The sequence below is a fragment of the Halomonas halophila genome, assembly GCF_030406665.1.
Taxonomy (GTDB): Bacteria; Pseudomonadota; Gammaproteobacteria; order Pseudomonadales; family Halomonadaceae; genus Halomonas; species Halomonas halophila.
Genome location: NZ_CP129121.1, coordinates 958,055 through 1,015,418 on the forward strand (window position 1 = coordinate 958,055; position 57,364 = coordinate 1,015,418).

48 protein-coding genes (2 of these 48 cut by a window edge) are annotated in these 57,364 nt (G+C 69.8%); 22 read left to right on the top strand and 26 right to left on the bottom strand.

Going from position 1 to position 57,364, the window contains the following annotated elements:
* Nucleotides 1-891, bottom strand: partial view of a small ribosomal subunit biogenesis GTPase RsgA gene (gene rsgA, locus QWG60_RS04340; RefSeq protein ID WP_146909668.1) — the 5' portion only. It extends 144 nt beyond the left edge of the window; only the first 891 of its 1,035 coding nucleotides appear in the window; its start codon is at nt 889-891; the stop codon falls past the left edge of the window.
* Between the two features lie 84 nt (nt 892-975).
* Between rsgA and orn the strand changes: the two genes are divergently transcribed.
* A complete protein-coding gene (gene orn, locus QWG60_RS04345; protein ID WP_046079152.1) occupies nt 976-1,569 on the top strand; it encodes an oligoribonuclease in 594 nt (197 codons plus the stop codon).
* 17 nt (nt 1,570-1,586) lie between these two features.
* On the opposite strand, the gene queG is transcribed toward orn, so the two are convergent.
* Entirely contained in the window at nt 1,587-2,693 is a 1,107-nt protein-coding gene (gene queG, locus QWG60_RS04350) for a tRNA epoxyqueuosine(34) reductase QueG (protein WP_146909665.1), read from the bottom strand.
* Between the two features lie 112 nt (nt 2,694-2,805).
* Here queG and QWG60_RS04355 point away from each other — a divergent pair, with 112 nt between their 5' ends.
* The 11 genes from QWG60_RS04355 (at nt 2,806) to QWG60_RS04405 (ending at nt 16,076) form a co-directional block, all read left to right on the top strand.
* Entirely contained in the window at nt 2,806-4,311 is a 1,506-nt protein-coding gene (locus QWG60_RS04355; RefSeq protein ID WP_146909663.1) for an NAD(P)H-hydrate dehydratase, read from the top strand.
* 2 nt (nt 4,312-4,313) lie between these two features.
* Nucleotides 4,314-4,844, top strand: coding sequence for a tRNA (adenosine(37)-N6)-threonylcarbamoyltransferase complex ATPase subunit type 1 TsaE (gene tsaE, locus QWG60_RS04360; protein ID WP_246124722.1), 531 nt, complete (start codon nt 4,314-4,316; stop codon nt 4,842-4,844).
* Nucleotides 4,841-6,292, top strand: a complete 1,452-nt coding sequence (locus QWG60_RS04365; protein WP_046079149.1) for an N-acetylmuramoyl-L-alanine amidase — start codon at nt 4,841-4,843, stop codon at nt 6,290-6,292. The genes tsaE and QWG60_RS04365 overlap by 4 nt, the downstream gene beginning before the upstream one ends.
* Nucleotides 6,293-6,310: 18 nt before the next feature.
* Nucleotides 6,311-8,353 carry a DNA mismatch repair endonuclease MutL gene (gene mutL / locus QWG60_RS04370; RefSeq protein WP_146909658.1) on the top strand — a complete coding sequence of 681 codons (2,043 nt, stop codon included), beginning with the start codon at nt 6,311-6,313 and terminating at the stop codon, nt 8,351-8,353.
* A gap of 6 nt (nt 8,354-8,359) precedes the next feature.
* Nucleotides 8,360-9,298: a tRNA (adenosine(37)-N6)-dimethylallyltransferase MiaA gene (gene miaA / locus QWG60_RS04375; protein ID WP_146909656.1), complete on the top strand. Its 939-nt coding sequence runs from the start codon at nt 8,360-8,362 to the stop codon at nt 9,296-9,298.
* A 114-nt stretch (nt 9,299-9,412) separates the two neighbouring features.
* Nucleotides 9,413-9,658 (top strand): RNA chaperone Hfq, encoded by a 246-nt coding sequence (hfq, locus tag QWG60_RS04380; protein WP_016855436.1) that lies wholly within the window; start codon nt 9,413-9,415, stop codon nt 9,656-9,658.
* Nucleotides 9,659-9,666: 8 nt separating this feature from the next.
* Entirely contained in the window at nt 9,667-10,983 is a 1,317-nt protein-coding gene (gene hflX, locus QWG60_RS04385; protein WP_146909654.1) for a ribosome rescue GTPase HflX, read from the top strand.
* Between the two features lie 184 nt (nt 10,984-11,167).
* Nucleotides 11,168-12,406, top strand: coding sequence for an FtsH protease activity modulator HflK (hflK, locus tag QWG60_RS04390; protein ID WP_106488504.1), 1,239 nt, complete (start codon nt 11,168-11,170; stop codon nt 12,404-12,406).
* 2 nt (nt 12,407-12,408) lie between these two features.
* Nucleotides 12,409-13,293: a protease modulator HflC gene (gene hflC / locus QWG60_RS04395; protein WP_035598040.1), complete on the top strand. Its 885-nt coding sequence runs from the start codon at nt 12,409-12,411 to the stop codon at nt 13,291-13,293.
* 227 nt (nt 13,294-13,520) lie between these two features.
* Entirely contained in the window at nt 13,521-14,717 is a 1,197-nt protein-coding gene (locus tag QWG60_RS04400; RefSeq protein ID WP_035598038.1) for an ATP phosphoribosyltransferase regulatory subunit, read from the top strand.
* 63 nt (nt 14,718-14,780) lie between these two features.
* Entirely contained in the window at nt 14,781-16,076 is a 1,296-nt protein-coding gene (locus tag QWG60_RS04405) for an adenylosuccinate synthase (protein ID WP_035598036.1), read from the top strand.
* Nucleotides 16,077-16,200: 124 nt separating this feature from the next.
* On the opposite strand, the gene QWG60_RS04410 is transcribed toward QWG60_RS04405, so the two are convergent.
* The 17 genes from QWG60_RS04410 to QWG60_RS04490 form a co-directional block, all read right to left on the bottom strand.
* Nucleotides 16,201-18,969: a tetratricopeptide repeat protein gene (locus QWG60_RS04410; protein ID WP_146909652.1), complete on the bottom strand. Its 2,769-nt coding sequence runs from the start codon at nt 18,967-18,969 to the stop codon at nt 16,201-16,203.
* Nucleotides 18,970-19,015: 46 nt separating this feature from the next.
* Nucleotides 19,016-20,281 carry an alginate lyase family protein gene (locus QWG60_RS04415; protein ID WP_246124718.1) on the bottom strand — a complete coding sequence of 422 codons (1,266 nt, stop codon included), beginning with the start codon at nt 20,279-20,281 and terminating at the stop codon, nt 19,016-19,018.
* A gap of 15 nt (nt 20,282-20,296) precedes the next feature.
* Nucleotides 20,297-21,181: a polysaccharide lyase gene (locus QWG60_RS04420; protein WP_035598031.1), complete on the bottom strand. Its 885-nt coding sequence runs from the start codon at nt 21,179-21,181 to the stop codon at nt 20,297-20,299.
* A gap of 65 nt (nt 21,182-21,246) precedes the next feature.
* Nucleotides 21,247-22,809 (bottom strand): PilZ domain-containing protein, encoded by a 1,563-nt coding sequence (locus QWG60_RS04425; protein ID WP_106488506.1) that lies wholly within the window; start codon nt 22,807-22,809, stop codon nt 21,247-21,249.
* Nucleotides 22,810-22,855: 46 nt separating this feature from the next.
* Nucleotides 22,856-24,775 (bottom strand): glycosyltransferase, encoded by a 1,920-nt coding sequence (locus tag QWG60_RS04430; RefSeq protein ID WP_146909650.1) that lies wholly within the window; start codon nt 24,773-24,775, stop codon nt 22,856-22,858.
* Nucleotides 24,776-24,784: 9 nt separating this feature from the next.
* Nucleotides 24,785-26,131, bottom strand: coding sequence for a UDP-glucose dehydrogenase family protein (locus QWG60_RS04435; protein ID WP_146909648.1), 1,347 nt, complete (start codon nt 26,129-26,131; stop codon nt 24,785-24,787).
* 513 nt (nt 26,132-26,644) lie between these two features.
* Complete coding sequence (locus QWG60_RS04440) at nt 26,645-28,303, bottom strand: BCCT family transporter (protein WP_035598021.1); 1,659 nt, start codon at nt 28,301-28,303, stop codon at nt 26,645-26,647.
* A 41-nt stretch (nt 28,304-28,344) separates the two neighbouring features.
* Nucleotides 28,345-28,767 carry a universal stress protein gene (locus QWG60_RS04445; protein WP_035598015.1) on the bottom strand — a complete coding sequence of 141 codons (423 nt, stop codon included), beginning with the start codon at nt 28,765-28,767 and terminating at the stop codon, nt 28,345-28,347.
* Nucleotides 28,768-29,083: 316 nt separating this feature from the next.
* The gene (locus QWG60_RS04450; protein ID WP_146909646.1) at nt 29,084-29,944 is read right to left on the bottom strand and encodes a glycine betaine ABC transporter substrate-binding protein; all 861 of its coding nucleotides are present in this window, start codon (nt 29,942-29,944) and stop codon (nt 29,084-29,086) included.
* A gap of 85 nt (nt 29,945-30,029) precedes the next feature.
* Complete coding sequence (locus tag QWG60_RS04455) at nt 30,030-30,869, bottom strand: ABC transporter permease (RefSeq protein ID WP_375700484.1); 840 nt, start codon at nt 30,867-30,869, stop codon at nt 30,030-30,032.
* Nucleotides 30,869-32,071 carry a quaternary amine ABC transporter ATP-binding protein gene (locus tag QWG60_RS04460; protein WP_035597988.1) on the bottom strand — a complete coding sequence of 401 codons (1,203 nt, stop codon included), beginning with the start codon at nt 32,069-32,071 and terminating at the stop codon, nt 30,869-30,871. Before QWG60_RS04460 ends, QWG60_RS04455 begins: the two co-directional genes overlap by 1 nt.
* 165 nt (nt 32,072-32,236) lie before the next feature.
* Nucleotides 32,237-33,433 (bottom strand): PQQ-dependent sugar dehydrogenase, encoded by a 1,197-nt coding sequence (locus QWG60_RS04465; RefSeq protein ID WP_107182310.1) that lies wholly within the window; start codon nt 33,431-33,433, stop codon nt 32,237-32,239.
* Between the two features lie 76 nt (nt 33,434-33,509).
* Nucleotides 33,510-34,385, bottom strand: coding sequence for an AEC family transporter (locus tag QWG60_RS04470; RefSeq protein ID WP_035597986.1), 876 nt, complete (start codon nt 34,383-34,385; stop codon nt 33,510-33,512).
* Between the two features lie 52 nt (nt 34,386-34,437).
* A complete protein-coding gene (locus QWG60_RS04475; RefSeq protein ID WP_146909471.1) occupies nt 34,438-36,495 on the bottom strand; it encodes an FUSC family protein in 2,058 nt (685 codons plus the stop codon).
* A gap of 6 nt (nt 36,496-36,501) precedes the next feature.
* Complete coding sequence (locus QWG60_RS04480; protein ID WP_146909469.1) at nt 36,502-37,374, bottom strand: efflux RND transporter periplasmic adaptor subunit; 873 nt, start codon at nt 37,372-37,374, stop codon at nt 36,502-36,504.
* A 2-nt stretch (nt 37,375-37,376) separates the two neighbouring features.
* On the bottom strand, nt 37,377-37,592 hold the full coding sequence (locus QWG60_RS04485) for a DUF1656 domain-containing protein (protein WP_046079136.1): 216 nt from the start codon (nt 37,590-37,592) through the stop codon (nt 37,377-37,379).
* 69 nt (nt 37,593-37,661) lie between these two features.
* A complete protein-coding gene (locus tag QWG60_RS04490; RefSeq protein WP_046079135.1) occupies nt 37,662-38,588 on the bottom strand; it encodes a LysR family transcriptional regulator in 927 nt (308 codons plus the stop codon).
* A 226-nt stretch (nt 38,589-38,814) separates the two neighbouring features.
* On the opposite strand from QWG60_RS04490, the gene QWG60_RS04495 reads away from it, so the two are divergent.
* From QWG60_RS04495 to QWG60_RS04520, 6 genes are all read left to right on the top strand, one after another.
* On the top strand, nt 38,815-40,770 hold the full coding sequence (locus QWG60_RS04495) for a ligand-gated channel protein (protein ID WP_146909467.1): 1,956 nt from the start codon (nt 38,815-38,817) through the stop codon (nt 40,768-40,770).
* A gap of 96 nt (nt 40,771-40,866) precedes the next feature.
* Complete coding sequence (locus QWG60_RS04500; RefSeq protein WP_186810085.1) at nt 40,867-41,742, top strand: ABC transporter substrate-binding protein; 876 nt, start codon at nt 40,867-40,869, stop codon at nt 41,740-41,742.
* 159 nt (nt 41,743-41,901) lie between these two features.
* A complete protein-coding gene (locus QWG60_RS04505) occupies nt 41,902-42,837 on the top strand; it encodes an ABC transporter substrate-binding protein (RefSeq protein WP_146909463.1) in 936 nt (311 codons plus the stop codon).
* Between the two features lie 59 nt (nt 42,838-42,896).
* Nucleotides 42,897-43,865 (top strand): FecCD family ABC transporter permease, encoded by a 969-nt coding sequence (locus tag QWG60_RS04510; RefSeq protein ID WP_146909461.1) that lies wholly within the window; start codon nt 42,897-42,899, stop codon nt 43,863-43,865.
* Between the two features lie 46 nt (nt 43,866-43,911).
* Complete coding sequence (locus QWG60_RS04515) at nt 43,912-45,003, top strand: FecCD family ABC transporter permease (RefSeq protein WP_173835038.1); 1,092 nt, start codon at nt 43,912-43,914, stop codon at nt 45,001-45,003.
* On the top strand, nt 45,000-45,788 hold the full coding sequence (locus tag QWG60_RS04520) for an ABC transporter ATP-binding protein (RefSeq protein WP_046079130.1): 789 nt from the start codon (nt 45,000-45,002) through the stop codon (nt 45,786-45,788). The genes QWG60_RS04515 and QWG60_RS04520 overlap by 4 nt, the downstream gene beginning before the upstream one ends.
* A 63-nt stretch (nt 45,789-45,851) precedes the next feature.
* On the opposite strand, the gene QWG60_RS04525 is transcribed toward QWG60_RS04520, so the two are convergent.
* Nucleotides 45,852-46,400: a PRC-barrel domain-containing protein gene (locus QWG60_RS04525; RefSeq protein WP_035592859.1), complete on the bottom strand. Its 549-nt coding sequence runs from the start codon at nt 46,398-46,400 to the stop codon at nt 45,852-45,854.
* A 192-nt stretch (nt 46,401-46,592) separates the two neighbouring features.
* Between QWG60_RS04525 and QWG60_RS04530 the strand changes: the two genes are divergently transcribed.
* From QWG60_RS04530 to QWG60_RS04545, 4 genes are read left to right on the top strand one after another with little or no spacing between them, the layout of a single operon-like run.
* On the top strand, nt 46,593-47,546 hold the full coding sequence (locus QWG60_RS04530) for a metal ABC transporter solute-binding protein, Zn/Mn family (RefSeq protein WP_046079129.1): 954 nt from the start codon (nt 46,593-46,595) through the stop codon (nt 47,544-47,546).
* 48 nt (nt 47,547-47,594) lie between these two features.
* Complete coding sequence (locus QWG60_RS04535; RefSeq protein ID WP_035592861.1) at nt 47,595-48,377, top strand: metal ABC transporter ATP-binding protein; 783 nt, start codon at nt 47,595-47,597, stop codon at nt 48,375-48,377.
* The gene (locus QWG60_RS04540; RefSeq protein ID WP_046079128.1) at nt 48,377-49,525 is read left to right on the top strand and encodes an iron chelate uptake ABC transporter family permease subunit; all 1,149 of its coding nucleotides are present in this window, start codon (nt 48,377-48,379) and stop codon (nt 49,523-49,525) included. The genes QWG60_RS04535 and QWG60_RS04540 overlap by 1 nt, the downstream gene beginning before the upstream one ends.
* The gene (locus QWG60_RS04545) at nt 49,525-50,673 is read left to right on the top strand and encodes a metal ABC transporter permease (RefSeq protein ID WP_046079127.1); all 1,149 of its coding nucleotides are present in this window, start codon (nt 49,525-49,527) and stop codon (nt 50,671-50,673) included. Before QWG60_RS04540 ends, QWG60_RS04545 begins: the two co-directional genes overlap by 1 nt.
* 7 nt (nt 50,674-50,680) lie before the next feature.
* Here QWG60_RS04545 and QWG60_RS04550 read toward each other — a convergent pair whose 3' ends face one another.
* The 6 genes from QWG60_RS04550 to QWG60_RS04575 form a co-directional block, all read right to left on the bottom strand.
* On the bottom strand, nt 50,681-51,601 hold the full coding sequence (locus QWG60_RS04550) for a sucrase ferredoxin (RefSeq protein ID WP_107181706.1): 921 nt from the start codon (nt 51,599-51,601) through the stop codon (nt 50,681-50,683).
* On the bottom strand, nt 51,598-52,443 hold the full coding sequence (locus QWG60_RS04555; RefSeq protein WP_146909456.1) for an ABC transporter ATP-binding protein: 846 nt from the start codon (nt 52,441-52,443) through the stop codon (nt 51,598-51,600). Before QWG60_RS04555 ends, QWG60_RS04550 begins: the two co-directional genes overlap by 4 nt.
* Nucleotides 52,444-52,582: 139 nt before the next feature.
* Nucleotides 52,583-53,620, bottom strand: coding sequence for a FecCD family ABC transporter permease (locus QWG60_RS04560; protein ID WP_146909454.1), 1,038 nt, complete (start codon nt 53,618-53,620; stop codon nt 52,583-52,585).
* Nucleotides 53,617-54,621 (bottom strand): FecCD family ABC transporter permease, encoded by a 1,005-nt coding sequence (locus tag QWG60_RS04565; RefSeq protein ID WP_146909452.1) that lies wholly within the window; start codon nt 54,619-54,621, stop codon nt 53,617-53,619. The genes QWG60_RS04560 and QWG60_RS04565 overlap by 4 nt, the downstream gene beginning before the upstream one ends.
* Nucleotides 54,615-55,628 carry an ABC transporter substrate-binding protein gene (locus tag QWG60_RS04570; RefSeq protein ID WP_146909450.1) on the bottom strand — a complete coding sequence of 338 codons (1,014 nt, stop codon included), beginning with the start codon at nt 55,626-55,628 and terminating at the stop codon, nt 54,615-54,617. Before QWG60_RS04570 ends, QWG60_RS04565 begins: the two co-directional genes overlap by 7 nt.
* A gap of 77 nt (nt 55,629-55,705) precedes the next feature.
* Nucleotides 55,706-57,364: the 3' portion of a TonB-dependent receptor gene (locus QWG60_RS04575; protein WP_146909448.1), read on the bottom strand. It continues 486 nt past the right edge of the window; the window shows 1,659 of its 2,145 coding nt (coding positions 487-2,145); its start codon lies off the right edge, out of view; it ends in the stop codon at nt 55,706-55,708.

The window sequence follows — 57,364 nt, forward strand, 5'->3', positions numbered from 1 at the left end:
CTCGCGGAACTCGATGAAGCCCTCGGCGACCTGCTCCTCGTCCAGGTGGATCAGGCCGAACTCGCGGATGCCGGGGGAGTCGATCAACTCGCCGGCCTCGGCGTCGTCCTGCTCGCTGGAGGCGAAGCGGTAGAGCCGGGCGGTGGTGGTAGTGTGGCGGCCCTTGCGCGAGTCCTCGGACAGCGCGCCGATGCGCAGTTCCTCGTCCGGCAGCAGGCGGTCGATGAGCGAGGACTTGCCGACGCCGCTCTGGCCGACGAACACCGAGGTGCGGCCGGCCAGCCGCCGATGGAGGGCGTCCAGGCCGCCGTCGCGGGCGGTGGTGGTGGTCACCACCGGATAGCCGAGTGCCGCGTAGCGTTCCAGCAGCGCGCCGAGCTCGCCGCCGTCCTCGGGCAGCAGGTCGGCCTTGTTGAGCACCAGCACCGGCGCGATGCCGGTGGCCTCGGCGGCCACCAGGTAGCGATCGATGAGGTTGGCGTGGGGCTCGGGCTCCACGGCGAACACGATCAGGATCTGGTCGATGTTGGCGGCCACCGGCTTGAGCTGTCCCCGGGAGTCGGGGCGCTCGAGCACGCTGGCGCGCTCGCCGCGGGCCACCACCACGCCGCTGCCGTCCTCGCCGGCGCGCCAGATCACCCGGTCGCCGGTGACCAGCCCTTCCAGGTTGGCGCGCAGGTGGCAGCGCACCGGATCGCCGTCGCCCTCCGGGCGCACGTCCAGGGTGCGGCCGAAGTGAGCGATCACCCGTCCGGGCTGTTCGGCGCCGTATTCGCCGGCGTCGAGCTTGTCGGCATCCTGCTGGCCGCGCTTGTCGGCACGCTTGGCGCGTTCGGCCTGGATCTTCTCGATGCGCCAGCGCTGCTGGCGGGTCAACTTGCGTTTGCTCATGAGGGCCCGAAGGTCGGTACAATGGCGGCATTGTACTCATCAACGGGGCCGGCTGTCGCCGGCCGCACGACCAAGGAATGTCCCATGGCCGCGAACCAAGATGCTCAGGATCCGCGCACCCAGCGCCTGGTGTGGATCGACCTGGAAATGACCGGGCTCGACCCGAACCGCGAACGCATCATCGAGGTGGCCACCCTGGTCACCGACGCCGAGCTCAACGTGGTCGCCGAGGGGCCGGTGATCGCCGTCCACCAGCCGGACGCCCTGCTCGAGGGCATGGACGACTGGAACCAGAAGACCCACGGCGCCTCGGGGCTGGTCTCGCGGGTCAAGGCCAGCACCGTCGATACCGCCAAGGCCGAGCAGGAGACGCTGGCGTTCCTGAAGGCGCACGTGGCGCCGGGCAGCTCGCCGATGTGCGGCAACAGCATCCACCAGGATCGCCGCTTCCTCGAGCGCGAGATGCCCGAGCTGCTGGCCTTCTTCCACTATCGCAACCTGGACGTCTCGACTGTCAAGGAGCTGGCCAAGCGCTGGAATCCGGGCGCGCTGGTCGGCTTCAGCAAGCGCAACGTCCACCTGGCGATGGACGACATCAAGGAATCGATCGCCGAGCTTTCGCACTATCGCCAGACCTTCCTGCGCCTCGAGGACGAGGACGGCGACGAGGAAGAGTAAGCGGTTCGTGGTCGGGGCTAGGCCTCGACGGCGATCATGTTCCGCTTCTTCTCTTGCTGCCGCGCCAGCGCCCAGCGCACGTGCTCGCGGACCAGGTCCGAGGGATACGCCAGCCGGGCGCGTAGCGCGGCCTCCACCGTCTCGCTCCAGGGCGCATTGCCGAGCCCCACCGCCAGGTTGCGCAGCCAGCGCTCATAGCCGATCCGGCGGATCGGGCTGCCGGCTGTCCTGTCCAGGAACTCCTCCTCGCCCCAGGCGAACAGCGCGACCAGATCGGCGCGATCCAGATCGTGGCGCGGCGCGAAGTCGGCCTCCCGGCTGGCCCGGGTGAAGCGGGTGAAGGGGCACACCAGCTGGCAGTCGTCGCAGCCGAACACCCGGTTGCCCATGGCGGCGCGGAATTCCTCGGGGATGGCGCCGTGCAGCTCGATGGTGTGGTAGGAGATGCAGCGTCGTGCGTCGACCACCTTGTCCTCGACGATGGCGTCGGTGGGGCAGGCCGTGCGGCAGGCGCTGCAGCTGCCGCAGTGCTCCGTCTCGAAGGGCGCGTCCACCGGCAGCGGCAGGTCGGTGTAGAGCTCGCCGAGGAAGAACAGCGAGCCGGCCTTGGGGTTCAGCAGCATGGCGTTCTTGCCGAACCAGCCGAGCCCGGCCTTGCGCGCCAGGCCGCGCTCCATCACCGGGGCGGAATCGACGAAGGCGCGATAGCCGAAGGGGCCGATCTCGGCCTGGATCTGCTTGGCCAGGCTCGCCAGGCGCTTGCGCATCAGCTTGTGGTAGTCGCGCCCGACCGCGTAGCGGGAAACGTAGGCTTTCTCCGGCCGGGCCAGCATCTTGGTGGTTTCCACCTCCGGCGGGAGGTAGTCCAGGCGCACGCTGATCACCCGCACCGTGCCGGGCTCGAGCTCCGCGGGGCGGGTGCGCTTGGTGCCGTGCTTGGCCATGAAGCCCATCTCGCCGTGATGGCCGGCGTCGAGCCAGCGCTGCAGGCGCGCCTCGTCCTCGGCCAGGTCGACGTCGGCGATGCCCACCTGCTGGAAACCGAGTTCGCGGCCCCAGGTCTTGATGCGCTCGGCTAACTGAGTGAGATCGGGGGCGTCGCCCGGGGGAGACGGCTGGGTCATGATTGAGGAAACACCGTTCGTAAAGGCGCCGCGACGCTTGGCGAGCGGCGGGAGACAGGACACACTTCGTGGAACGTCCATGGTAAAGCATCGCCTTGAAGGGAGACAGGGAATGACGGCATCGTCCGAGGCATCCGGCCGGGCGCTGTATCGCGCCGAGCAGGTCCGCGAGCTGGACCGTCGTACCATCGCCGCCGGCATCGCGGGCTTCGCGCTGATGCAGCGCGCCGCGGCGGCGGCCTTTCAGGTGCTGCGCGAGGCCTGGCCAGAGGCCCGCTCGCTCAGCGTGCTGTGCGGCGCCGGCAACAACGGCGGCGACGGCCACGTGCTGGCGGCGCTGGCCGCCGCCGAGGGCTGGACGGTGCAGCGTGTGGCGCTCAAGCCGGTGGAGGCGCTGACGGGCGACGCTCGCCTGGCCGCCGACATGGCCACCGCGGCGGGCGTGGGGCTCGAGCCATGGCGGCCGGGGCTCACGCTTGGCGGCGAGGTGGTGGTGGACGCGCTGCTCGGCACCGGGCTTGCCGGCGAAGTGCGCGGCGACTTCCGCGAGGCCATCGCCGCGATCAACGAAGCCGAGCGGCCGGTGCTGGCCATCGACATTCCCTCCGGCGTGCACGCCGATACCGGCGCCGAGCTCGGCGTGGCGGTCAAGGCCTCGCGCACGGTCACCTTCATCGGCGACAAGCTGGGGCTGCATACCGGCCGCGGCCCGGCGCTGACCGGCGAGGTGAGCTTTCGCTCACTCGAGGCGCCGGCATCTTCCGCGGCCGATATGGCGCCGGCGGCCGAGTTGCTGCACCGCGATGCCATCGCCGCGGCGCTGCCGCCGCGCCCGCTGGATGCCCACAAGGGCGATGCCGGCCATGCGCTGGTGCTCGGCGGGGCGCCGGGCTTCGGCGGCGCGGCGCTGCTGGCCGCCGAGCACGCCGCCCGGCTGGGCGCCGGCAAGGTCAGCCTGGCCACTGCGCCGGAGCACGTCACCGCGAGCCTGGTGCGCCGCCCCGAGGTGATGGTCCACGGCGTGCGCGGCGCCGCCGATCTCGGCGAGCTGCCGGGCCATGCCGATGTGCTCGTCGTCGGCCCCGGACTGGGGCAGGGCAGCTGGGGCCAGGCGATGCTGCAGGCCGCCCTCGACGCCGGCCGGCCGCTGGTGGTCGATGCCGACGCCCTCAACCTGCTGGCCAGCCGCTTCGGCGGCCTGACCCGTGACGACTGGCTTCTGACGCCGCATCCCGGCGAGGCCGGCCGCCTGCTGGGCACGAGTGCGGCCGAGGTGGAGGCCGACCGCCCGGCGGCGGCCGCCGAGCTGCAGCGCCGCTACGGCGGCACGGTGGTGCTCAAGGGCGCCGGCAGCCTGATCGCGGGGCCCTCGGGGCTCGCCGTGTGCCCCTACGGCAATCCGGGCATGGCCAGCGGCGGCATGGGCGATGCGCTGTCCGGCATCCTCGGCGCGCTGCTGGCCCAGGGGCTCGACGGCGAGAGCGCCGCCCGGGTCGGCGTGATGGTGCACGCCCTGGCCGCCGACGAGGCCGCCGCGGCGGGCGGCCAGCGTGGCCTGCTGGCCGGCGATCTGGCATCCTGTGCGCGAATTCTGGTCAACCCGACGATGGGCGAATGACGATGCAGCTGCGACTCGATGACGAAGACCGCCAGGTGGCCTTCGGCGAATCCCTCGGCCGGGCCCTCGACGGCCACGGCCTGCTCTTTCTCGAGGGCGAGCTGGGCGCGGGCAAGACGACCCTGACCCGCGGCATCCTGCGCGCCTACGGGCATCGCGGCGTGGTCAAGAGCCCCACCTACACCCTGGTCGAGCCCTACGCGCTCGAGACGGTGCGCGTGAACCACTTCGACCTCTACCGCCTGGGCGACCCCGAGGAGCTCGAGTTCATCGGCGGCCGCGACCTGCTGGCCGACGATGCCCTGTGCGTGATCGAGTGGCCGGCCCGCGGCGAGGGCTGGCTGCCGACGCCGGACCTGACGGTGGCGCTGAGCCTGGACGGCGAGGGCCGCCGGGCGACGCTGGCCGCCGGCAGCGACCACGGCCGCGCGGTGCTCGAGCGCCTGGCCGCCGATGCCTCTTTGTCTGCAGCAGAGCGGCCCGAGGCAGAGCAGCCCGGGGCGACGGGTTCGCAAGGCGGCCGCCTCTCATGAGTCGGGGCAACGTGTCCCGGCGTCTGCTCGGCGGCCTGCTGGCGCTGGCGGCGCTGATGCCGTCCGCGGCCTTCGCGGCCAGCGTCGACAACCTGCGCCTGTGGGCGGCCCCCGACCATGCGCGGCTGGTGTTCGACCTGTCGTCCTCGGCCGAGGCCAATGTGTTCAGCCTCGACGATCCGCGCCGGCTGGTCATCGACCTTGCGGACACCCGCCTGGCCGCCGACGTCGAGCGGCTCGACCTCGAGGGCAGCGCCATCAGCGACGTGCGCACCGGCGTGCGCGACGGCGATGACCTGCGCGTGGTGCTGGAGCTCAATCGCGAGGTCGAGCCGCGCCACTTCAGGCTGGCGCCCAACGAACAGTACGGTCACCGCCTGGTGGTCGATCTCGAGTATCCCGGCGAGAGCGCCGTGGAGGACCCGATCGATCCCATCGAGGCGATGATCCGCGATCAGGAGATCGCCGCCGACCGCGCCCAGGCACAGGCTCGGGTGCAAGGGCGCGATGTCGTCGATTCGGCGCCGGTGCAGGAGCCGGCCCAGCCGCATCCCAAGCGCGATATCATCATCGCCGTGGACCCGGGGCACGGTGGCGAGGACCCCGGGGCGATCGGGCCCAGCGGCACCCGGGAGAAGGACGTGGTGCTGGAGATGGGACGCCGGCTGGCGCGCAAGATCAACGCCACCGAGGGCTTCAAGGCGGTGATGATTCGCGACGACGACTACTACGTCGGTCTGCGTCAGCGCACTCGCATCGCCCGGGAGCAGAAGGCCGATTTCTTCGTCTCGATCCACGCCGATGCCTTCCGCAGCCCGCGGCCCCACGGCAGCTCGGTTTTCGCGCTGTCCCAGAGCGGGGCGACCTCCGAGACCGCCCAGTGGCTGGCGGCCTCCGAGAATCGCTCCGACCTGATCGGCGGCGTCGACGGCAACCTGTCGCTGGACGACAAGGACGAGGTGCTGCGCGGTGTGCTGCTCGACCTGACCATGACCGCGACCCTGAACGACTCGCTGACCATCGGCGGCCAGGTGCTCGACCGGCTGGGGCGGATCAACGACCTGCACAAGCCGCGCGTCGAGCAGGCCGGCTTCGTGGTGCTCAAGTCGCCGGACATTCCCTCGCTGCTGGTCGAGACCGGTTTCATCTCCAATCCCGACGAGGAGCGTCGCCTGCAGCAGCCGGGCTATCAGGACCGGATGATGGACGCGGTGTTCGGCGGCATCCGGGCGCATTTCCGGCGCAACCCGCCGCCGGCCAGCCTGCTGGCCTGGCAGCGCGACCAGGGGCGTGGCACCGGGGGCAACGAATACCGTATCCAGCCCGGCGACACCCTGTCCGAGATCGCCGCCCGCCACGGCGTGCCGGTGGCGCAGCTGCGACAGGCCAACGAGCTGAACGGCGACGTGATCCGGGTCGGGCAGGTGCTGCAGATTCCCCGTTCGTGAGCGGAGCACGGGAGCGTTATGAGCGATAACTCACATATCCGGATCCTCGATCCCCGGCTGGCCAACCAGATCGCCGCGGGCGAGGTGGTCGAGCGGCCGTCCTCGGTGGTCAAGGAACTGGTCGAGAACGCCATCGACGCCGGCGCGCGCCGCGTCGAGGTGGAGCTGGAGTCCGGCGGCGCCCGGCTGATCCGGGTGCGCGACGACGGCGGCGGCATCGACGAGGACGACCTGCCGCTGGCGCTGTCGCGTCATGCCACCAGCAAGATCGCCTCCCTCGAGGACCTCGAGGGCGTGGCCAGCCTCGGCTTCCGCGGCGAGGCGCTGGCCTCGATCAGCTCGGTGTCGCGGCTCGAGCTGGTCTCCAATACCCAGGACGATCCCACCGGCGGCTGGCGGGTGGTGGTCGAGGGCCGGCGCATGGAGCCGCGGGTCACGCCGTCGCCGCATCCGCGCGGTACCTCGGTGACGGTGCGCGACCTGTTCTTCAACACGCCGGCGCGGCGCAAGTTCCTGCGCACCGAGAAGACCGAATTCGGCCACGTCGAGGAGGCCTTCCGCCGCCAGGCGCTGTCGCGGCTGGATGTCGGCTGGGTGCTGCGCCACAACCAGAAGACCATCCATCAGCTGCGCCCCGGCGGCGATCTGGTGGGCCACGAGCGTCGCCTGCAGGCGCTGCTCGGCAAGGGCTTCCTGGAGAACGCCCTGCATCTGGACCTCGAGACCGGCGGGCTGCGCCTGTGGGGCTGGGTCGGGCTGCCGACCCATTCCCGGGCCCAGGCCGACCAGCAGTACTTCTTCGTCAACGGTCGGGTGGTGCGCGACCGGCTGGTGGCCCACGCCATCCGCCAGGCCTATCGCGACGTGCTGTTCCACGGCCGCCATCCGGTGTTCGTGCTGTATCTCGAGGTCGACCCGACGGTGGTCGACGTCAACGTGCACCCGACCAAGCACGAGGTGCGCTTCCGCGACGGGCGCATGGTCCACGACTTCCTGTTCTCCAGCCTGCACCGGGCGCTGGGCGAGGCCCGTGCCGGCGCCAGCGCGGGCGGTGAAGCGGAAGAGGACGAGGCCAGCGAGGCCGGTGTCGCCACGCCGGGCGAGGCGTCGCCCCAGGCCAACGAGGTCCGCGAGGGGGCGCCCCAGCCCGCCTGGCAGCAGCAGCCCATGGCGCTGCACGGCCGCGCGGAGGAGGGCGAGCGCAAGGTCTCGCCGGATCGCGTGCGTGCCTTCATGGAGGGCTATCGGGCGCTGCATCCCGAGCACGAGGAGAGCCTGCTGACGCCCCAGCCCGCCGCCCCGGGCGCCGGCGGGTCCGCCGCCGACGTGGCGCTGGCCGAGCGCCAGGCGCGCGCGCCGTTCGGCGCCGCGGTCGCGGCGCCCGCCGAGAGTCCGGTGTCGCCGGAATCGACGCCCCAGGCCGCGCCGCGGCCGGCGATGCCGGAAGCCGATGCCACCAAGGCGCCGCCGCTGGGCTACGCCGTGGCGCAGCTGCACGGCGTCTATATCCTGTCCCAGACCGAGCGCGGGATGGTGATTGTCGACATGCACGCCGCCCACGAGCGCATCGTCTACGAGCGCATGAAGACCCAGGTGCACGGTGGGGCCGGGGGCGAAGGAGGATTGCAGGCGCAGCCGCTGCTGGTGCCGGTCTCGCTGGCGGCCAGCGCCGCCCAGGTGGCCACCGCCGAGGCCGAGCACGAGGCCTTCGCCCGGCTCGGCGTGGAACTCGACGTGGCCGGCCCCGAGACGCTGCTGGTGCGCCAGGTGCCGACGCTGCTGGTCGACGCCGACGTCGAGCCGCTGATCCGCGACATGCTGGGTGACCTCGAGCGCTACGGCCGCTCGGACCGCCTCGAGGCGCACATCAACGAGCTGCTGGCCACCATGGCCTGCCACGGCAGCGTGCGCGCCAACCGTCAGCTGACGGTCGAGGAGATGAACGCCCTGCTGCGCGACATGGAGATCACCGAGCGCAGCGGCCAGTGCAACCACGGTCGGCCGACCTGGACCGAGCTGAGCATGAAAGAACTGGATCGCCTCTTCCTGAGAGGTCAATAAACGACGATGCATGACACCCGCCCACCCGCCATCTTCCTGATGGGCCCCACCGCCGCGGGCAAGACCGACCTGGCCATCGAGTTGCACGAGCGGCTGGGCTGCGAGCTGGTCAGCGTCGATTCGGCGATGGTCTATCGCGGCCTCGACATCGGCAGCGCCAAGCCCTCGGCGGACGAGCTTGCGCGTGCGCCGCATCGGCTGATCGACATCCGCGACCCGGCCGAGCCCTACTCGGCGGCGGAGTTCCGTGAGGACGCGCTGCGCGAGATGGCCGAGATCACCGCGGCCGGGCGAGTGCCGCTGCTGGTCGGCGGCACCATGATGTACTTCAAGCGCCTGATCGAGGGCGTGGCCAACCTGCCGTCGGCGGACGCCGAGGTGCGCGCCGAGCTGGAGCGCGACGCCGAACGCCTGGGCCTGGCCGGCCTTCACCGGGAACTGGCGCGGGTCGACCCGGCCGCCGCCGAGCGCATCCATCCCAACGATCCCCAGCGGCTGATGCGGGCGCTGGAGGTGTATCGCGTCAGCGGTCGATCGCTCACCGAGCTGTGGCACGAACAGCGCCCGGAAACCTTTCCCTGGCGGCCGCTGTCGATAGGGCTCGCACCCGCCGATCGCGCCGTGCTGCACGCCCGCATCGCCCGGCGTTTCGACGCCATGCTCGAGGCCGGCTTCCTCGACGAGATGGCCGCGCTCAAGGCGCGCGGCGATCTGACGCCGGACCTCCCGTCGATGAAGAGCGTGGGCTATCGTCAGGGGTGGGAATACCTCGAGGGCGAGGTCGACCGTGCGACCTTTCGTCACCGTGGCATCGTCGCCACCCGGCAGCTGGCCAAGCGGCAGCTGACCTGGATGCGCCGCTGGCCCGAGCTGCACTGGGTCGACAGTCTGGGCGCCGCGCCGCTCGACGAGCTCCTGAAACTGGTGCGCGAATTCGGGACTTAGCGTAAGATGGCCGTTTCGAGCGGCCGTACGACCGGGCTCATCGGTTACCCGTGTCGCCCCCGGACGGGGCGAGCACAGAATGATCAACTCCAGAAACAATTCAGGGAGAGCAACATGTCCAAAGGGCAGTCCCTTCAAGATCCGTACCTGAACATCCTGCGCAAGGAGCGCATTCCGGTCTCGATCTTCCTGGTCAACGGCATCAAGCTGCAGGGCCAGATCGAATCCTTCGATCAGTTCGTGATCCTGCTGCGCAACACCGTCAGTCAGATGGTCTACAAGCACGCCATCTCCACCGTTGTGCCGTCGCGCAACGTGCGGCTGCCGGCCCCCGACGCGCCGTCGGAAAGCAACGCGTGAGGTATTGATTGTTTTTTGAACGTCCCGACGCCGGTGAGACGGCGGTCCTCGTCCATGTCGACTTCCAGGACGAGCAGGAGCGCGAGGATCCAGGCGAGTTCCTCGAGCTCGTGCGCTCGGCCGGCGCGGAGCCGGCCACCCTGCTGACCGGTTCGCGCAACCGTCCCGACCCCCGTTCCTTCATCGGTTCGGGCAAGGTCGAGGAGCTGCGCGAGGCGCTGCAGGTCCACAAGGCCGAGCTGGTGATCTTCAACCACGCGCTGAGCCCCTCCCAGGAGCGTAACCTCGAGCAGTCGCTCAAGTGTCGCGTGCTCGATCGTACCGGCCTGATCCTCGACATCTTCGCCCAGCGGGCGCGGACCCACGAGGGCAAGCTGCAGGTCGAGCTGGCTCAGCTCGAGTACATGTCGACGCGCCTGGTGCGCGGCTGGACCCACCTGGAGCGCCAGAAGGGCGGCATCGGCCTGCGCGGTCCCGGTGAGACCCAGCTCGAGACCGACCGCCGCCTGCTGCGCGGGCGTATCAAGGCGATCCACAAGCGCCTCGACAAGGTGCGCAGCCAGCGTGACCAGAACCGGCGGGCGCGCTCCCGCGCCGAGGTCCCAAGCGTCTCGCTGGTCGGCTATACCAACGCCGGCAAGTCGACGCTGTTCAACGCCGTGACCGCCTCGCAGGTCTATGCGGCCGACCAGATGTTCGCTACCCTCGACCCGACGCTGCGGCGCCTGGAGATCGAGGACGTGGGGCCGGTGGTGCTGGCCGATACCGTGGGCTTCATCCGCCACCTGCCGCACAAGCTGGTGGAGGCCTTCCAGGCCACCCTTCAGGAGGCCGCCGAGGCCAGCCTGCTGGTGCACGTGATCGACGCGGCGGACGCCGACCGCGATCTCAACGTGAGCCAGGTGGAAGAGGTGCTGGACGAGATCGGTGCCCTGGACGTGCCGACGCTCAAGGTGATGAACAAGATCGACATGTTCGACAGCGCCCCGCGCATCGAGCGCGGCGCCGACGGCATGCCCGAGACGGTGTGGCTGTCGGCCCGCGACGGCAAGGGCCTGGAACTGTTCGAGCAGGCGCTTTCCGAGTGCCTGGCCGATGACATCATCGACTTCGACGTCACCCTGGAGCCGCACCAGGGCAAGCTGCGTGCCGGCCTGCACGAGCTGGGCGCGGTGCGCGAGGAACGCTTCGACGAGATGGGCCGTACCCAGCTCGAGATCCGCCTGCCGCGTCGCGATTTCCTGCAGCTGATGGCACGGCTCGGCGAGCGCGCCGATGACTACCTGCCGGAGGCGCTGCAGGATCGCCCCCTCTGGGAGCAGTGAACGGGGAACCGCGAGGCGCGGATGAGACAGGAACGAGCCCGGAACGGCGAGCCCGGAATCACGAGCACGTAATAAAGAGTCGCCTTCGGGTGCCGACACACCAGGGTCGGCACCACAAGGATCGCAACCGATGCCCGTCGCGCCGCAGCGCGCGGCGGAACGCAACGCAGAGTGGAGACGACGTATGGCCTGGAATGAGCCCGGTGGCGGCGGCAACCAGCACGACCCCTGGAGCGGGGGAGGGCGCCGCGGCGGTAACGGCGGCGGTGGCAACCGCGGCGGTGGCGGCAACAATCAGGGGCCGCCCGACCTCGACGAGGCCCTGAAGAAGTTTCAGGACAAGCTCAACGGCATGCTGGGCGGTCGCGGCAAGCGCGGCGGCAACGGTGGCAAGGGCGGTGGCGGCGGCAAGCCGCGCAACGCCTTCGCGCTGCCCGGCCTGCTGCTGATCGTGGCCCTGGCCATCTGGGCCGCGTCCGGCTTCTACCTGGTCGACCAGTCCGAGCGCGGCGTGGTGCTGCGGTTCGGCAAGTTCCAGGAAGTGGTCACCCCCGGCCTGCAGTGGAACCCGCCGCTGATCGATGACGTGCGCATGGTCAACGTGACGCGGGTGCGCTCGGTCAGCCAGACCCAGTCGATGCTCACCCAGGACGAGAACATCGTCTCCGTCGAGATCTCGGCCCAGTACCAGGTCGCCGATCCGCGCGGCTACGTGCTCAACGTGCGCAATCCGGAGCTCTCGCTCGAGAACGCCCTGGACAGTGCGCTGCGCCACGTGGTCGGCGGCACCGACATGATCGACATCCTGACCTCCGGCCGTGAGATCCTCGGCACCGCGGTGGCCAGCCGCCTGCAGTCCTACCTGGACAGCTACGGCACCGGCATCCGCCTGCAGACCCTGAACGTCGAGTCCACCTCGCCGCCCGACGCGGTGCAGGACGCCTTCGACGACGTCATCCGGGCCCGCGAGGATCGCCAGCGCACCATCAACCAGGCCATGGCCTATGCCAACGCCGTGATCCCGGCCGCCCAGGGCCAGGCCCAGCGCATCGTCGAACAGGGCCAGGGCTATCGCGAATCGGTGGTGGCCGAGGCCCGCGGTCAGGCCAACCGCTTCAACGCGCTGCTGACCCAGTACCAGGATGCGCCGGCGATCATGCGCGAGCGCCTCTACCTCGACGCCCTGACCGACGTCTACGGCGACACCGCCAAGGTGATGGTCGACGTCAACGACGACGCGCCGCTGATGGTGCTGCCGATGGATCGCCTGAGCCGCGGCGGCACCGGCGCCGCCGGCAGCCAGGGCGACGACCGCGTGTCGATGGACCCTCAGCTCCTCGAGCGCCTGAGCGCCAGCCAGGCCGACGGCAGCAGTGACAGCCGCAGTGCTCGCAGCAACGGAATCAGCCGGGAGGGCCGTTAACGATGATCAATAACCGTTCCCTGCTCATCGTCGGCGGCCTGGCCGCCGTGGCCTGGCTGGCCAGCAACAGCCTCTACGTGATCGACGAGACCGAACGCGCCGTGAAGTTGCGCTTCGGTGAGGTGGTCGAGGAGAACATCCAGCCGGGTCTGCACTTCAAGATCCCGATCACCCAGACCATCCGCAAGTTCGACACCCGGGTGCTGACGCTGGACACCGATGCCAGCCGCTACCTGACCCTCGAGCAGAAGGCGGTGATCGTGGACTCCTACGTCAAGTGGCAGGTGGTCAACCCCACCCGCTACTACGAGGCCACCGCCGGCGACGAACTGCAGGCCGTGCGGCTGATCCAGCCGCGGGTCGACGAGAGTCTGCGTAACGAGTTCGGCCGTTTGAACCTCTCGCAGATCATCTCCGAGCAGCGCGACGAGCTGATGACCGGGCCCACCGAGGAGCTCAACGATCTGATGCGCGACGAGCTCGGCGTGGCGATCCTCGATATCCGGGTCAAGCGCATCGACCTGCCCGAGGACGTCTCCTCGGCGGTCTACGACCGCATGCGCTCCGAGCGCGAGCGCGAGGCCCGCGAGTGGCGTGCCCAGGGCCAGGAAGAGTCCGAGCGCATTCGCGCCAACGCCGACCGCCGCCGTCAGGTGCTGCTGGCCCAGGCCAACGAGCGTTCCGAGACCCTGCGCGGTGAGGGCGACGCCGAGGCCGCGGCCATCTATTCCGAGGCCTACGGCAAGGACGAGGAGTTCTTCTCCTTCTGGCGCAGCCTGGATGCCTATCGCTCGAGCTTCGAGGGCGACGGCAACATGCTGGTGCTGGACCCGTCCAGCGACTTCTTCCAGTACCTCAAGAGCCCCAGCGCGCCGCGTAGCGAGTAAGCGCGGCGAGTGACGGCCCGGGCGGGGCGCCCCGCCCGGGTCTTCGCGGGGTTCCTCCTGCCGCCAAACGTGATAGACTCCTGTAACCGGGCGTGGCCCGGTTTTTTTGTGGCCGTTTTTTGTGGCCGACCACTCCCGGCATTCCCCTCCGGCGCTCCGCCAGGCGTGTGATTCACCCTGCCGCCAGGCTTGCCGAAGGCCAATCATCGTCTTGCAGGAAGAACGACATGACCATCGCTGACCGCTGGCTACTGCCCGACGGCATGGACGAGGTGCTGCCTCCTCAGGCCAGCCGCATGGAGGAGCTGCGCCGGGCGTTGCTCGATCTCTACCATCGCTGGGGCTACGACCAGGTGATGCCGCCCCCCGTGGAGTTCCTCGACTCCCTGCTCACCGGCACCGGCACCGAACTCGATCTGCAGACCTTCAAGCTCACCGACCAGATGACCGGTCGGATGATGGGCGTCAGCGCCGATGTCACGCCCCAGGTGGCGCGCATGGATGCCCACTCGCTGAAGCGCCAGGGCCCGGTGCGGCTGTGCTACTGCACTACCGTGCTGCGCGCCAAGGCCGACCCCCATCAGGGCGGTCGCAGCCCGGTGCAGGTCGGTCTCGAGCTGTTCGGCCACGCTGGCCTGGAGGCCGACATCGAAATCCTGCGCCTGGCGCTGACCAGCCTGCAGGTCGCCGGCGCCGGGGAGATCCACCTGGCGCTGGGCCACATCGGCATCTACCGTAGCCTGGTGGAAGCCGCCGAGCTGAGCGCCGAGCAGGAGAAGGCGGTGTTCGAGGCCCTCGAGCTCAAGTCGCCCGGCGAGCTGGCCGCGCGGGTCGAGGAAAGCGTCAGCGATCCGGCCATGGCGGCCATGCTGTGCGCCCTGGGCGAGCTGCACGGCGGTCCCGAGGTGCTGGAGCAGGCCCGCGAGGCCTTTGCCGAGGCGCCCCAGGCGGTGGGGGCGGCGCTCGATCAGCTGCGTGCCCTGCACGCCGGCGTGGTCGCCGAGCACCCCGACGTGGCGCTCTACTTCGACCTGGCCGAACTGCGCGGCTACCAGTACCACACCGGCATGATGTTCGCCGCCCACGTGCCCGGCTACAGCCAGGCGCTGGCCAAGGGCGGCCGCTATGATGACACCGGTCGCGCCTTCGGTCGCGCCCGTCCGGCCACCGGCTTCTCCCTGGAGCTCAAGCTGCTGGCCAACCTGGTGCCCAGCGAGCCGCCCCATGACGGCATCTGGGCGCCGGCCGAGGGCGAGGGCCTGGCCGAGGCCATCACGGCCCTGCGCGAGCAGGGCGAGCGGGTCGTCCAGGCGTTGCCCGGGCAGCGCACCGGTCCGCAGGAACACCGCTGCCGGCGGCACCTGGTTCCCGCCGACGGCGGCTGGCAGGTCGCGCCGCTGGCAGCGGCCAGCGATCAGGCCTGATCTCAGGCAGACACGATATCGGCACCGCCCGACGCTGGCGGCGCAGCAACGAGAGACGAGCAAATGGGCAAGAACGTAGTCGTACTGGGCACCCAGTGGGGTGACGAAGGCAAGGGCAAGGTCGTCGACCTGCTCACCGAGTCCGCCGGCGCCGTCGTGCGCTTCCAGGGCGGTCACAACGCCGGTCACACCCTGGTCATCGATGGCGAGAAGACCGTCCTGCACCTGATCCCTTCCGGCATCCTGCGTGACGACAAGACCTGCGTGATCGGCAACGGCGTGGTGCTGTCGCCGGAGGCGCTGCTCGAGGAGATCCGCGAGCTGGAAGCCAAGGGCGTGCCGGTGCGCGAGCGCCTGCGCCTGTCGCCGGCCTGCCCGCTGATCCTGCCGTACCACGAGCGCCTCGACCAGGCCCGCGAGAAGGCCCGCGGCGTGGCCAAGATCGGCACCACCGGTCGCGGCATCGGCCCGGCCTACGAGGACAAGGTCGCCCGTCGTGGCCTGCGCCTGGGCGACATGCTGCACCGCGAGCGCTTCGCCTCCAAGCTCGGCGAGGTGCTGGACTACCACAACTTCGTGCTGACCAAGTTCCACGGCGAAGAGCCGGTGGACTTCCAGCAGGTGCTCGACGACGCCATGCGCATGGCCGACGAGCTGCGCTCCATGGTCTGCGACACCGTGAGCCTGGTGCACGACGTGCGCAAGGCCGGCGACAACATCCTGTTCGAGGGCGCCCAGGGCTCGCTGCTGGACATCGACCACGGCACCTATCCGTTCGTGACCAGCTCCAACACCACCGCCGGCGGCACCGCCACCGGCTCCGGCGTCGGCCCGCTGTATCTGGACTACGTGCTGGGCATCACCAAGGCCTACACCACCCGCGTCGGTTCCGGCCCGTTCCCGACCGAGCTGTTCGACGAGCACGGCCGCCACCTGGCCGAGAAGGGCCACGAGTTCGGCGCGACCACCGGTCGCGCGCGCCGCTGCGGCTGGTTCGACGCCGTGGCGCTGCGCCACGCCGTGCAGATCAACTCCGTGTCCGGCATCTGCCTGACCAAGCTCGACGTGCTCGACGGCCTGGAGAACATCCGCGTCTGTGTGGGCTATCGCAGCAAGGACGGCGAGCTGCTCGACAACCCGGTGGACTCCGAAGGCTACGAGGCCATCGAGCCGGTCTACCAGGACCTGCCGGGCTGGAGCGAGTCGACCCTGGGCATCAAGAGCGTCGAGGCGCTGCCGGCCAATGCCCGCGCCTACATCAGCTTCCTCGAGGAGCAGGTGGGCACCTCCATCGACATCATCTCCACCGGCCCGGATCGCAACGAGACCATCGTGCTGCGCAATCCCTTCGGTGAGTAAGCCGTTCGCTGAATGAGCGCCGCGGCGGGTAGGCCTTCGGGCCTTCCCCGAACGACGACGGGCCGGCAGGTAACTGCCGGCCCGTCGTCGTCTGTGGCCTCTCGGTATGAGAGGCCGAGCGGTATCAGCGCTCGGCCGATGCCACCTGCAGCGCCTGCATGGCGTCCTGGTCGGACAGCAGGTCATGCAGCGTCTGGGCGGCCATCTCGCCGTCGCCGTCCATCACCTCGTCGAGCCACAGCAGCGCCTGCTCGCGGTTGGCGTTCTCGAGCCCGTTGGCGGTGAGATAGGCCTTGGCCAGGGCCAGGCGCGCGGTCTCGTGGCCCTGACGCGCGGCTTCCAGCAGGTAGTCGGCGCCCTGGCGAAGATCCTGGCCGAGAGTCTCGCCGCGCAGCAGCTCCCGGCCAAGGGTGGCCTGGGCGCCGGCGTGGCCCTGCTCGGCGGCCTGTTCGAGCAGGCGGCGTCCGCGAGCGGCGTCGACGCTCATGCCGCCTTCCCCGCGCAGCAGCGCGGTGCCGAGCAGGGTGCGCGCCGAGAGGCTGCCGGCCTCGCTGGCCTGAGTGAGCCAGGTCTTGGCCTGCTGCGGATCGGGCTCGACGCCCTTGCCTTCGAGGTAGGCGGCGCCGAGGCGCTGGGCGGCATAGTCGTTGCCGGCCTCGGCGGACTCGCGCAGCAGCTCGATGCCGCGCTGGGTGTCCTGGGCGACGTGCTCGCCCTCGAGCAGCGCATCGGCCAGGGCCAGGCGGGCACCGCTGTTGCCGCGGGCGGCGGCCTGCTCGAGCAGGCGCATGCCGCGCTCGGGGTCGGCGCTGACGCCCTCGCCGGTGAGCAGCAGCTTGCCCAGGTCGCCGCGGGCCCCGACGTGGCCGCCGGCGACGGCTTGCTGCAGGTAGCGGGCGCCCCTGGCCGGGTCGCGTGCCACGCCCTTGCCCTCCAGATACATCCGCCCCAGATCGGCGCTGGCGCCGGGATGGCCCTCGCTGGCGGCGCGCTGCAGCCAGGAGCGCGCGGCGCCCAGGTTCTGCTGCACGCCGCGGCCGTTGAGGAAGGCTTCGCCGAGCCGCGCCATGGAGCCGGGGTGGCCGTCTTCCGCGGCCTGCACCAGGGCATTGATGTTGCCGGCCTTGCCCTGGTCGTAGCGCAGCCGTGACAGGGCATCCTCGGCCGAGCCGTGCCCGGCCTCCCGGGCGCGGTTCAGCCACTCGCTGGCCTTGCCCAGGTCGCGGGGCACGCCGTCGCCCTTGCGGTAGGCACGGCCCAGCACCACCATCGCGTAGGCGTCACCCTCGCGGGCGGCCTCCTCCAGCAGGGCGACGCCGCGCGAGGGCTGACGCTGCTGGAGCGTGCCCTCGAGATAGCCGGCGCCCAGCGCCGTCTTGGCGGAGGCGTCGCCGGCGTCGGCGGCCCGTGTCAGCAGCTCCTCGGCCTTCGACGGATGGTAGGGCAGCACCTCGCCTTCCAGGTAGGCCTCGCCGAGCATGCGCAGGGCGGCGGTCTGGCCCTGGTCGGCGGCGTCCTTCAGCAGGGCCTCGGCGCGCTGGCCGTCGGCCGGCACGCCGTTGCCTTCCAGGTACATCTGCCCCAGCTGCTGGGTGGCGTAGGGATGGCCCAGCTCGTTGGCGCGCTCCAGGTACTCGCGCGCCTGCATCGGCTGGCTGGCATGGCCCTCATCGCCGAGGTAGTAGGCGCCGAGCAGCGCCAGCGCCAGGGCGTCGTCCCGTTCGCCGGCCTTCTTGAGCAGCTCGACGCCGCGGCGCGGATCGGCGGGCAGCCCCTCGCCCTCGAGCAGGGCGCGACCCAGAGTGACCTGGGCATCCAGCGAGCCCTGGGCGATGGCCGCGCTCAGCCAGTGCTGGGCCCGCTCCGGGCTGGCGGGCACGTTGGCATTGCCTTCCAGCATCAGCTTGCCCAGCGTTTCCATGGCCGAGGTATCACCGTCCAGCGCGGCCTGCTCGAGCATCGCCAGGCCACGCTGGGGCGCGTTGCCTTCCACCAGCGCGCGTCCGGCGCGGCTCAGGGCGCCGGGATCGCCGGCCTCGGCGGCCTTGTTCAGCCAGTGCATGTGGCGCTGGGGCTGATTGCCCATCAGGCCGTCTTCGGCGAACACGCCGGCCAGCTGATTCATGGCGCCGACGTCGCCGGCGCGGGCGTCCTGCTCCAGCAGCTCGGCGTAGCGCTGGGCGTACTGGCTGGCCAGGCCGCGATCTTCCGCCAGCCAGCCGTCGGGACCGTGGGCCTTGGCCAGGGCCTCGAGGGCGGTGGCGTTGTCGGCCTCCGCGGCGCGCCGGTAGAGCGCCGCGGCCTGCTCGGGGTCGGCTTTGACGCCGTTGCCGCCCTCGACGAGCAGCTCGGCCATGGCGGCCTGTGCCCGGGGGCCGACCTCTTCCTCGATGGCCTGCTGGATCAGGTAGTAGGCGAGCACGTCGTTGCGCTCGACGCCGCGCCCTTCGCGGTAGAGCTTGGCCAGGTTCAGCGAGGCGTTACCGGTGATGTAGGAGGGCGTCTTGATGGCCTCGGAATAGAGCCGTGCCGCGCGCTCCGGATCGGGGGGCACGCCCTTGCCCTGATCGAAGATCTTGGCCATCTCGTAGTAGCCCTTGGGCAGCCCCTTCTGCATCAGCGTCTCGAGCTCGGCGATGGCCTGCTGGCTGCGGCCCTGCTCGAGCAGCTGTTGAGCCTTCTCCACGGTGTTCTTGTGCATCCATTCCAGGGTGCGCGGCTGCCCGCCGTCGAACCAGTCCGCATACTGAGGCGGCACGGGAGCGGTGACGTGGGCGTCGGGCTGCGGCGTGGTGGCGCAGCCGCCGAGCCAGGCCACGAGGGTGGCCGAGACGGCCAGTCTCAGACCCGTGGGCTGGCGAGGGGATGAGATGTCGCGTGGAATCTGGATCATGATGTCGGTTTGCCTCGAAGTGATGGATGAACGTCGGGGCGAGCGTTCACTGCTCGCTCAGGCCCTTGAACGCGGCGTCCTCGCGCTGGGTCTCATCCATGACGATGTTCTGCTGGGCGTCCGGGGCCATGAAGTAGAGCGTCATGTAGCCGCCGGCACTGCGGTTGTAGATGGGACGCTGACGCTGGACGAAGTCGGCGATCCGCGAGTCGTGGTAGCGGGTCTGGTAGATCTCCATCCAGGCGAAGTACTGGTTGTCCTTGAGGAAGCCGGTGTACTGCTCGTGGGGCGCCATGTCGCCGAGAGCGGCCGGGTCCTCGAAGATATCCAGGGCGAAGTCGACGGCGTCGTGGATGCGGTGGCCGTCCACTTCCAGGTCGAAGATGTCGTAGCCCTGGCGCGCGATGACCTGCATGTTGGTGATCAGGTAGAGCAGCGCGTAGTTCTGGTAGTGGGTCGCGCGGCGGCCGCGGGCGATCTCCATGGGCAGGGCGCCTTCGTCGGTGATGTCGTGCAGCGCGGAGTAGATGGCGCTGACGCCGAAGCGGAACAGCTCGTTGTCCTCGGTCAGCACGCCGACCATGCTGGCGTATAGGGCCCGGCGGTAGAAGTGGTTGTTGCAGCAGCTGTTGCCGGGCTGCCCCTGGATGTCGGAATGCTGATGGGCCAGCTCGTTGAGCCAGGCCTCGATCCGTTCGCGCTCCTCCCGCATGCCCTCGATCTCGGGGCGCACCACCGAGTAGGCCATGGCCGCGGCGAAGATCATCGACTCGGTGGCGAACCAGGCCTGGGGTTCCATGGAGTCGTAGTAGAAGTTGGTCAGCGCCTCGTCCTGGGACCACTTGTCGAGGAAGCGCACCAGGCATTCGGCGTAGTACGCATCGCCGGTGGCGACGTAGCTGCCGGCCAGGTGCGAGACGTTGTCCTCGAACTGGAACAGCGGCTCCGAGGCCAGCTCCCACTCCTTGGGGCTGGGGTAGTAGCCTGGAATCCGCATGCGGGTGTCGATCGGCTTGTACTGCAGCAGCTGTGAGCAGCTGGTGCCCGTGGACAGCTGATCGATCTCCTGCAGCAGGATCGCGTTGTCGGTGCCCTCGAGCAGCGCCATGCGTTTCTCGACGTCGAAGTAGGAGGCGTCGGGGGCCGTCACCTCGTAGTTCGACAGGTCGAGCTCGGCGCGTTGCTCGAGGGTCATGGCCTGGGCCGTGGACAGCCCGCCCGCGCCCAGCCCGCTCAGGGCCAGGGACAGGCCGGCGAGCAGACGACGGGGCAGGGCGCCGCGGCGTGGGCCGGTGGAGAGGGACAGGGACATCGGGATTCCTCGGGATCAGGATCGGGGGGCATAGAAGCGGAAGCCGGCGAAGTCGGCGTGCTGGTCGCGCGGCGTGCGCCAGTCCTTGCCGTGCCCGCCGAAGAAGGTGGAGAACATCAGGCCGTCGATGGTCACCGACTCGCTGGTGCGATAGACGATGCCGCGCTGTTCGAGGATCGGATGGCCGTCCACCCACACGCGGGCCATGCCGTTGTCCTGGCCGGGATCGTTGAGAATGATCTCCTGCTCCAGGGTCACCCACTGGCCGGTGGGGAAGGTCCAGCGGCCGCGGCCGACCGACTTGCCGTAGTCCTCGTCCTGGTCGACGGCATATTCGTACAGCTCGCCCTGGCCGTTGGCCCGCCACATGTAGCGCATGGAAAAGCCGTTCTCGCCGTCGGCCTCATCGCCGCCGCTGGGCGCCTCGCCGCCGTACAGCCCGGGCAGCTTGCCGCCCTTGACGAAGTCGAAGCCCGGCTCGAAGCGCACCCGGTACTGCAGGCAGGCGCGCTCGGCGCCGGCCAGGGCATCGGGGGCGGCGTAGAAGCCGGCGCCGCCCTTCTCGGTGTCGCCGGGTGACGAGGTGCCCTCGGGATAGTGGATGCGCAGGCCGGCCTCATCGAGGCCGGTCTCGCCGGCGGCAAGGCGCTCGGCGTTCTCGGTGCCCCAGTCGCGCTGGGTGCCGAAGCCTTCACGGATGGCGGCCTGGGCATCCTCGGCCTGCCGGGCGGGGGAGGGCGCGGCGACCTGCGGATAGCGGGTCGAGCAGGCGGCCACGCTCGGTGCGGTGATCGCGGGCCCCTTGCCCTCGGCCAGGGCCGGGGCGCTCAGGCCGGGCAGCAGGGCCAGCATCAGCAGGGCCAGGGGGCGTTTTCTCGGGATGACGTGTTCGGCTGACATATCGGGCTCCGGTCGGGGGCCGCCGCGAGGGCGGCCGGGATGTCCTCGTGAGAGGCCGCGCGGGCTTAGCTCGCCTGGCGTTCGCTGTCGGCGAGCGGTGTCTCGTCGTTGGCACCGGTGACGCTGTCGACCAGGCCGCCGATCAGCTGGCCGACCGAACGGGCGCCCTGCCAGACCCACTCGGCGGCGCTGCCGACCAGCGGGGTCTCGGTGAAACGCACGTCCACCGGGGTGCCGACGCTGTCGGCCGGCAGCGGCTCCTCGGGCACCAGCAGCACGCTGGCCACGTTCTGCTGCTGACGCACCCAGCTCGGGAAGCCGGCGCGTGGCTGGCGCTCGATGTCCAGCGCGACGCTGCGTACCCGGGCACTGATCGGGCCGGCGGTGTTGGGCAGCGAGATGTAGGCCTGCTGGTCCGGGCCGATGCGGTCGATGTCGTCCATGTGCACCAGGGCCTCGACCATGATGTCGTTCTCGCCGGTGCGGATGAGCGTCATGATGCGCTCGCTCTCGTTGATGTAGGTGCCGTCGGAGCTGCTCAGCGCCCAGGCCACCAGGCAGTGGCAGGGGCTGTAGACCTCGTTCTGTGACTGGCGAGCCTCCAGGGCGGTGATCCGTGAGTTCTGGAAGTCGCGTGCGGTCTCGAACTGGTCGATGCGCGCCCGGGCGATCTCCGGTGACACCGTCTCGAAGCTCACCGATTCGCCGTTGGCCGGCTTGGCGGAGTTGGCCAGGCTGACCTGGCTGGCGCCGCCATCGATGTTGTTCTGCAGGTTCTCGATCAGCTGGCTGTTGTAGCTCTGGGCGGCCTGGGCGAGGATCAGGTCCGATTCGAGATCGACGTTCTTGACGCTGGTCAGCTTCGCGTCGCGCTCGACCCGATCGCCGGCCTTGAGGTCATGGGCCTGCAGGATGCCCGGACCCGGCGCGCGGATGTCGATGCGCGGCGCGGTTACCGCGGCGAAGCTCGGCTCGATCAGCATGAAGTTGCGATAGGCGGTGGCCGCCGCCACCAGGCCCAGCACGCCGATGGCCATGAACAGCGCGACATAGCGGCCCAATGGCTTGGGCGGACGCTGGGCCGGCTGCGGCTGGCCGGCGCCGCCGCGCTTGCGGGGCGTCTGCGGGTCCTCGCCGGACATCATGCCCTCGAGGTCCATCTCGCGGCCGCTCAGGCTGGCGCGGATCAGGCGGCGCAGCAGTTCCTGGTGGCCGGGGCTGATGTCGGTGAACTCGAAGCCGGCGGTGTAGCCCTGCTCGCCGGTCGTGCAGTGCCGGCACTCGGCGGACACGGGCACGGTCATCTCGGCGCCGCCGGCCTGGATCAGCAGTGAGGCCTGGACCCGGGCGCCCTCGCGGATCGGCCGCTGGCTGCGGATCGCGAAGCCGCCCTGGGACAGGTCGACGCCGTCGAAGACCTGGCCGTCGTCCATCTTGACCTGGAAGGCACGTTTTACACGCAGGTAGCGCCGTTCGTCGCGGCGCTCGTGGGCGATGCCGGCGCCAGGCGTTTGGTCAACGCCCCGGCCTCGATGGCCTGCCTGGCCGCGGCTGTCGTGGCTGTCCTGGCGCCGATCGCCCAGGGTGGGCTCGCTTCGATCGTGGTTGTCGGCGTAGTAGTCGGTCATGGGGAGTCTCTCTCCAATGGTTGCCTCCCGGCGGCGTCCTGCGAGGTCAGGAGCGGCCGGGTTGCACGCTGATAGTCAGGTCGACGAGGGCCACCTTGCGGTCGTCGAGCTCGAGGGCGCAGCCCTGTGTCGTGTGGCAGGTCGCGGTCCCGTCCCGGGCGATGACGCGGCCATCGGCATCATGGACATGGCGGGCCAGTGCCGGACTGATCTCGAGCGTGGTGGGCTCGTCGCCGGGCGCGCCGGTGAGGCGCTCGGTCCGCATGCGCTCGGTGGTGGCCACGATCTCCAGCAGGTTCTCGTCCAGCGTGAGCCGCGACGGCGGCAGCGTGACGTCACCGCTCGGAGCACCGTCGGCGAGGGTCATGGCCAGCCAGCGATTGTCCGTGCCGGTCCCCGCCTGGCCCTCGGCGGCGGGGCCATGGAGGATGGCCATGGCGGTGCGATCCGGCGGCTGCAGCACGCCGGTGGCCAGCACCAGCACGTAGAGCATCACGGCGACGAAGGCGCCGTGCAGCACGTGGCCCATGCGACGCTGGCGGGTCACCGCGGCCGGGTCGTCCGGCTCGCCGGCGGAGATCCCCTGGCGGGACCATTTCTGGCGATTGAAGCGGAAGCTGACGTAGGTCTTGAGCAGCGCGCCGAAGACCTGGTTGTAGTAGATCAGCGGAATCCACAGCAGGCTGAAGCGACCGCGCTGCCAGGCCAGGATCAGCGTCGAGATGCTGCGCGTGAACAGGATCCACAGCGCGTAGGCGAAGATGAACGAGGGTCGCACGAACAGGGTCACCAGGATCGCCACCGTGGGACCGATCAGGGTCGTCCACATGGAGAGCCGCTGGTCGACCAGGCTCCACCAGGTGAACATCCCCATCGGGCGCGGCCCCAGGGCGATCGCCCGGCCGCTGGTGCGCAGCATGTTGCCGTACCAGCGTCGCATCAGGTCGGTGGTCGACTTGAAGAAGCGTCGGCGGTCCGGCAGCTCCTCGAAGCCGGTGACGAAGACGTCGGGCAGATACAGCATCCGCCAGCGGTGCTTGAGCAGCCAGTACCAGGTCGACTTGTCGTCCCCCGAGAGGAACTTGAAGTTGCCGAAGCGCCAGTGGTCGACCCGGTCGTTCTCCACCAGTTCGATGAAGCTCGGCTGGGTGGCGAGGTCGAGGCGGAAGGCGCTGTAGCGCCCGGTCAGCACCAGCAGGCGCCGCGACACCGAGCCGGAACTCATCACCAGATGGCGCTGGGCATAGCGCAGGTCGTACCACTCCTTGGTGGCGTCGCCGCCGGTGACGATGGCGCTGTTGTTGGTGGTCAGCGCGCCCAGATCCTCGTTGGTGCGGAAGAACGACAGCGAACGCTCGAGGGTCCGGGGCTCGAGCAGGATGTCGCCGTCCATCGAGACCAGCAGGGCGTCCGGGGCCGGGGCGCGGCGCGAGATGGCACGCAGCACTTCCGCCATGGCCGAGCGCTTGCCGTCCCCCTTCTGGAACATGTAGCGCAGCTCGACGTTGCTCGGCCAGCCGAGGTCCTCCATCACGTGGGTGATGATGTCGACATCGGTGCGGTCGGCCAGCGAGGCGAAGATGGTGGTCGGGACGCCGTAGTCCCGGACCTCGCGCACCAGCGCCTCATAGACGCGATAGCTGACGTCGGCATCGATGCGGAACGAGGTGCACAGCACGTACAGTTCGCTGGGCTTGCCGGCCTCGCCGGCGGCGTCCGCCGCGGCGCGCAGTCGCGGAAAGATGCGCCGGTTGTACCACACCGAGCGCAGCGCCTGGACGAACCACCAGGAGTAGCGCCAGGCGCCAATGGCCCCGATGGCGAAGAAGAAGCTCTTCGACGCCGGCGAGAAGACCTCCGACGGCAGCTCGGAAAGCAGCAGCACCAGCAGGGCCAGCATCAGCAGCAGGGCGGTGACCTCCGTCACCTTGCTGGCGACGGAGGTGTGGTCGGGGAGCTTCGACATGGCGAGGCCTCAGGCGACGACGGGACGGACGGAAGCGCCTCGACCGATGGCGTAGTAGGTGAGCCCGGCGTCCCTGGCGCTCTCGGGCGAGAAGAGGTTGCGGCCGTCGACCACTACCGGCTCGACCAGGCGCTCGCGGAGCTTGACGAAGTCGACGGTGCGGAAGGCCTTCCACTCGGTGCAGATGACCAGCGCATGGGCGTCCTCGAGGGTCTCGTCGCGATGCTCGGTGAGGTCCAGGTCTTCGCGGTTGCCGTAGATCCGCAGGCACTCCTCGGCGGCCTCGGGATCATGGGCCTGGACCCGGGCCCCGGCCTGCCACAGGGCCTCCATCAGCGCACGGCTTGGCGCCTCGCGCATGTCGTCGGTGTTGGGCTTGAAGGCCAGGCCCCACAGCGCGATGGTCTTGCCGGCCAGGTCGCCGTCGAAGGCGTCGCTGACCATCTCGAACAGGCGGCTCTTCTGGCGCGCGTTGACCTGCTCGACGGCGTTGATCAGGTGGGCCGGGTGACCGGCGGCCTCGGCGGTGTGGGCCAGCGCCTTGACGTCCTTGGGGAAGCAGGAGCCACCGTAGCCGCAGCCCGGATAGATGAAGTGGTAGCCGATGCGCGGATCGCTGCCGATGCCGTGGCGCACTTCCTCGATGTCGGCGCCCAGGCGCTCGGCCAGGTTGGCCATCTCGTTGATGAAGCTGATCTTGGTGGCCAGCATGGCGTTGGCGGCGTACTTGGTCAGCTCGGCGCTGCGCACGCCCATGAACATCAGCTTGTCGCGCTGGCGGTTGTAGGGGCCGTAGCACTCACGCATGGTCTGGCGCACGCGCTCGGACTCGGTGCCGATCACGATGCGCGAGCCGCGCGAGAAGTCCTCGATGGCGGCGCCTTCCTTGAGGAATTCGGGGTTGGAGCAGACGTCGAACTCGATGGCCGCGCCGCGCGCCTCGAGGGTGGCGGCGACGGTGCGCTCCACCTTGCTGGCGGTGCCGACCGGTACCGTCGACTTGTCGACGATGATGCGGTACTCGGTCATGTGCGTGGCGATGGTCTCGGCGACCTTCAGCACGTGGCGCAGGTCGGCACTGCCGTCCTCGTCGGAGGGCGTGCCGACGGCGATGAACTGGAGCAGGCCGAACTCGACCGCGGCCTTGGCATCGTTGGTGAAGTGCAGGCGGCCGGCGTCCAGGTTCTGGTGGATCAGCGTCTCGAGGCCGGGCTCGTAGATCGGCACTTCGCCCTGGCTGAGGCGGGCGACCTTGTCGGCGTCCACATCGACGCACATCACTTCGTGGCCGACGTCGGCGAGGCAGGCGCCGGTGACGAGTCCTACGTATCCGGAACCGAAGATGGTGATCTTCATGGGCGTCTTGCTCCTGGTCATGGTCGGAAACGAACGTCATGTCCCTGGCCCCCGTCGGGGAGCGAGAGTCACGGACGATCATGGATCTGCCAGGGAGAGGGGCAAGCATCGGGCCGTAATAATAAAAAGCTATATATATCAATATATTACGTGATGCGTGGCCGTGGTGTGGCCGTGTGGCGACTCGCCTGTGGCGTGTGGAGAGAGGAAAAGCGTCGCGATCAGCCAACAACATGCCGTGTCGGTCGGCGAGGGAGGTGGGATTCGAGGCGCCGTCGGCGTCGGCTGTCGCGCTCTGACATCACCGGCGGGAACTGTCGCAAAGGCCCGCACCGCATGGCCTGTGCGTGATCGGGTGACGGGGGAACGACATTACATTAGGTAAGGAATATGTACGGGTGTTGCATCGTATCGACACCCGGCCCGGATCGGCGCCATGGCGTGACGCCCGGGAACGACGCCCCAACGAAAAAGGCGGCCCGAAGGCCGCCTCTTGGTGCGTCAGGGAAGCGCTCAGGTTCCCTTGGGCTCGCTTCTCAGCGCCTTGACCAGCGCGAAGCAGCCGATCAGCAGGACGATGGTGAAGGGCAGGCCGGTGGAGACGGCCGCCGTCTGCAGGGCCGTCAGGCCGCCGCCCAGCAGCAGGGCGATGGCGATGGCGCCTTCGATGATCGCCCAGAAGATGCGCTGGGGCTTGGGCGCGTCGACCTTGCCGCCGGCCGTGATCGAGTCGATGACCAGCGAGCCGGAGTCGGAGGAGGTCACGAAGAACACGATCACCAGGATGATGCCGACGAAGGAGGTGATGGCCGCCAGCGGCAGCTCACCGAGCATGGCGAAGAGCTTGATCTCCAGCGCGGCGTCCTGGACGCCCTGGAAGCCGTCGGAGATGACCTGATCGATGGCGGTGCCGCCGAAGGCGGTCATCCACAGCACCGAGACCAGGGTCGGCACCAGCAGCACGGCGGTCAGGAACTCGCGCACGGTACGGCCGCGGCTTACGCGGGCGATGAACATGCCGACGAACGGTGACCAGGAGATCCACCAGGCCCAGTAGAAGGCGGTCCAGCCCTGGCTGAAGTTGGCGTCTTCGCGGCCGAACGGCATCGACAGCGCGGGCAGGTTGACCGCGTAGGCGACCAGGTTCTCGAAGAAGCCGGTGGCGATCAGCAGGGTCGGGCCGACGACGATCACGAAGGCCAGCAGCAGGAAGGCCAGCACCATGTTGAGCTGCGACAGGCGCTGCACGCCCTTATCGACGCCCAGCATGATCGAGCACAGCGCCACGGCGGTGATGCCCATGATCAACAGCACCATGGTGATGTTGCTGTTGGGCACGTCGAACAGATAGTTGAGGCCGGCGGCGGCCTGGGAGGCGCCGAGGCCCAGCGAGGTGGCCAGACCGAACAGGGTGGCGAACACCGCCAGGATGTCGATCAGGTGTCCCGGCCAGCCCCAGACGCGCTCACCCAGGATCGGGTAGAAGATCGAGCGAATGGTCAGCGGCAGACCCTTGTTGAAGGCGAAGATCGCCAGGGACAGGCCGACGATGGCATAGGCGCCCCAGGGGTGCAGGCCCCAGTGGAAGATGGTGGCGGCCATGCCCAGCTTCTGGGCGGCGGCCTCGTCACCGGCGGCGGCGCCCAGCGGCGCCCAGTCGGTGCGTACGCCGTTCTCCATGCTGGTGCCACCCAGGGCGGTGCCGAAGTGGGTCAGCGGTTCGGAGACGCCGTAGAACATCAGGCCGATGCCCATGCCGGCGGCGAACAGCATCGCGAACCAGCCGGCATAGCTGAAGTCCGGCGTGGCATGGGCGCCGCCGATGCGCACCTTGCCCAGCGGCGATAGCACGATGCCGAGACTGACCAGCACGAAGACGTTGCCGCCCAGCAGGAAGACCCAGCTCAGGTTACCGGTCAGGAAGCTGAAGATGGTGTCGAAGACCGGCTCGATCTCGGCCTGCAGGGCCAGCGTCAGGATCACGAAGACCAGGATCACTAGCGACGACACGGTGAAGACCTTGCCGTGCAGATCGACATCGAGGCCGAACTTGTTGGTTCTGATGTTGTCCTGACCGATCACGTAATCGGTATCGATCAGGTTGGCCGGGCCTTCCGGGGCGGGAATGCCCTCACCCGGGCCGCCCTCTTGGGCTTTGTTGTCGTTCGTCACGGGATCTCTCCTTGTTGACGTCGAGGAACGAGTGGGGCGCATCAGTCCTGGGGGCGGACCAGAAACACCGATGCGTCGGTATGGGTGGCGATCTTGCCGCCGTGCGAGGGAAGCACGACATCCAGGTGCTTCGGGGGATGGGTCTGCATGATCACCAGATCGGCGCCTTGCTCGTCGATCGCCTCGACCAGCACATCATCCAGATCGGCGGTGGGGTCCGGGCAGACCAGCGCCTTGGCGCTGACCGGCTGGCCGTGGACCTGGGCGCGCTCCTGGGCGAAGGCTTCCAGTTTCTGCTGGTACTCGTCCGGGGTGCGGGCCACGCTGCCCGGGGTGTTGGCGATGACCGCCACGTAGCAGACTTCCGCACCGTAGTGCTTGGCCTGATCGGCGACGATCTGCAGCGATGGTTCGAACACGTCGGGATGTGCCAGGTCCACCGGCACCAGAATCTTCTTGAACATGCCTGCGCTCCTTGTGGGTTGCGTCCGCGCTCACACGCTCAGTGTGGCCGTTGGACGACGATTTGGGAGTCCCGCGCTTTCAACGGCAGCGGGCCGGCAATCGGCGTCGTTCGGGGGAGGCTTGCCCTTGTTGTCATTGTCGTTGTCATCCGAAGGCTCGTGGCCCAGTCGGACAGGCGATTCTAATCAAATAGGGAGCGGCTGATAACCGGCGATTTGCGACGCCCTCGGTTCCGAGGGCGCTGTTGGCGTCGTTCGGCACGCAAGAGGGAGGTGCCCCTGAAGGCACCTCCCTCTCGTCGTCATGCCGCCACGATCACGCTTCCGGCAGCCACTCCTGGACCAGGTCCTGGTTGTCCTCGACCCACTGCTTGGCGTTCTCGTAGGGGTCGGAGTCCTTCTCCTGGTTCATGAGCATGACCTCGCCCATATGCTCCGGGGTCCACTCGAAGGCGTCCAGGATGGCGTAGGCGCCCGGCATGTCTTCCTCGAGGCCATCACGCACGATGGTATGGATCTGCTCGGCGCCGCCATAGACGTTCTTGGGGTCCTCGAGGTACTTGAGGTCCCAGCGGGCGAACATCCAGTGCGGCGTCCAGCCGGTCACCGCGATCTCTTCCTGGTTGTCGATGGCGCTCTTGAGCGCCGCGGTCATGGTGGCACCGCTGCCGCTCTGCACGTCCAGGTCGAGGTCGTAGTCTTCCACCACCTGCTCGGTCAGGCTCATGATGCCGGCGCCCGGATCGATGCCGGTGATCTTGCCTTCGAAGGCCTCGGCATGCTCGTTCAGGTCGGCGATGGAGTCGGCTTCGCTGTAGGCCGGAACCACCAGGCCGAGCTTGGTGCCGTCGAGATTCGGGCCCAGGTCGTCGACCTGATCGCCGACCCGGTCGAGGTAGTCGGCGTGGGTGGTCGGCAGCCAGGCGGCGACGATGCCGTCGGCATCGCCGGTGGCCACGGACTGCCACATGGCGGCGGCGGACAGCGAGGTCATCTCGACCTCGTAGCCGGCCTGTTCCAGCACGGCGCGCATCACGTTGGTGGAGGCGACTTCCGAGGCCCATTCGACATAGGCCAGGTGAACGCTGCCCTTGTCCTGGGCCTGGGCCGTCGCCGCGGTCAGGCTGGCGCCGGCGATGAGGGCCAGGCCAGCGATGCGCATCGGTTGCTTCGGCATTGTGCTTATCTCCGTTAGGAATGTATTCATGAGCATGCTGAGACGAGCCGCCGGTTGCAACCGGCGGTCGTTCAACGGCGTGACGTCAGCTCTTGCCCTGCTTGCGCAGCGACTGGGTCAGGCGGTCCAGCAGCATGGCCAGGATCACCACGGCGATGCCGGCCTCGAAGCCGTCGCCCGGACGCAGGCGTTGAATGGCGCGCCAGACCTCGCTGCCCAGACCGTCGGCACCGATCATGGCGGCGATCACCACCATCGACAGCGCCAGCATGATGGTCTGGTTGATGCCGGCCATCACGGTCGGCAGCGACAGCGGCAGCTGCACCTTGACCAGCTTCTGGCCGCGGGTGGCGCCATAGGCGTCGGCGGCCTCCACCAGGTCGGTGGGCACCTGGCGGATCCCTAAGGTGGTGAAGCGGATCGCCGGCGGCATGGAGAAGATCACGGTGGCGAAGATCGCCGATACCGAGCCGATGCCGAAGAACGGGATGGCCGGGATCAGGTAGACGAAGGCCGGCATGGTCTGCATGAAGTCCAGCACCGGCATGATCGTCTTGTAGAGCCGCTCCGACAGCGCCGCGGCGATGCCGACCGGCAACGCGATGACCACTGCCACCAGGGTGGCGATCACCACCAGGGTCAGGGTCTCGATCATCGGCTCCCACAGGCCCAGGTTCATGATTAGCGCCAGCCCGGCGACGGCGCCGATGGCCAGGCGCACGTTGGCCAGCCACCAGCACAGCGCGGCGATGATCACCAGCAGCGACCAGTCGGGCAGCCACATCAGGGCGTCGTTGAGGCCGTCGATGCCGGTCTGGGTGATGCGGGAGATGCCGCGGGTCACGGCGGAGTATTCGCTGGTCAGCCAGTTCAGGCCGTTCTCGATCCAGTCGCCCAGCGGCATGCGCGGGAATTCGATAGCCATCAGTGGTCTCCTGCCTGTGCGAGTTCGTCGAGGACGGCGCCTTTCACGACCACGCCCTGGAGCACCTGGTCGTCATCCACCACGGCGATCGGGAAACGGTTCTCGCTGAACATGGCGAACAGGTTGTGCAGCGGCTCCTCGCGGGTGACCTTGCGGAAGTCCTGGGTCATCACCTCGGTGACGGTCTGCTTGCCGTCCTCCAGCGCCTGGCTGGCGGCGTCGGCGTCGATCAGGCCGATCAGGCGGCGGTCGCGGTCGAGGATGTAGATGGAATCGAGGCTGTGGTCGCGCATCTTGCGTAGCGCGGTGCGCGGACCGTCGGTGTCGCGCACCGTGGAGCGGACCTTGCGCATGGCGCTCTCGGCGCTGAGGATGCGCGACTTGTCGACGCCCTCGATGAAGCGGCGCACGTAGTCGTCGGCGGGCTTGGTGAGGATCTCCTCGGGGGTGCCGATCTGCACCACCTCGCCGTCCTTGAGCAGCACGATGCGGTCGCCGATGCTCAGCGCCTCGTCGAGGTCGTGGGTGATGAAGACGGTGGTCTTCTTCATGCGGTGCTGGAGCTGCAGCAGCTCCTGCTGCATGTCGCCGCGGATCAGCGGGTCCAGCGCCGAGAAGGCCTCGTCCATCAGCAGCACGCTGGCATCGTTGGCCAGCGCGCGCGCCAGGCCGACGCGCTGCTGCATGCCGCCGGAGAGCTGGCGCGGATAGGCGTTTTCCCAGCCTTCCAGGCCGACCTGCTTGAGCGCGTTACTGGCGGTCTCGCGGCGCTCGGCGGGATCGATGCCGCGGATCTCCAGGCCGAACTCGGTGTTCTGCTGCACGGTACGGTGGGGGAAGAGGGCGAAGTTCTGGAACACCATGGAGAAGTGGCGGCGGCGGCATTCCAGCAGCTCCTTCTCCTTGAGGCTCGGGATGTTCTGCCCGTCGATGACGATCTCGCCCTCGGTCGGGTCGATCAGACGGTTGAGGCAGCGGATCAGGGTCGACTTGCCGGAACCGGACAGCCCCATGATCACCAGCAGTTCCCCTTCGTAGACATCGAAGTCGATGTTCGACAGGCCCAGGGTCTGGCCGGTCTTGTCGAGGATCTCGGGGCGCTTCAGCCCCTGGTCGCGCAGTTCCAGCGCCTTCTTCGGCTGGTTGCCGAAGACCTTGCTGAGGTTGCGCACCCGAATCTTGACGTTTCGGTTGTCACTCATTGGCGAGCCTTGTGTGGTGCCGCGCTCTGGACAGGGCGGGCAAAATGGTTGCGTTGAATGTAACCCCAGAGTGACAGCCGCCAGCGTTGACTCGAACCGGACGCCAGCAACCCGGGAGTTATTGAATAACCGTTCAGAAATATGCCGGGGGCGTGCCGGGGCGGTCTATTCAGGGCAGGCCGAAGCGCCCGCCTGGCCGGCAACGGCCGGCGTCAGGCGCCAGAGACCGGCCTCGGCGGCGTCGTTGAGTATATAGAGCGTGTCGTCGTGCCCCTGGTCAACGGTGCGTAGGCGGCCGATCTCCCCATCGAGCACTTTCTCGCGTTCGATCACCGTGTCGCCCTCGAGGCGCAGTCGCAGCAGCGCCTCGCCGCGCAGCCCGCCGGCCAGCAGATCGCCCTGCCAGGGGGCGAAGGCCGGCGAGGTCACCCGGGTCAGGCCCGAAGGCGCGAACCGGCCGTCGAAGACATGCACCGGGTCGCGCATGCCCGGGGCGCTGTCGCGGCCGATCGGCAGGAAGGTGACGTAGTCGCGGCCCCGGGAGACCTCCGGCCAGCCATAGTTGGCGCCCGGCACCAGGCGATTGAGTTCGTCGCCGGTGCGCGGGCCGTGCTCGGTGGACCAGGCCGTGCCGTCGTCGGCGACGATCAGCCCCTGGGGATTGCGGTGGCCGAGGCTGAAGATCTCGTCGCGCACCTCGGGGTCGCCCACGAAGGGATTGTCGGCGGGCACGCCGCCAGTCTCGGTGAGGCGCAGGATGCTGCCGGCGTGGTCGCCGCCGTCCTGGGCACGCTCGGGGCTGCCGCGTTCCCCGACGCTCATCAGCAGGGTGCCGTCGGGGCGCCAGGCCAGTCGCGAGCCGAAGTGGCGACCGGCGTCGGTGGCGCGGTTCTGGGTGAAGAGGGGCTCGATGCCGATCAGGCGGCCGCCCTCGAGGCGTGCCCGGGACAGGGCGGTCGCGGCGCCGTCGGCCACCGGCCGGCTCCAGGTGAAGTAGAGCCAGTCATGCTCGCCGCTCTCGTCCTCGCCGAAACGGGGATGCAGGGCCAGGTCGAGCAGCCCACCCTGGCCACGGGCCGCGACCTCGGGCAGGCCGGCGATGCTCAGGCGCGAGCCGTCCGCGGCGATCCGCGTCAAACGGCCGCCGCGCTCGCCGACCAGCAGGGCGCCGTCGGGCAGCTGGGCCAGCCCCCAGGGGTGGCGGAAGCCATCGGCGACGCGGCTCAGGCACAGCGTCATGTGCCGGGTGTCCAGCCGCATCGGAGTGTCCTGGGCCTGGCTCGGCAGGGCGGAGGCCGTCAGCAGCACGCTCAGGACCGCCGCCGGCAGGCGCGAGGATGGACGGGGGCGAGAGAGGATCATGGGCCGACTCCTTGTCGATGGCGCCCCCAGTATAGAAGGCGCCGGCGAGGCGTCGGCCTGTCGGTTGCCTGTCCGGCTACATCAGCCACGCCAGCAGCAGCGGCAGGTAGATCAGCGACAGCAGGGTCGAGCAGAACACCAGGCTGGCCACGTATTCCGGCTCGCGACGGGCCTTCTGGGCGAACAGGTAGTTGAACACCGCCACCGGCATGCTCATCTGCAGCACCAGGATGGCGTGAGCCATGGGCGGCAGGGCCAGAAGCGCGCCGATGCCCCAGGCCAGGCCCGCGGCCAGCGGCAGGCGCAGCAGGCAGAAGCCGAGGCCCGAGCGCAGGCTCCTGACCTGGATGTTGGCCAGCGACACCCCGAGGGTGATCAGCATCAGCGGCACCGTGAAGCCCGAGATCAGATCCACGCTGTTGGCCAGCCACGGCGGCAGGTCGGTGTCGGTGAGCAGCAGCGCCAGGGCGATCAGGATGGCGTAGACCGTGGGCGTCCTGGCCAGCGACTTCAGCGGGTTGCCGCGGCTGGTCATCAGGGTGCCGAGGGTGAACTGGAACAGCGACACCGTGACCATCACCGTGATGCCGAAGGCGAAGCCCGCCTCGCCGAAGGCGTAGAGCACCACCGGCAGGCCCATGTTGCCGGTGTTGGGATACATCATCGGCGCCAGCAGCACCCGCCAGTCGCGCCGCAACAGGCGGGCGGAGACCACGGTGGCCGCCCCCATGGTGGTCAGTACCAGGGCGGTGGCCAGCATGGTGCGGCCGAAGCTGTCGGCGTCGATCTCGGCGCCGGCCAGCGAGGCGAGCACCAGCGCCGGGGTGCCGATGTTGAACACCAGGCGGGTGACGAAGGCCACGGGATAGTCGTGGCCGAGCCGAACCCAGCCGAAGCCCAGTCCGGCGCCGGCGATGACCGGCGCCATCACGGCGAAGAGTTCGGCGAGCATGGAGTGTCTCCTTGGTTGAGAGAAATGAAGGAAAGCCGTGCCGACGTCGGCCTCAGGCGACGTCCGCCTGCGGCGGTGGTGGCACCAGGCCTCGCGAGGCCCGGGCACGTTGGGCCTGGCGCTCCAGCGACAGTTCGAGGCGCTGCGCCAGTCCGGCGAGCCGGGCGTGCTGACGCTCGCTCAGTCCGGGCTGGTGGCGCACGGCCTCGACGAAGGCCTCGCCGGCCGGCTGCACCGCGCTCGGGGAGTGGCCCCTGGCGCTGTCGGCGTAGGCTTGCGCCAGGGCGGCGAAGAAGTCTCGCTTGGCGCGATGCAAGGGCTCGTCCGGCAGGTCGTCCAGGCGGCGGCGCACCTGCAGGCAGGCATAACCGATGTCGAGCCCGGTCAGCCCCAGGGTGAAGAGATGGCGCTGGTCCTCGGGCAGGACGTCGTCGTGCTTGGCCAGGTGCAGCAGGCGATCGGCCATGCCGCCGACGAAGCGTGCCTCCGCCTCGTGGATCGGCGGTGAGGTCAGGCGCCGCAGGTCGCCGACGATGGCGCCGACCAGCCGGCGCTTGCGCAGCCGTGAGCCGAAGCCGGGCAGCAGCCGGAAGCCGGCCACCACCGCGGAAAGGCCGATCATCACCGCGATGGCGCGGTTGATGAAGGCGTCGAACGAGAAGTCCATGCCGTTGCCGGGCATGGTCAGCAGGATGTTGCCGATGGTGAAGGCCAGGCAATAGCCCATCAGCCGTGGCACCGCCGCGCCCAGCAGGCCCAGGAACAGGGGCGGCATCAGCAGCATCGCCAGCATCGGGAAGCCGCTGGCCTGGGCCAGCAGCACGTGGCCGAACAGCAAGGCGCTGGGAATCGCCGCCAGCATGCCCTTGGCGAACATCATGCAGACCACCACGGGATTGTCGCGGGTGGCGAAGAAGGCCGAGAACAGGGTGCCGAGCAGCATCGCCACCTGGCCGTTGTCCCAGCCGGTCGCCAGCCAGAAGGCGGCCAGCAGCGAGAAGATCAGGCCGGCGCGCAGGGCGTTGAGCCCGGCGATCAGATGATCGCGATGCCAGGCCAGCGCCGCGCCGCGCAGGCGCATGCGGCCGGGATGGGAAATGGCATCGCGGGCGTCGAGCATCACCACCGCATGGCCCAGCGCCTCGCGCAGGCCCAGCAGGCAGCGCTGTTCGAGGGGCGTCCAGTCGTCGTCGGGGCAGTCCTTGACCCGATGGCGCAGCGCGTGGAGGCGGCGCTGGGCGGGGGCGACGCCGCTGACCTCCGCCGACTCGCGAAAGCCTTCCGCCAGCTCGGCGGCCAGCCGGTGTATCGCCGGCGAGAGGCGCTCGCCGTAGTGGTGAAGGATCTGCTGCAGGGCGTGCAGGGTAGCCATCAGGCGCAGGGTGCGGCGGGTCAGCACGTGGCTGGCGCGGATGCGCCCAGGGCCCTCGGGCCCTTCGTAGCGGGCGGCCTGGCTGTCGGTCTCGAGCTGGGTGAGCGGCTCCAGGCTGTCGGTCAGGGTCTGCTGCAGCGCGCTCGGGTCGTCGCTGTCGCTCAGCCGCAGGGCGGCGTGGCGGAAGGCCTGGTTGACCACCGCGTCGGCCTGGTGACCGAGATGGTCGCCGACCTTGATCGGCCACAGCAGGGCGCTGACCAGGGTGGCGCACGCCGCGCCCAGTGACAGCTCGGAGAGCCGGGCCACGGCGATGGAGAAGATGCCATCGGGCTGGCTGGCGCCGATCACCACGATCAGCATCGCCGTCACCGCGCCCATGATGCAGCCGTAGGAGGCATTATTGCGCAGCAGCGAACTGCCGTAGGTGCAGATCATGATCCACAGCGTCAGGGTGGCCAGCGCGGGAATCGGCGCCTGGGCGAACAATCCCATGATGACGATGCCGGCACCACAGCCCACCAGGGTACCGCCGATCTGGCTGAGTCCCTTCTCCACCACCATGCCGCTCATCGGCCGGACCTGCAGGAAGGCCGCCGAGATCAGCGCCCAGTAGGGCCGCTCCAGGTCGCACCACAGCGCCGCGTAGAGCGCCAGCAGCATGGCCAGGGTAGCCTTGACGGCGAATTTCACCGCATCGGCGCTCGGGGTGAGATAGGCCTGCAGCCAGGGGGACATGCGCCGTTACTCCGTCGGCTCGGCGTTCGGCTCCACGTACACCGAGGCCGTCATGCCGGCGCTCAGGGTCGTTCCCTCGGGAATCTCGTCCAGCGCGATGCGCACCGGAATGCGCTGGGCCAGCCGCACCCAGCTGAAGGTGGGCTGCACCCGGGGCAGCAGCTGGCTGTTGGGATCGGTGTTGGGATCGGCGATGGCGCGGCCGATGCTCTCCACGTGGCCCCGGAGCTCGGTGTCGCCGCTCATCAGCGTCACCCGGGCCGGATCGCCGACCGAGAAGTGCGGGGTCTTGGTCTCCTCGAAGTAACCGGTGACGAAGTAGGAGCCTTCCTTGATCAGCGCCATCACCTCCTCGCCGGCGCTGACGTAGTTGCCCTCGCTGAGCTGCAGGTTGAGCACGTGGCCCGCCGCCGGCGCCGCCACCGTGGTGCGCTCGAGGTCGAGCCGGGCGCTGGCCAGATCGCTCTGGGCCTGGTCGAGGCTGGCGCTGGCCACCTGGCGGTTGATGCGAGCCGTCTCCTGACCCTCGGCGCTGATTGCCTGGCGGCTCAGGCGGCTGCGTCGCGAGGCCTCGTCCTGGCTCAGCTGGAGCTCGGCCTGGCGCTGGGCCACCACTGCCTCGGCCCGGCTCACCGCCGTCTCGTAGCGCGATCGATCGATCCGGAACAGCGTCTCGCCGGCGTCGACGCGCTGGTTGTCGGCCACCGGCAGGGCCACCACACGCCCGGCGACGTCCGGGGCGACGGTGATCACCTCGGCGCGCACGCGGCCGTCGCGGGTCCAGGGCGTGTAGAGGTAGTAGTGCCACAGCCACAGGCCGGCGGCGATGGCCAGGGCGACGATGACCAGGGTGACGAGGCTGCGTAGCAGGGTGCGCATGTTCAGACGTTCCCGGTGGCGGAGGAGAGGTAGGCGATGACGGCGGTGAAGATCACGAACAGGGCGGTATCGAACCAGGCCTCGTACCACAGGCGGTTGGCGCCCAGCAGACGATAGAGCCCCGCGCGGATCAGCAGCGTGGCGCCGAAGCCGAGCAGGGCATACACCAGCAGGGGGGAGAGATAGAGGCCGCCGACGGCGATTTCACGAAGTCCCATGCTCGCTCCTTGAGCGTCGTCGAGGGCTCCATTCTAGCAATCGCGCTCGCCGGAGGCACGGCGGGTGGCTCAGGCCTCGACCGGAGCGGCCGCCGGCAGGGTGGTCCAGGCGGCGGGACAGGCCTCGCGCAGGAACTCGAGCAGCGCCGTGACCTTGCGCGGCAGGTGGCCGTGGGGATAGAGCAGGCTGACCGGCGCCGCCGAGGCCTGCCACTCGGGCAGGCAGCGCACCAGCTGGTCGGGATGGGCCTGCCGGCGGAGCTCGGCCATCCATACCGGCAGCACGCCCAGGCCGTGGCCGCGGGCGATGGCGTCGGAATGCAGCAGCAGGCGGTCGACGCGCAGCCGCGAGCCGGGCGGGCAGACGTCGTGGACGCCCTCGCGGGGATGACGCAGCGCCAGGCCGGACTTGGCCTCGCCGAGCAGGTCGATCCAGGCATGGCCGTCCAGGTCACGAGGGTGGGCCGGCGTGCCATGGCGGGCCAGGTAGTCGGGGTGGGCGTAGAGCCCGCGAGGCAGCCGGGTCATCGTCTCCTGGCGCAGGGAGGTCTCGCCGGGGTCGCCGTACCACACCACCACCGACTGGCTGGCCGCCTCCGACGTGAGTCGGTCGCGGGTGTGCAGGTTCAACTGGAGGCCGGGATGTCGGGCCATGAAAGCGTCGAGGGCAGGGGCCACCCAGCAGCGGGCCAGGGCCTCGTGGACCTCCAGCGTCAGCTCGCCGCTGATTTCCTCGCGCAGCTCGTCCAGGGCCTGGCGTCCCTTGTCGGCCAGCGCGATCAGCCGCAGGCAGTAGTCGTGGAAGACCCGCCCGGCCTCGGTGGGCTCCAGGCGGTTCGATTGACGGCGCATCAGCGGCTGGCCGAGCCGTGTCTCCAGCTGCTGGAGGCGGCGGCTCAGGGTCGATTTCGCCACGCCCAGCCGGCGAGCGCTCAGGGTCAGGCTGCCGCTGTCCATGACGTCGGCGAAGGCGATCAGTTCATCGGCATCGTGCATGGGGTAAAGCCGTAGGATGCTAACGGAGCCGCCATCCTACCAATACCTTTGTTGAAAATCATTCGCGTTGTGATGGGCAAAGGAGAATCCCTGCCAGCCGTTGCGCGTTTGGCAACGCGGCGTACGAGGACGTGGGCGAACGAATATGGAAGAATGTGAATGATAAAAATTCCTATTCACTAAAAGCCGGCCCAGCGGCCGGTGGGATCTTCAGGAGTCGCAACCGATGTCGTTTCCCTCTTCCCGCACCGTCCTTGCCACGCTGATCGCCGGCCTGGCGGCGTCTACCGCCGCGGCCCAGGAAACGGCCCGGCTCGACGATGTGGTGGTCACCGCCGCCGGGTACGAGCAGCAGGTCCAGGATGCCCCGGCCTCGATCAGCGTGATCACCCGCGAGGAGCTGGAAGGCCGCGCCTACCGGGACATCACCGATGCGCTGCGCAACGTGCCGGGCGTGACCGTCACCGGCGGCGGTTCGTCCCAGGACATCAGCATCCGCGGCATGGGCGCCAAGTACACCCTGCTGCTGGTCGACGGCAAGCGCCAGGGCTCGCGGGAAACCCGCCCCAACAGCGATGGCCCGGGCATCGAGCAGGGCTGGATGCCGCCGCTGTCGGCCATCGAGCGCATCGAGGTGATCCGCGGGCCGATGTCGTCGCTGTACGGCTCCGATGCGCTGGGCGGGGTGATCAACGTCATCACCCGCAAGGTGCCGCAGGAGTGGGGCGGCGAGGTCTCGACCGGCATGACGCTCCAGCAGGACTCTGCCTCCGGCGACGAGCACAACAGCCGCTTCTACGTGGCCGGTCCGCTGGTGGCCGAGCGGCTCGGCCTGCAGGTCTACGGGCAATATGACCAGCGCGACGAGGACGCCATCATCGGCGGCTACGCCGACCAGCGCCTGGCCAGCGGCACCGCGAAGCTGACCTGGACCCCCGACGACATCAACGAGATCGGCCTGGAAGCGGGCTACAGCGAGCAGCGCCGGATCACCAATCCCGGTGAGTCCGTGGCACTGGTGGGGCGTCGGGGGCCGAACGAGCGCTCCGAGCAGAAGTACGACCGCCGCCACTTCGCGCTGAGCCACGACGGCTACTTCGACTTCGGCAGCACCGAGAGCTACGTGCAGCACGAGGAGGTCGACAACCCCTCGCGCGACATGAACTACCGGAGCACTGTGGCGGACACCAAGGCGGTGCTGCCGCTGGGCGCCCATATCCTGACCCTGGGCGGCCAGTACGAGAAGCAGCGTCTGGAGGACGGCGGCAACGAATCCGCGACGTCCAGCCTGAGCGAGCTGGAACGCTATCGCTGGGCGCTGTACGCCGAGGACGAATGGATGCTGACCGAGGACGTCTCGCTGACCGGCGGCGTGCGCCTCAACGAGGACGAGCAGTACGGCAGCCACTGGTCGCCGCGCCTCTATGGCGTCTGGCACCTGGACGATCGCTGGACCCTGAAGGGCGGCGTTTCCTCGGGCTTCCGGGCGCCGGATCTGCGTGCCACCAACGCCGACTGGGTCCAGGTCAGCCGTGGCGGCAACATCTACGGCAACCCGGACCTGGAGGCGGAAACCTCGCTCAGCCAGGAACTGGGCCTGCACTACGCCGCTGACAACGGCCTGCTGGCCGGCCTGACCGTCTTTCATACCGACTTCGAGGACAAGATCACCCGGGTGGCCTGTCCGACCTCCGTGTGCACCGAAGGGGCCAACCAGTTCGGCTCCGATCCGACCTACCGGCTCAATGTCGACGAGGCGGTCACCCGAGGCGTCGAATTCTCGCTGTCCACGCCACTGGCCGACAACCTGGACCTGAGCACCAGCTACACCTACACCGACTCCGAGCAGAAGACCGGCGAATACAAGGGCGAGCCGCTGAACCAGCTGCCCAAGCATCAGGTCACGGCGTCGCTGGACTGGCAGGCCACCGAGCGCCTGAGCCAGTGGACGCGCCTGACCTATCGCGGCGAGGAGAGCCAGCCCACGACCGGCCCGTCCCGGGATGCCATCGTCGCCCCGTCCTACACCTTCGTCGACGCCGGCCTCGGGTATCAGCTGACGCCGCAGACCACCCTCAACGCCGGCCTCTACAACCTCTTCGACGAGGACATCACCGAGGAAGAGTACGGCTACGTCGAGGACGGCCGCCGCCTGTGGCTGGGCATCAACGTCGAGTTCTGATCGCCGCCACCGAGCAGGACACCACGCCGCGGCCGGGCACTCCGCCCGGTCGCGGTCGAAGATGGGCAATTCACGGATGAACCACAGGAGAGCATGATGACGAACGGATGGTTACGCACTGCGGTGATGGTCGGCGCCTGCGCCGCCCCGATGATGGCCCAGGCCCATGACGTCGAGGGCGAGGCGCACGGTCCCGCCGTGGTCAGCTTCGACTGGGGCGCCGCGGACACCCTGGCGGCGCTGGGGCTCGAGGAGCATCTGGTCGGCGTGCCGCATCAGGCGGCCCCGGCCTATGTGGCGGCCCTGGCGGAAGGGCGCGCCGACGTCGGCGGGCTCAAGTCGCCGGACCTCGAGGCGATCGCCGGCCTCGCGCCGGAGCTGATCCTGATTACCGGCCGCCAGTCGGCCTCACAGGGTGACCTCGAGGCGCTGGCCGAGACCCGCGACGTCACCCTCGCCGAAGGCGACTACTTCGCCGCGCTGAGCGACAAGGTGCAGGCCCTGGCCGCGCCCTACGGCGCCGAGGCGCAGGCCAGCGAGCGTCTGGCGGCGCTTGAGGCCGAGATCGAGGCGGCCCGCGCGTCGCTGGCCGATGATCTCAAGGCGGTGGTGGTGACCCACAACGACGGTGGCTACTCGCTGCGCCAGGAGCCGGTGATCGGTGAGCTGCTGGGCATCGACCAGCCGGAGGTGCCGGCCTCGGTGGAGCCGGTGAGCCATGGCAGCCGCACCTTCACCTCGCTGGCCCCGGCCGATATCGCCGCGATGGCCCCGGACGCGCTGTTCGTGGTCGACCGCAGTGCGGCCATCGGCGACACCCCGCTGGACCTCGCCGGGCTGGAAGCGGCGCTGGCCGAGGCGGGCGGAGAGACGATCGACGTGACGGTGCTGACACCGGACCTGTGGTATCTCTCCGGCGACGGCCTGCAAAGCGTCCACGCCCAGCTGGGCGACGTCGTCGACAGCCTCTAGTTCCGCTTCCTGCGCTCCTGCTTCGGCATCGGTTGCCGTTGCGAAACGCCGAACGCGACGTTGCGGTGCGCAGGGCTGAGAACTGGTTTGAGATTCATTATCATCGGTAATCATTCGCATGATCGGGCGCGTCAGCGCCCGGCAAGCCCAGGAGCTTCCATGTCAGTTTCCCTGCCCAAGGCGTCGACCCTGATCGGCGCCTGCCTGGTGGCGGCGTTCGCCGCCGCGGTCACGCCGGCCCAGGCGCGCATGCTGGATACCGCCCACGGCGAGATCGAGGTCCCCGACGCGCCCGAGCGCGTGGTCACGCTCTATGAAGGCGCCCTGGACACCGCCCTGGCGGCCGGCGTGATGCCGGTGGGCGCCGTCACCACCCGCGGCGGCGACGACGTGGCCCGCTACATCGAGCCGCACCTCGGCGATCAGCGTCCGGCGATCGTCGGCGTGGTGCGCGAGATCAACATGGAAGCGGTGGTGGGCGAGCGCCCGGATCTGATCCTGGCCGGGCCGCGCCTGCCCGATGCCCAGTACCGGCTGCTGTCGCGCATCGCGCCCACCGTGGTGCCGCAGAGCCCGGGCATCACGCCCGACGCCTGGCAGGTCGAGGGCCGCCAGTTCGGCGAGGCCCTGGGCCGCGAGGACGCGGTGAACGCGGCCATCGATCACGTCGAGGCGCGCACCGCCGAGCTGCGCGAGACTCTGGGGGGCGCCGAGGCCCGGACCGCGAATCTGGTGCGCTGGATGCCCCAGGGCCCGCTGGTGATGTCCGATCAGCTGTTCGCCAGCGGCATGCTGGAAGCCGTCGGCCTGGACGTGGCCTCCAGCGGTCTGGTCAACGACGGCGGTGTGCACAGCGATCCGCTGAGCCTGGAGAACCTGTCACGGCTGCAGGGCGACTGGCTGTTCCTCGCCACCCTCAACGAGGAAGGTGACGACGCCCTGGCCGCGGCCAAGGATTCCCCGGCCTTCGCCCGCCTGCCGGTGGTCGAGAACGGCCAGGTGGTGCCGGTGGACGGTCAGCTGTGGACCAGCGCCAACGGCCCGCTGGCCGCCGAGGCCATCCTCGACGATATCGAAGCGGCGCTCGTGCCCTGATGTCGAAGGCAGCCACCGTCAAGATCGAGCCCCGCCCATCGGCGGGGCTTTCCCGTGTCATGCTGATGCTTTCCGGGCTGCTGGCGCTGGCGGTCCTGGCCAGCCTGCTGTGGGGCGCCGGCGAGGTCGGCCCTGGTCGTGCCCTGGCGGTGCTCGCCGGCCACGGCGACGGCGAGGCGCGCTTCGTGGTCGAGACCCTGCGCCTGCCGCGGACCCTGATCGGCATTGCCGTGGGGCTGTCCCTGGGCGTGGCCGGGGCGCTGCTGCAGGCGGTGTCGCGCAATCCGCTGGCCGAGCCCGGGCTGCTCGGCGTCAGCGCCGGGGCGGCCTTCGCCGTGGCCGTGGCGCTGTGGCTGGGCGCCAGTGCGGCGACACTGCGCGTGGCCGTGGCCCAGATCGGGGCCCTGGTCGGCTGCTTCGCGGTGATGAGCGTGGTGCGGCTGCGCGGCCTGGGCGACGATCCGGTGCGCCTGGTGCTGGCCGGCGCCGCCTTCTCGGCGCTGCTGGCCTCGCTGACCTCGCTGCTGCTGCTGTTCGATCAGCGCACCGCCGACGAGATCCGTTTCTGGGTGGTCGGCAGCCTGGCCGGCCGCCGTCTCGACGACCTGGCCGCCGTGCTGCCGAGCCTGGGGCTGGCGCTGGTCGTCACCGCACTGATCGCCCGGCCCCTGGCGGCGCTGGCGCTGGGCGAGCGGGTCGCCTCCGGGCTCGGCCATCGCCCCGGCCGGGTGAGGGCCCTGGTGGTGATCGCCGTGGCGCTGCTGGTCGGTGCCGCCACCGCCATTGCCGGGCCGATCGCCTTCGTCGGACTGGTGGTGCCCTTCGCGGCGCGTGCCCTGGCCGGTCCCGATATTCGTCGCACCCTATGGCTGTGCCTGCCGCTGGGCCCGCTGATGGTGCTCACCGCCGACGTGGTCTCGCGGCTGGTGGTGGCGCCGTCGGAGCTGCCGCTGGGCGTGCTCACCGCCCTGGTCGGCGCCCCGGTGCTGGTCGCCGTGGTGCGCGCCCGTCGACTGCCGACACTGTGAGCCGGAGACCCTGATGTCCGAGACCCAGATATCCGATACCCTGCTGATGCCTTCCCGCGCCGACGCCCCGCGCCTCGAGGCGGGCGCCGCCGAGCGCATCGCGCCGCCGCCCGGCTACTGGCGCCTGGCACGGGGCGAACGCCATCTGCTGGTCGAGCGCCGCGCACTGCTCGTCGGCCTGCTGCTGCTGGGGTTGCTGGCGGCAGCCTCGCTGGCCTATCTGTGCCTGGGCCAGCAGTCGCTGTCGCCCGCCGGCGCCTGGGCGGCGCTGCGCGGAGAGGGTGATCCGCTGGCCGGTTTCCTGGTGCAGGAGCTGCGTTTCCCCAGGCTGCTGGCGGCCTGGCTGACCGGGGCGGCGCTGGCCCTGGCCGGCTGCCTGATGCAGACCCTGGCCCGCAACCGCCTGGCCACCCCCGGCATCATCGGCATCGACAACGGTGCCACCGCCTTCGCCGTGGCTTCGGTGGTGGGGCTTGGCGTGTCGCTGGCGCCGCCGGCCATGGCGCTGGTCGGTGCCGCCACTGCCGCAGCCGTCACCTTCGGGGTGGCCACCGGCGGCGACACCCGCGGCTATCGCTTCATCGTCGCCGGCATCGGCGTCGGCGCGGTGTTCGGCGCGATCACCCAGCTGCTGCTGGCGCGGGTGGACATCGATACTGCCAACCAGGCCTACCCGTGGACCGTGGGTACCCTGAATGCCCGCCCGGGCGGCGCCGTGGCGGTGCTGGGCATCGGTCTGGCGATCGGCTGGCCGCTGGCCATGGCGTTGGCCCGCTCGCTGTCGCTGATGCGCTTCAGCGATGCCGTGGCCCGCGGGCTCGGCGTCGGGCTGCGCCGCCGGCGCGCCCAGATTCTCGGGCTGTCGGTGCTGTTGACCGCGCTGGCGGTGGCGGTGGCCGGGCCGGTGGGCATGGTCGGGCTGATCGGACCGGAGATCGCCCGCTCGTTGTCCACGTCGCGGGGCGTGCCGCTGGTCGCCTCGGCCCTGGCCGGCGCCCTGGTGATGGTGCTGGCCGACCTGACCGGCCGGCTGCTGCTGGCCCCCATCGAACTGCCGGTGGGCATCGTCACCGCCGTGGTCGGCGGCCCCTGGCTGCTGTGGATCCTGATGCGTCCCGCCAATAGGAGAGTTTCATGAACGCCCCGCAACGCCTGCAGGCCGAGGCGCTGAGCCTGAGCCACGGCCGCCGAACGGTCATCGCGGACCTGGCCGTCGCGCTGCCGCCGGGCAAGGTGACCGCCATCGTCGGCCCCAATGGCTGCGGCAAGTCGACCCTGCTGGCCGGCCTGGCGCGGTTGCACGCGCCGGACGCGGGCGCGGTGCTGCTCGACGGCCAGGACATCCAGCGGCTGCCGGCCCGAGAGCTGGCGCGGCGCCTGGCGCTGCTGCCCCAGGAGGCCACGGCGCCGGAGGGGCTGACCGTGGGCGACCTGATCCGCTTCGGCCGCCAGCCGCACCAGGGCTGGCTGCGCCAGTGGTCCGGCGACGACCAGCGCGCGGTGGAGGCGGCGGTGGCTGCGGCGGGGCTGGAGGCCCTGGCGGATCGGCCGCTGGAGGCGCTCTCCGGCGGCCAGCGCCAGCGCGCCTGGATTGCCATGACCATCGCCCAGCAGACGCCGCTGCTGCTGCTCGACGAGCCGACCTCGGCGCTGGACCTGGGCCATCAGCTGGAGGTCTTCGAGCTGGTCCGGCGCCTGGCCGCCGACGGCCGCACCCTGGCGCTGGTGCTGCATGACCTGGCCAGCGCCTGCCGCTATGCCGATCACCTGGTGGCCATGCGCGACGGGCGCATCGTCGCCCAGGGCACGCCCGCCGAGGTGGTCACCGAGGCGCTGGTGCGCGAGCTCTACGGCGTGACCTGCACCCTGGTGCCCGATCCGGCCACCGGCACGCCGATCCTGACCGACCTGCGTCGGGCCTGAACGCGATACGCCCCGGCAGGGCCGGGGCATATGGGCGCGTGACGGCGTGTCGCCGAGACGGGATTATTCGGCGGCCTTCTGGGCGCTCTCGCCGGCGTTCTGCAGGGCCTGGCCGATGCGGTCCAGGGCGGTGGACGCGCCTTCCTGGGTGGTTTCCCAGGCACTGGCGGCGCCTTCCCGGGTATCGGCCCAGGCGTCACGCATGCTCTCGCGGGCCTGGTTCCACCAGCCATCGGTGTATTCGGGCTGGTCGCGCAGGCTGGCGGCGTCGAGGCTCAGGGTGACGCGGTATTCGATGTCCTCGATGCGCTCGCCGTGGCGGGTCTCGACCTTGAACTGGTCGGCCTCGACCACGTATTGCTTCTCGTTGAGGTCAAGCAGGCTACCGGAGTCGATGACCAGGGCGCGCAGGCGCATGTCGTCGTCGAGCAGCACGTCTTCCACTTCACCGATCGAGCGCTCGGGATCCTCCTGGGTATAGACGTCGGCATCCAGCAGCTCGTCGGCGGAGTAGAGACCCTGGGGCGCGGCCGAGGCCGTGGCGCTGACGGTCAGGCCAGTGGCGAGCAGGGCGGCGGTGATACTCGTCTTGCGCAGGGAATCGCGGGTCATGGCGTCTCTCCTTGAGTCGGTGTCCATGTGGCCGTCTTGCGTCGACGACACCCATTAGTGTCGTCTGATGTCCATGAGTTTCAAGTCGTCGTGTAACAGTGTGTGAGACGCGACGCTTTTACCTCGGCGTGGCCGGGGTGTTATATCTGCGGGGGCGGCACACCGGGAGGGACAAGGATGCGGATGCGATGGATGAGCATGGGGCTTGCCATGGCCCTGGGGAGCGGGCCGCTGCAGGCGGCGGAGCCGCTGGAGACGGTGGTGACCATCGGCATGCTCGGCGATGTCGCCGAGCGGGTCGGTGGCGAGTGCGTCGAGGTCACGGCGCTGATGGGGCCGGGGGTGGACCCGCACCTCTTCCAGGCCAGCGCCCGGGACGTGGCGACCCTGCAGCGTGCCGAGACCATCCTCTATTCGGGGTACAAGTTGGAAGGCCAGCTCGGCGACGTGCTGGAACGCTTCGCCGAGATCACGACGACCGTGGCGGTCTCGCCCGCCGCCATCGGCGAGGACGCGCTGATTCGGGTGCAGGATGCCTACGGCATCGATCCCCACCTGTGGATGGACGTGTCGCTGTGGGCGCAGACCCTGCCGGTGCTGGCCGAGACCTTCGCCGAGGCGCGCCCCGAGTGCGCGGCGACGATGCGGGCCAACGCCGAGGCCTATGGCCGCGAGCTCGCCGCCCTGCACGACTGGATCGCGGCCAGCGTCGCCTCCATTCCCGAGCAGCAGCGTATCCTGGTCACCGCCCATGACGCCTTCAACTACTACGGCCGGGCCTATGACATCGAGGTCGCCGGCATCCAGGGCATCAGCACCGAGACCGAGACCGGTGTGGCCGATATCCGGGCCATGACCGAGGCGGTGGTGACCCGCGGGGTGCCGGCGGTGTTCGTCGAGAGCACCATCAATCCGCGCACCGTCCAGGCGGTGATCGACGCCGCCCGCCAGCGCGGTCAGGAGGTCTCGATCGGTGCCCAGCTGTACGCCGATGCCATGGGCGAGGCGGGAACCGCGGAGGGCACCTACATCGGCATGCTGCATGCCAACACCCGGCACATCGTCGAGGCGCTCGGCGGCACCCCGGCGCCGCTGCCCGAGGCGCTGGCCGACTGGGCCGCCCGCTGGGAGATTCCCGCTCCCTGATCTTCCTTCCACGCATCTCACGCATCTCACGCATCGAATAGGCCCACCATGACGCAGCCGCTGCATGAACCCGATCTCGCCCTGCACGTCGAGGACCTGACGGTCAGCTACCACAGCAAGCCGGTGCTGTGGGACATCGACTTCGACGTGCCGCCCGGGGTGATGGCCGGTATCGTCGGTCCCAACGGGGCCGGCAAGAGCACGCTGATCAAGAGCGTGCTGGGGCTGGTGCCCTCGGTGGCCGGCCACGTGCGGCTGTTCGGCCTGCCCTACAAGTCGCATCGCCGCCGCGTGGGCTACGTGCCGCAGCGCTCCAGCGTCGACTGGGACTTTCCCACCACCGCCCTGGACGTGGTCACCATGGGGCTCTATGGTCGGCTGGGCTGGCTCCGGCGTCCTGGCCGGCGCGAGCGCCGGGAGGCCATGTCGGCGCTGGAGCAGGTCGGCATGGCCGACCTCGCCGGACGCCAGATCAGCCAGCTCTCCGGTGGCCAGCAGCAGCGGGTGTTCCTGGCCCGGGCGCTGGTCCAGCAGGCCGACGTCTATTTCCTCGACGAGCCCATGGCCGGGGTCGACGCCACCACCGAGCGCGCCATCGTCGACATCCTTCGCCGCCTGCGCGACCAGGGCAAGACGCTGATCGTCGTGCACCATGACCTGCAGACGGTGCGCAGCTACTTCGACTGGCTGCTGCTGCTCAACGTGCGGGTCATCGCCCAGGGGCCGGTGCGCGAGGTCTATACCGCCGACAACCTGCGCCGCGCCTACGGCGGCCAGATCGCGCTGCTCGACGAAGCCGGCATGCTGGCCGGGGAGGGCGACGCCTCGTGATGGCCTCGCTGCTGAGCCTGTTGAACGACTACACCCTGCAGAACGTCATGGCCGGCGCCGCCCTGCTGGGGCTGATCAGCGGCGTGCTGGGCTGCTTCGCGGTGCTGCGTCGCCAGAGCCTGCTCGGCGACACCATGTCCCACGCGGCGCTGCCCGGGGTCTGTCTGGGCTTCATCATCGCCGGTGGGCGTCACATGGGCAGCATCCTGACCGGCGCGCTGGTGACCGGCGCCCTGGCGGCGCTGACGATGCTGCTGCTGACGCGCCTCAGCCGGCTCAAGACGGACGCGGCCCTGGGCATCGCCTTGAGCGTCTTCTTCGCTCTCGGGGTGGTGCTGCTGACCCATATCCAGGGCATGAACAACGCGTCCCAGGGCGGCCTCGACGCCTTCCTGTTCGGCCAGGCGGCGGCCACCCTGCGCGCCGACGTGTGGATCATGGCCGGCATCACCGCGATCGCCCTGGCACTGGTGGCGGTGCTGTGGAAGGAGTTCAAGCTGGTAACCTTCGACGCCGAGTTTGCCGCTTCTCTGGGCTTGCCGGTGGTCTGGCTCGAGGCGCTGCTGACGATGATGGTCGCGCTGGCCGTGGTGGTCGGCCTGCAGATGGTCGGCGTGGTGCTGATGGCGGCCATGATCATCGCCCCGGCGGTGGCGGCCCGGCAGTGGAGCCGGCGTCTCGAGGGCATGGTGACGCTGGCCGCGCTCATCGGTATGGCCGGTGGCGTGCTGGGCGCGCTGCTCAGTGCCCTGTCGCGTGGCCTGGCCACCGGACCGCTGATCATTCTCAGCGTCTCCGCCGTGGTGCTGCTGTCGATCGCCCTGGCGCCGGGGCGCGGCCTGGCATGGGAGGCACTGCGGCTGTGGCGGGGGCGTCGACGCCTGCGTCAGCAGCAGGTGCTGACCACCCTCTACGGGCTCGCCGCTCGCCACGAGGATCCGGTGTTCCGCTCCGAGCAGGGGCTGATCGACAGCTACCACGGGCTGCGCACCCGTACCGCGCTGCGCAAGCTCGAGCGTCGCGGCCTGGTCGAATGGGGCGAGGCGCCGCCGGGAGAGCCGGGGCCGTCGCGGCGCTGGCTGCTGACGCCGGCGGGTCGTGCCGAGGCCGAGCGGGTGCTGGCCTCGCTGTACGAGGAGGGCGCCTGATGCTGGCTGCGCTGTTCGACAATCCCGCGGCGATGATCATGCTGGTGGGCGCCCTGGTGGGCATCGCCTCGACCCTGGTGGGCACCTTCCTGGTGTTGCGCGGCAACAGCATGCTCTCGGACGCCATCGGCCACGCCATCGTGTTCGGCATCGTCATCGTGTGGCTGGTGACCCACCAGCAGAGCGGGCCGCTGCAGATCCTCGGTGCCGCGCTGACGGGGCTGCTCACGGTGGTGCTCACCGAACTGCTGGTCAGCACCCGGCGGGTCAAGCAGGACGCCGCCATCGGCCTGGTGTTTCCGGTGCTGTTCTCGATCGGCGTGCTGCTGCTCAATCTGTATGCCCGGGACGTGCACATCGACACCCATACCGTGCTGCTCGGCGAGATCGGCTTCGTGTGGCTCGATACCGTCACCCTGGGCGAGTATCGGGTGCCCCAGGCGCTGCTCTCGATGGGCGCCATGACGCTGCTCAACGCCGCCTTCGTCGGCTGTTTCTTCAAGGAGCTCAAGCTGGCCACCTTCGACGAGGGGCTGGCCCGGGCCCTGGGGTTGGCCCCGGGGCTGTTGTTCCATGGTCTGCTGCTGCTGACCAGCGGCACCGCGGTGGCGGCCTTCGACGCCGTGGGGGCGGTGCTGTTCGTGGCGTTCGTCATCGTGCCGCCGGCCACGGCCTATCTGCTGACCGACCGGCTGTGGCTGATGTTCGTCTACGGCATCCTGGTCTCGATCCTGTCCAGCATCTCGGGCTATGTCCTGGCGGTGGCCTGGGACGTCTCGATCGGCGGCATGATGGCGGTGATGACCGGCGCGTTCCTGCTGGTGGCCTTCCTGGCCGGTCCACGTTACGGAGTGGTCGCCCAGTGGTTCCGGCGTCGCGGCCAGCGGCGCCTCAACGAGATCCGCACCCTGGCCGTGCACCTCTACAACCACGAGGGCAGCCCCGAGCAGCACGAGGAGAACGTCACCCGGGCGCTGCGCGAGCACCTGCTGTGGGACGATGCCAAGGCGCGCCGGGTGGTGGCGCGCAGCCGCGAGCAGGCGCTGATCGAGCGCAACGGCGAAGCGCTGCATCTGACCCCGGGCGGCCGCGAGCTGGCCCGGGAGATCCTCGAGCCGGGGCGTCGGGCCACGGACGGACAGGGGTAGGCGGCGCTCAGGCCTCGCCCGGCGGGAGGGGCTCGACCTCGACGGCGCGCCAGACGGGGCTCGGCGTGGCGCCGTCGCTTTCCAGGTCGGCGCAGGTGTCGAGACGCATCACGGTGTCGACCCGGCAGTGCACGACCAGCCGGCCGACATGGACGCCGTCTTGCCAGTCGAACGTCAGCCGGCGGGCCTCGTCGTCGCCGTCCTCTGTCGCGAGGCGTGGCATCGCGACCCGCTCCCGGTTCTCGAGCCAGCCCAGCGCGGCGTGCTGGGCGCACTGCTGCACCGGCGACAGGTGGCCGTCGCCGCGGTAGCAGGGCAGGTAGGGCCTTCCCCGGGCCTCGGCTTCGAGCAGCGGCAGCACGTCGGCCTCGGTGATGCGCCCGTACTTGCGCAGCGCGGGAAACAGGATGGCGCTGGCGGCCAGCCGGCAGCCGCCCAGGTGGCTGCTCTCCCAGACCTCGAATGGCAGGTCGTGGGCGTCGATCGCCATGGCGAGCGCCTTGTAGGCGGCGAAGCCGAACTTGGCGCAGCACTTGTCCTTCTTGCCGTGGGTGCAGCACAGGAGCAGCGCGCCGGAGGGCGCCTCGGTCTCCCAGCGGGCCAACGATTCGCCGTTGTCGAAGGCGGCCAGGAACGCCGGCAGCGCCTCGCGCTCGACCTCGAAGCCGCGGTTCTCGGGCATCAGGTAGAGGCGATGGCGGTGGCTGGGGTGCCCGTGGCGGTGGATCAGGTTGACCCGGCGGCCGGCCTCGGCCAGGGCATCGAGCCGGGCCAAGATTTCTGCCGGCATGTCGCTGGCGTGGCGCAGGTTGCGCTGCCACTTAGCGCTCGGCCAAGCGAGCAGCAGATTGCGCTCGGCGTGGGTGGCGGTGCCAGCCAGGGGATCTTGGACGGCGGCGCTCTCGACCGCGCAGAAGCGTCGGCTCATGCGCTGACCTCGCGCTGGGCTTCTCGACGCGAGCGGGCCAGGGGCGATTGGAGCGGCACGCAGATCGGGCCGCCGCCTCGGGGATCGTCGATGACGTGGGCGTCGAGGTCGAAGACCCGCTTCAGGTTCTCGGCGGTGAATACCTCGGCGGGCGTGCCTCGTCGTTCGATGCGCCCGTCGCGCATCATCACCAGTTCGTCGGCATAGGCCGCCGCCAGGTTGAGGTCGTGCAGCACCACCAGCAGGGTGCGGCCCTGATCGTGGGCCAGCGCCACCAGCAGCTCCAGCAGCTCGACCTGGACCTTGAGGTCGAGGAAGGTGGTGGGCTCGTCGAGCAGGATCAGACCCGTCTCCTGGGCCAGCACCATGGCGATCCAGCAGCGCTGGCGCTGGCCGCCGGAGAGGGCGTCGACGCTGCGCTCGGCGAAGTCCGTGACGCCGGCGTAGGCCATCGCCTCGCGCACCGCGCGGGCGTCGCCCTCGGCGTCCTGGCGCCACAGCCGCTGGTGGGGGAAGCGGCCCATGGCCACGAGCTGGCGGACCGTGAGGCCCTCCGGGGCGTCCGGCCCCTGGGGCAGGATCCCCAGACGCTGGGCCACGTCCCGGGTGCGGCGACGGTGGATGTCCTGGCCGTCGAGGCAGACCCGGCCGCCGTCCGGCGTCAGGGTCCGCGCCAGGGTCTTCAGCAGCGTCGACTTGCCACAGCCGTTGGGGCCGAGCAGCACCGTCAGCTTGCCCTCGGCCACCGCCAGGTCGACGCCGTCCAGCACGGGGCGGGCGTCGTAGCCGGCGCGCAGGGCTTCGCCCGTCAGGCGGGCCGTCGGGGCGGCGATCTTGGACATGGGCAGGCGTCGATCCGAGCTGGAGGAAGGCAGGGCAAGGTAAGACAAAACATTCTCATTTTCAACGTATGCCGGGCCGGCGGCCGAGACCGCCTCGGGCCCCGTCCACCGGGCGCTGTCGCCGGGTGCTTTCCCCGGCTCAGCGGCGGCTGCGATACAGCAGATAGACGAAGAAGGGCGCGCCCACGCCCGAGACGAAGATGCCGGCCGGCAGGTCCTTGGGCAGGAACGCCACCCGGCCCAGCAGGTCGGCGTATAGCACGATCAGGGCGCCGATCAGCGCGGCGACGGGCGCCAGCCGAGCGAAGCCCCGGCCCACCAGGCGCGCCGCGATATGGGGCGCGATCAGGCCCACGAAGCTGAGCCCGCCGGCGAAGGCCACGGCCGCGCCGGCCAGCGCCACGCTGCAGGCCATCAGCAGCAGCCGGCTGCGCAGCAGGTTCACGCCGAGCCCCTGGGCCACGTGATCGCCCAGCGCCATGGCGTCCAGGTGTCGCGACTGGGTCAGGCACAGCGGCACGGCGACCAGCAGCCAGGGCAGCAGGCCCATCACGTCCGGCCACTGGGCGGCATAGAGGCTGCCGGTCAGCCACACGTAGGCGCCCATGGCGGCGCTGTCATCGCTGATCACGATCAGCAGGGTCGTCATGGCGCCCATGGCGGCGGAGAGTCCGATGCCGACCAGCACCATGCGCGACGGCGAGAGGCCGCGCCGCCAGGCCAGCGAGAACACCAGCAGGGCGCTGAGCAGCGCGCCGCCGAGCGCCGAGGCCGGCAGCCAGTGGCGGTCAAGGCCGGCTCCGATCAGCGCGAGAAAGGCCACGGCGGCCAGGGCGGCGCCGCTGGTGATGCCGATCACGTCCGGCGAGGCCAGCGGGTTGCGCACGATGCCCTGAAGGATGGCGCCCGCCACGGCGAGCGCCGCGCCGACCAGCACGGCCAGCAGCAGGCGCGGCAGACGCAGCTCCCAGACGATGAAGGCGATGTCGCTGTCCCGGGGCGTCACCAGCGCCTGCAAGACCTCGTCGAACGCGGTGGGAAAGCTGCCGAGGGTGAGCGACAGGCCGACGCTGGCCAGCAAGGCCAGTCCCAGCAGCGCGAGCACGATGGAGTGGCGTGATGCCCGGGATTCGCCGGCGCCGTCGGCCGTGCGTGGCAGGGAAGAGGAAGGCGTCATGAGCGGGCCGATGTCCTGCGTGCCAGATGAATGAAGAACGGCGTGCCGATCAGCGCGGTCATCACGCCCACCGGCACGTCCTGCGGGGGCATCAGGAAGCGCGAGGCCACGTCGGCCAGCAGCAGCAGGCTGGCGCCCAGCAGGGCGCAGGCCGGCAGCAGCCAGCGATGGTCGACGCCGAACAGGCCTCGCGCCATGTGCGGCACGATGAGGCCGACGAAGCCGATCATGCCGGCCAGCGCCACCGAGCCGCCGGCGAGCAGGATCACCGCCAGGCCGAGCAGCAGCTTGACGGTGCCGGCCCGCATGCCCAGCCCCTGCACCGTCTCGTCGCCCAGCATCAGGGCGTTGGCATGGCGAGCCAGCACGGCGCACAGCAGCAGGGCGGCGCCGAACAGCGGCAGCAGCGGCACCACCAGCGACAGCTCGCGCCCGGAGACGGAGCCGGCGAGCCAGTAGAGCACGCTCTCGAAGCTCTGCCGGTCGACGATCAGCAGGCCCTGGCTGAACGAGACGAACATGGCGCTAACGGCCACGCCCGCCAGCACCACCCGCAGCGGCGAGAGCTCGCCCCGTCGGCCGCGGCTCAGCAGCGCGACCAGGCCCGCGGCGACGAAGCCGCCCAGCAGCGCCGCCCAGACGATCTCGCCCGGCGCATGCAGGGGCAGCCACGAGACCGCGATCACCACGAAGAACATGGCCCCGGCGTTGATGCCCAGCAGGCTCGGTGAGGCCAGGGGATTGCGGGTCAGGGTCTGCATCAGGGCGCCGGCGATGGCCAGGCTCGCGCCGACCAGGGCGGCGATCACCGCCCGCGGCAGGCGCTCGGTGCGAATGATGAGATGCGCGACCCGGGCGGGGTCGTAGTGCCAGAGGGTCTGGAGGAAGGTCGGCGCGGGGATCTCCGTGGTGCCCAGCATCAGGCTCGCGACGAACGCCGTCGCCGCCAGCAGCAGGCCCAGCAGCAGCCCGGCGAGGCGCGATCGTCGGCCATTCAGCATGCGACGGCCTCCTTATCGGACGCCGCGCATGACGAGGCCGCAGGCGTCAGCTCGTAGTGGGCATAGAGATCGTCGAGCATGGCGTTGGCGGCCAGGATGCCGCCGCCCATGATCCAGTTCACCGCGTCCACCTCGAACACGCGGTCATGGCGTACCGCGTCCAGGCGCTGCCACAGCGGGTGGGCGCGCCAGTGGCGGTAGTTGCGGGCGATGGCGGGATCGTCCGGCTCCAGCAGCACGAAGATCACGTCGGCGTTGATGACCGGGATGTTCTCCTCGCTGGTCAGCTTCATGCCCCAGCCCTGGTCCTGCACGGAGCTCGGTTGCGCGAAGCCCAGCTCGTCGAGGATCGAGCCGGCGAACCCGGTGGAGTAGAGTCGTACGTGGTCGCTCTTGAAGCGCACCACGGCGGCCTTCTGCGGCCAGGCATCGCCCAGCGCGTGCCGGATGTGGCGGCGGAAGTCGGCCACCCGGGCGTCCCAGTCTTGGAGCAGCGCCCGGGCACGCGCCTCCCGGCCCGTGGCCTCGGCCAGCAGCCTCAGGCTGGCCTTGAAATCGAAGACGCTCTCGCTGGCCACCGTCGGGGCCATGGCCTCGAGCAGCGGCCGGACTCGCTGATGGCGAAAGCGCGTGGCTACGATCAGGTCCGGGTCCAGCCAGGCGATCTTCTCGAGGTTGGGCTGGGTCTCCAGGCCGACGTGCTCCACGCCATCCAGCGCCTCGCGCAGATAGCGATACATTGGCGGTTCCAGCCACGAATCGACGACGCCGACCGGCGTGAGGCCGAGCGCCACCGCGCTGTCCGTCGCGCCCTGGTAGAGGGTGACGACGCGCTGCGGCGTGGCGGGAACGGTCGTGTCGCCGAAGGCATTGGCGATGCCATGGTCGCGGGGAACGTCGGCGGCGGCGCCCAGCGGCATCAGCAGGGCCAGCAGCGTGGCCAGCCATCGGCACAGCGGGCCGGCGCCCGCCTTGGCGTGATTCGAGTGGGAAGCAGTGTCGGGCATCGCGATCGGGCCGGCAGAAAACGGAAGGGAGCGGCATCCTGAGATGCCGCTCATGGCAGGCGTCATACGACGACGGCTCAGAAGTCGAGCTGATAGCTCAGGGTCAGGGTGCGGCCGCGGCCCTTGAAGTAGTAGTCATCGCTGTTGCGGGCGGCCTGGGAGTAGTAGGTGAAGTAGTCCTCGTCGGTGAGGTTCTCCACGCCCAGGCTGGTGCGACCCACCGGTAGGCGATAGGTCAGCGAGGCGTCGACCAGGCCGTAGCCGTCGAACTCTAGCTCGGGGTCGTCGACGCTGCGGTTGAAGTAGCGGCTGAACTGAAGATGTGTGGACAGCTCGTCGCTCCAGGCCGCGCTCCAGGCCAGCTTGAGGGTGTCCGGGGCGATATTGATGCCGGTCAGTTCGGTGTCGACGCTGCCGTCGCCGTCGGTGTCCGACTCGCCCTCGGCGTGGGTGTAGGACAGCCGCAGCTGGTGGCGATCGCTGACCCGGGCCTCGCCGGTGACCTCGACGCCCTGGATCTCGGTCTTCTCGCGGCTGCCGACCCAGGTGCCGTTCTCGAAGGCCAGGCGCTCGCCGTAGTCGGAGTTCGACTCGTAGTAGCTCAGCTCGAGGCCGTAGCGATCCCAGTCGAAGCGGGCGCCGATCTCGCGGTTGTCAGTGACGATGGGCTGCAGCTGCAGCAGGCCGTCGACGTTCTGGCTGGGTTCGCCGATGCCGCGCAGCACGCGGCCCACGTCGGGCATGCCGAAGCCTTCGGAGTAGTTGGCGTAGAGCTGCGCCCACTCGGTGGCCTGATAGACGATGCCGGCGTTGTACAGCGTCTCGTCGAAGTCGGGCGTGCCGCCCTCGACGCTGACGTTGTCCTGGGTGACGTTGCTGCGGTCAATGGTCGAGAAGTCGTCGACATCGAGCTCGGCGCGCTCGTGGCGCACGCCGGCGTGCAGGCTGACCGCATCGGTCAGGCTGTAGTCGCCCTGCAGGAAGGCGGCGACGTTGCGGAACTGCGTCTCCGGCACGTAGGTGCGGTCGGTGTGCACCAGCATCTGCCGGGTCTCGTCCTCGAGCAGGTCGAGGCCGGTGGTCAGGGTCAGGCGATCGTCGAGCAGGCCGTCTCGGGACAGGGTGAACTTGGCACCGACCTTGTCGGACTCGTTGCGGGTCTGGTCGTAGCGGGTCGTGCCGTCGTCGCCCTGGTAGGGGAAGTAGGGCGTGGTGCCGAACTGGGCCCGGAAGCGCTGGCTATAGAGCTGGGCGTCGACGCTGTTGCCGAACCAGTCGTCATGGGAATACGACAGCCGGGCGGTGGTGACCTCATTGAAGCCGGGATCGCCGATCGGTTCGCCCTTGCGTGCGGTGGTCGCGACGCCGGCGTCGCGGTCGCCCGCCACCGGCACATAGTCGCCGTTGCCTTCCAGCTCGAAGCGGTTGAGCGAGACCTCGACGTTCTGGTGATCGTCGATCCAGTAGCCCGCCTTGGCCATCAGGTCGTAGCTCTCGGAGTTCTGGATCTCGCCGGGATAGGCGATGCCGACCTCGTCGTCGCTGCCGTCGTAGAAGACGCCGCGTTCCTGACGGCTGGCGGCCACCACGTAGTCCCAGTCGCCGGTCTGGCCGCTCAGGCGATAGTCCAGCTTGTGGCCGAAGCCCTCGGACTCGAAGTCGTCGTCGCTGGTCAGGCTGATGCCGGCGTGCTGGCTCAGGCCGGCGCCGTCGGGGCGCTTGGTCACGTAGTTGAT

Coding starts and splice junctions, on each gene's coding strand:
- orn (WP_046079152.1), top strand. CDS start 976: ATGGCCGCGAACCAAGATGCTCAGGATCCGCGCACCCAGCGCCTGGTG.
- queG (WP_146909665.1), bottom strand. CDS start 2,693: ATGACCCAGCCGTCTCCCCCGGGCGACGCCCCCGATCTCACTCAGTTA.
- QWG60_RS04355 (WP_146909663.1), top strand. CDS start 2,806: ATGACGGCATCGTCCGAGGCATCCGGCCGGGCGCTGTATCGCGCCGAG.
- tsaE (WP_246124722.1), top strand. CDS start 4,314: ATGCAGCTGCGACTCGATGACGAAGACCGCCAGGTGGCCTTCGGCGAA.
- QWG60_RS04365 (WP_046079149.1), top strand. CDS start 4,841: ATGAGTCGGGGCAACGTGTCCCGGCGTCTGCTCGGCGGCCTGCTGGCG.
- mutL (WP_146909658.1), top strand. CDS start 6,311: ATGAGCGATAACTCACATATCCGGATCCTCGATCCCCGGCTGGCCAAC.
- miaA (WP_146909656.1), top strand. CDS start 8,360: ATGCATGACACCCGCCCACCCGCCATCTTCCTGATGGGCCCCACCGCC.
- hfq (WP_016855436.1), top strand. CDS start 9,413: ATGTCCAAAGGGCAGTCCCTTCAAGATCCGTACCTGAACATCCTGCGC.
- hflK (WP_106488504.1), top strand. CDS start 11,168: ATGGCCTGGAATGAGCCCGGTGGCGGCGGCAACCAGCACGACCCCTGG.
- hflC (WP_035598040.1), top strand. CDS start 12,409: ATGATCAATAACCGTTCCCTGCTCATCGTCGGCGGCCTGGCCGCCGTG.
- QWG60_RS04400 (WP_035598038.1), top strand. CDS start 13,521: ATGACCATCGCTGACCGCTGGCTACTGCCCGACGGCATGGACGAGGTG.
- QWG60_RS04405 (WP_035598036.1), top strand. CDS start 14,781: ATGGGCAAGAACGTAGTCGTACTGGGCACCCAGTGGGGTGACGAAGGC.
- QWG60_RS04410 (WP_146909652.1), bottom strand. CDS start 18,969: ATGATCCAGATTCCACGCGACATCTCATCCCCTCGCCAGCCCACGGGT.
- QWG60_RS04415 (WP_246124718.1), bottom strand. CDS start 20,281: ATGTCCCTGTCCCTCTCCACCGGCCCACGCCGCGGCGCCCTGCCCCGT.
- QWG60_RS04420 (WP_035598031.1), bottom strand. CDS start 21,181: ATGTCAGCCGAACACGTCATCCCGAGAAAACGCCCCCTGGCCCTGCTG.
- QWG60_RS04425 (WP_106488506.1), bottom strand. CDS start 22,809: ATGACCGACTACTACGCCGACAACCACGATCGAAGCGAGCCCACCCTG.
- QWG60_RS04430 (WP_146909650.1), bottom strand. CDS start 24,775: ATGTCGAAGCTCCCCGACCACACCTCCGTCGCCAGCAAGGTGACGGAG.
- QWG60_RS04435 (WP_146909648.1), bottom strand. CDS start 26,131: ATGAAGATCACCATCTTCGGTTCCGGATACGTAGGACTCGTCACCGGC.
- QWG60_RS04445 (WP_035598015.1), bottom strand. CDS start 28,767: ATGTTCAAGAAGATTCTGGTGCCGGTGGACCTGGCACATCCCGACGTG.
- QWG60_RS04450 (WP_146909646.1), bottom strand. CDS start 29,944: ATGCCGAAGCAACCGATGCGCATCGCTGGCCTGGCCCTCATCGCCGGC.
- QWG60_RS04455 (WP_375700484.1), bottom strand. CDS start 30,869: ATGGCTATCGAATTCCCGCGCATGCCGCTGGGCGACTGGATCGAGAAC.
- QWG60_RS04460 (WP_035597988.1), bottom strand. CDS start 32,071: ATGAGTGACAACCGAAACGTCAAGATTCGGGTGCGCAACCTCAGCAAG.
- QWG60_RS04465 (WP_107182310.1), bottom strand. CDS start 33,433: ATGATCCTCTCTCGCCCCCGTCCATCCTCGCGCCTGCCGGCGGCGGTC.
- QWG60_RS04470 (WP_035597986.1), bottom strand. CDS start 34,385: ATGCTCGCCGAACTCTTCGCCGTGATGGCGCCGGTCATCGCCGGCGCC.
- QWG60_RS04475 (WP_146909471.1), bottom strand. CDS start 36,495: ATGTCCCCCTGGCTGCAGGCCTATCTCACCCCGAGCGCCGATGCGGTG.
- QWG60_RS04480 (WP_146909469.1), bottom strand. CDS start 37,374: ATGCGCACCCTGCTACGCAGCCTCGTCACCCTGGTCATCGTCGCCCTG.
- QWG60_RS04485 (WP_046079136.1), bottom strand. CDS start 37,592: ATGGGACTTCGTGAAATCGCCGTCGGCGGCCTCTATCTCTCCCCCCTG.
- QWG60_RS04490 (WP_046079135.1), bottom strand. CDS start 38,588: ATGCACGATGCCGATGAACTGATCGCCTTCGCCGACGTCATGGACAGC.
- QWG60_RS04495 (WP_146909467.1), top strand. CDS start 38,815: ATGTCGTTTCCCTCTTCCCGCACCGTCCTTGCCACGCTGATCGCCGGC.
- QWG60_RS04500 (WP_186810085.1), top strand. CDS start 40,867: ATGACGAACGGATGGTTACGCACTGCGGTGATGGTCGGCGCCTGCGCC.
- QWG60_RS04505 (WP_146909463.1), top strand. CDS start 41,902: ATGTCAGTTTCCCTGCCCAAGGCGTCGACCCTGATCGGCGCCTGCCTG.
- QWG60_RS04510 (WP_146909461.1), top strand. CDS start 42,897: ATGCTGATGCTTTCCGGGCTGCTGGCGCTGGCGGTCCTGGCCAGCCTG.
- QWG60_RS04515 (WP_173835038.1), top strand. CDS start 43,912: ATGCCTTCCCGCGCCGACGCCCCGCGCCTCGAGGCGGGCGCCGCCGAG.
- QWG60_RS04520 (WP_046079130.1), top strand. CDS start 45,000: ATGAACGCCCCGCAACGCCTGCAGGCCGAGGCGCTGAGCCTGAGCCAC.
- QWG60_RS04525 (WP_035592859.1), bottom strand. CDS start 46,400: ATGACCCGCGATTCCCTGCGCAAGACGAGTATCACCGCCGCCCTGCTC.
- QWG60_RS04530 (WP_046079129.1), top strand. CDS start 46,593: ATGAGCATGGGGCTTGCCATGGCCCTGGGGAGCGGGCCGCTGCAGGCG.
- QWG60_RS04535 (WP_035592861.1), top strand. CDS start 47,595: ATGACGCAGCCGCTGCATGAACCCGATCTCGCCCTGCACGTCGAGGAC.
- QWG60_RS04540 (WP_046079128.1), top strand. CDS start 48,377: ATGGCCTCGCTGCTGAGCCTGTTGAACGACTACACCCTGCAGAACGTC.
- QWG60_RS04545 (WP_046079127.1), top strand. CDS start 49,525: ATGCTGGCTGCGCTGTTCGACAATCCCGCGGCGATGATCATGCTGGTG.
- QWG60_RS04550 (WP_107181706.1), bottom strand. CDS start 51,601: ATGAGCCGACGCTTCTGCGCGGTCGAGAGCGCCGCCGTCCAAGATCCC.
- QWG60_RS04555 (WP_146909456.1), bottom strand. CDS start 52,443: ATGTCCAAGATCGCCGCCCCGACGGCCCGCCTGACGGGCGAAGCCCTG.
- QWG60_RS04560 (WP_146909454.1), bottom strand. CDS start 53,620: ATGACGCCTTCCTCTTCCCTGCCACGCACGGCCGACGGCGCCGGCGAA.
- QWG60_RS04565 (WP_146909452.1), bottom strand. CDS start 54,621: ATGCTGAATGGCCGACGATCGCGCCTCGCCGGGCTGCTGCTGGGCCTG.
- QWG60_RS04570 (WP_146909450.1), bottom strand. CDS start 55,628: ATGCCCGACACTGCTTCCCACTCGAATCACGCCAAGGCGGGCGCCGGC.